The 57,671-nt window shown below is 59.9% G+C and carries 46 protein-coding genes and 2 pseudogenes (1 of these 48 running past the window's edge); 18 read left to right on the top strand and 30 right to left on the bottom strand.

Going from position 1 to position 57,671, the window contains the following annotated elements:
- From F8N80_RS20585 to F8N80_RS20560, 6 genes are all read left to right on the top strand, one after another.
- A protein-coding gene (locus F8N80_RS20585) for an acyl-CoA dehydrogenase family protein (RefSeq protein WP_150744714.1) crosses the window boundary here: on the top strand, positions 1–178 show its final stretch. 962 nt of this gene lie to the left of the window's left edge; only the last 178 of its 1,140 coding nucleotides appear in the window; its start codon lies beyond the left edge, outside the window; the stop codon is at positions 176–178.
- A gap of 30 nt (positions 179–208) precedes the next feature.
- A complete protein-coding gene (locus F8N80_RS20580) occupies positions 209–1,396 on the top strand; it encodes a lipid-transfer protein (RefSeq protein ID WP_150744715.1) in 1,188 nt (395 codons plus the stop codon).
- Positions 1,397–1,440: 44 nt separating this feature from the next.
- Positions 1,441–1,878 (top strand): MaoC family dehydratase N-terminal domain-containing protein, encoded by a 438-nt coding sequence (locus F8N80_RS20575; protein WP_150784585.1) that lies wholly within the window; start codon positions 1,441–1,443, stop codon positions 1,876–1,878.
- A 9-nt stretch (positions 1,879–1,887) separates the two neighbouring features.
- Complete coding sequence (locus tag F8N80_RS20570) at positions 1,888–2,304, top strand: MaoC family dehydratase (RefSeq protein WP_150744717.1); 417 nt, start codon at positions 1,888–1,890, stop codon at positions 2,302–2,304.
- 46 nt (positions 2,305–2,350) lie between these two features.
- Positions 2,351–3,181, top strand: a complete 831-nt coding sequence (locus tag F8N80_RS20565; protein WP_077182799.1) for an SDR family NAD(P)-dependent oxidoreductase — start codon at positions 2,351–2,353, stop codon at positions 3,179–3,181.
- Between the two features lie 120 nt (positions 3,182–3,301).
- On the top strand, positions 3,302–4,870 hold the full coding sequence (locus tag F8N80_RS20560; RefSeq protein WP_150744718.1) for a long-chain-fatty-acid--CoA ligase: 1,569 nt from the start codon (positions 3,302–3,304) through the stop codon (positions 4,868–4,870).
- A gap of 131 nt (positions 4,871–5,001) precedes the next feature.
- Here the strand turns inward: F8N80_RS20560 and F8N80_RS20555 are convergent, their stop codons facing one another.
- Together F8N80_RS20555 and F8N80_RS20550 are read right to left on the bottom strand one after the other, a co-directional pair.
- Positions 5,002–7,734 carry a LuxR C-terminal-related transcriptional regulator gene (locus tag F8N80_RS20555; RefSeq protein ID WP_150784584.1) on the bottom strand — a complete coding sequence of 911 codons (2,733 nt, stop codon included), beginning with the start codon at positions 7,732–7,734 and terminating at the stop codon, positions 5,002–5,004.
- 108 nt (positions 7,735–7,842) lie between these two features.
- Positions 7,843–9,036 carry a lipid-transfer protein gene (locus tag F8N80_RS20550; RefSeq protein ID WP_150784583.1) on the bottom strand — a complete coding sequence of 398 codons (1,194 nt, stop codon included), beginning with the start codon at positions 9,034–9,036 and terminating at the stop codon, positions 7,843–7,845.
- A gap of 270 nt (positions 9,037–9,306) precedes the next feature.
- On the opposite strand from F8N80_RS20550, the gene F8N80_RS20545 reads away from it, so the two are divergent.
- A complete protein-coding gene (locus F8N80_RS20545; RefSeq protein WP_150744721.1) occupies positions 9,307–11,997 on the top strand; it encodes a LuxR C-terminal-related transcriptional regulator in 2,691 nt (896 codons plus the stop codon).
- 135 nt (positions 11,998–12,132) lie between these two features.
- On the opposite strand, the gene F8N80_RS20540 is transcribed toward F8N80_RS20545, so the two are convergent.
- Entirely contained in the window at positions 12,133–13,500 is a 1,368-nt protein-coding gene (locus F8N80_RS20540) for a DUF1329 domain-containing protein (RefSeq protein ID WP_150744722.1), read from the bottom strand.
- A 27-nt stretch (positions 13,501–13,527) separates the two neighbouring features.
- The gene (locus F8N80_RS20535; RefSeq protein ID WP_150744723.1) at positions 13,528–15,339 is read right to left on the bottom strand and encodes a DUF1302 domain-containing protein; all 1,812 of its coding nucleotides are present in this window, start codon (positions 15,337–15,339) and stop codon (positions 13,528–13,530) included.
- A 134-nt stretch (positions 15,340–15,473) separates the two neighbouring features.
- Here F8N80_RS20535 and F8N80_RS20530 point away from each other — a divergent pair, with 134 nt between their 5' ends.
- Positions 15,474–15,791 (top strand): phage major tail tube protein, encoded by a 318-nt coding sequence (locus F8N80_RS20530; protein WP_224790725.1) that lies wholly within the window; start codon positions 15,474–15,476, stop codon positions 15,789–15,791.
- 124 nt (positions 15,792–15,915) lie between these two features.
- On the opposite strand, the gene F8N80_RS20525 is transcribed toward F8N80_RS20530, so the two are convergent.
- The 8 genes from F8N80_RS20525 to F8N80_RS20485 form a co-directional block, all read right to left on the bottom strand.
- Positions 15,916–16,425 (bottom strand): hypothetical protein, encoded by a 510-nt coding sequence (locus tag F8N80_RS20525; RefSeq protein ID WP_150744725.1) that lies wholly within the window; start codon positions 16,423–16,425, stop codon positions 15,916–15,918.
- Entirely contained in the window at positions 16,422–17,705 is a 1,284-nt protein-coding gene (locus tag F8N80_RS20520; RefSeq protein WP_150784582.1) for an AAA family ATPase, read from the bottom strand. Before F8N80_RS20520 ends, F8N80_RS20525 begins: the two co-directional genes overlap by 4 nt.
- A 324-nt stretch (positions 17,706–18,029) precedes the next feature.
- Positions 18,030–19,178, bottom strand: a complete 1,149-nt coding sequence (locus tag F8N80_RS20515; protein WP_150744726.1) for an acyl-CoA dehydrogenase family protein — start codon at positions 19,176–19,178, stop codon at positions 18,030–18,032.
- A gap of 14 nt (positions 19,179–19,192) precedes the next feature.
- Complete coding sequence (locus F8N80_RS20510) at positions 19,193–20,386, bottom strand: acyl-CoA dehydrogenase family protein (RefSeq protein ID WP_150744727.1); 1,194 nt, start codon at positions 20,384–20,386, stop codon at positions 19,193–19,195.
- A gap of 135 nt (positions 20,387–20,521) precedes the next feature.
- The gene (locus F8N80_RS20505; RefSeq protein WP_150744728.1) at positions 20,522–21,652 is read right to left on the bottom strand and encodes a CaiB/BaiF CoA transferase family protein; all 1,131 of its coding nucleotides are present in this window, start codon (positions 21,650–21,652) and stop codon (positions 20,522–20,524) included.
- Positions 21,653–21,922: 270 nt separating this feature from the next.
- Positions 21,923–22,999, bottom strand: coding sequence for an alpha/beta fold hydrolase (locus tag F8N80_RS20495; RefSeq protein ID WP_224790724.1), 1,077 nt, complete (start codon positions 22,997–22,999; stop codon positions 21,923–21,925).
- A complete protein-coding gene (locus tag F8N80_RS20490; protein ID WP_150744730.1) occupies positions 22,983–23,387 on the bottom strand; it encodes a hypothetical protein in 405 nt (134 codons plus the stop codon). Before F8N80_RS20490 ends, F8N80_RS20495 begins: the two co-directional genes overlap by 17 nt.
- Positions 23,388–23,401: 14 nt before the next feature.
- A complete protein-coding gene (locus F8N80_RS20485) occupies positions 23,402–24,718 on the bottom strand; it encodes an alpha/beta hydrolase (protein WP_150744731.1) in 1,317 nt (438 codons plus the stop codon).
- Between the two features lie 281 nt (positions 24,719–24,999).
- Between F8N80_RS20485 and F8N80_RS20480 the strand changes: the two genes are divergently transcribed.
- Positions 25,000–26,568, top strand: a complete 1,569-nt coding sequence (locus F8N80_RS20480) for an arylsulfatase (protein WP_150744732.1) — start codon at positions 25,000–25,002, stop codon at positions 26,566–26,568.
- Between the two features lie 376 nt (positions 26,569–26,944).
- Positions 26,945–27,520, top strand: a complete 576-nt coding sequence (locus tag F8N80_RS20475; protein ID WP_150744733.1) for an AbfB domain-containing protein — start codon at positions 26,945–26,947, stop codon at positions 27,518–27,520.
- A 45-nt stretch (positions 27,521–27,565) separates the two neighbouring features.
- On the opposite strand, the gene F8N80_RS20470 is transcribed toward F8N80_RS20475, so the two are convergent.
- The gene (locus tag F8N80_RS20470) at positions 27,566–28,204 is read right to left on the bottom strand and encodes a LysE family translocator (protein ID WP_150744734.1); all 639 of its coding nucleotides are present in this window, start codon (positions 28,202–28,204) and stop codon (positions 27,566–27,568) included.
- Positions 28,205–28,278: 74 nt separating this feature from the next.
- On the bottom strand, positions 28,279–28,524 hold the full coding sequence (locus tag F8N80_RS20465; RefSeq protein WP_150744735.1) for an AzlD family protein: 246 nt from the start codon (positions 28,522–28,524) through the stop codon (positions 28,279–28,281).
- A 545-nt stretch (positions 28,525–29,069) separates the two neighbouring features.
- On the opposite strand from F8N80_RS20465, the gene F8N80_RS20455 reads away from it, so the two are divergent.
- The 7 genes and pseudogenes from F8N80_RS20455 to F8N80_RS32220 all read left to right on the top strand — a co-directional run.
- On the top strand, positions 29,070–29,699 hold the full coding sequence (locus F8N80_RS20455) for a hypothetical protein (RefSeq protein ID WP_150744736.1): 630 nt from the start codon (positions 29,070–29,072) through the stop codon (positions 29,697–29,699).
- Positions 29,700–29,812: 113 nt separating this feature from the next.
- Positions 29,813–30,685 carry a GNAT family N-acetyltransferase gene (locus F8N80_RS20450; RefSeq protein ID WP_150744737.1) on the top strand — a complete coding sequence of 291 codons (873 nt, stop codon included), beginning with the start codon at positions 29,813–29,815 and terminating at the stop codon, positions 30,683–30,685.
- Positions 30,685–31,578 carry an allantoinase PuuE gene (gene puuE / locus F8N80_RS20445; protein ID WP_150744738.1) on the top strand — a complete coding sequence of 298 codons (894 nt, stop codon included), beginning with the start codon at positions 30,685–30,687 and terminating at the stop codon, positions 31,576–31,578. Before F8N80_RS20450 ends, puuE begins: the two co-directional genes overlap by 1 nt.
- Positions 31,579–31,990: 412 nt before the next feature.
- A complete protein-coding gene (locus F8N80_RS20440) occupies positions 31,991–32,734 on the top strand; it encodes a protein-L-isoaspartate(D-aspartate) O-methyltransferase (protein ID WP_224790723.1) in 744 nt (247 codons plus the stop codon).
- Between the two features lie 2 nt (positions 32,735–32,736).
- On the top strand, positions 32,737–35,169 hold the full coding sequence (locus tag F8N80_RS20435; protein WP_150784581.1) for an SAM-dependent methyltransferase: 2,433 nt from the start codon (positions 32,737–32,739) through the stop codon (positions 35,167–35,169).
- A 156-nt stretch (positions 35,170–35,325) separates the two neighbouring features.
- Positions 35,326–35,569, top strand: a pseudogene (locus tag F8N80_RS31685) (hypothetical protein).
- Between the two features lie 333 nt (positions 35,570–35,902).
- Positions 35,903–35,980, top strand: a pseudogene (locus tag F8N80_RS32220) (DUF6124 family protein); the annotation flags it as partial.
- A 12-nt stretch (positions 35,981–35,992) separates the two neighbouring features.
- Here F8N80_RS32220 and F8N80_RS20430 read toward each other — a convergent pair.
- The 6 genes from F8N80_RS20430 to F8N80_RS20405 form a co-directional block, all read right to left on the bottom strand.
- A complete protein-coding gene (locus F8N80_RS20430) occupies positions 35,993–36,379 on the bottom strand; it encodes a nuclear transport factor 2 family protein (RefSeq protein WP_150746520.1) in 387 nt (128 codons plus the stop codon).
- A 130-nt stretch (positions 36,380–36,509) separates the two neighbouring features.
- Entirely contained in the window at positions 36,510–36,908 is a 399-nt protein-coding gene (locus F8N80_RS20425) for a hypothetical protein (protein ID WP_150746519.1), read from the bottom strand.
- 168 nt (positions 36,909–37,076) lie between these two features.
- The gene (locus F8N80_RS20420) at positions 37,077–37,940 is read right to left on the bottom strand and encodes a sensor domain-containing diguanylate cyclase (protein ID WP_150746518.1); all 864 of its coding nucleotides are present in this window, start codon (positions 37,938–37,940) and stop codon (positions 37,077–37,079) included.
- 226 nt (positions 37,941–38,166) lie between these two features.
- A complete protein-coding gene (gene betT, locus F8N80_RS20415) occupies positions 38,167–40,389 on the bottom strand; it encodes a choline BCCT transporter BetT (protein ID WP_150784580.1) in 2,223 nt (740 codons plus the stop codon).
- 374 nt (positions 40,390–40,763) lie between these two features.
- Entirely contained in the window at positions 40,764–42,890 is a 2,127-nt protein-coding gene (locus F8N80_RS20410; RefSeq protein ID WP_150746516.1) for a TonB-dependent siderophore receptor, read from the bottom strand.
- A 353-nt stretch (positions 42,891–43,243) separates the two neighbouring features.
- Entirely contained in the window at positions 43,244–44,743 is a 1,500-nt protein-coding gene (locus F8N80_RS20405) for a CoA-acylating methylmalonate-semialdehyde dehydrogenase (protein WP_150746515.1), read from the bottom strand.
- A 134-nt stretch (positions 44,744–44,877) separates the two neighbouring features.
- Between F8N80_RS20405 and F8N80_RS20400 the strand changes: the two genes are divergently transcribed.
- Positions 44,878–45,822: a LysR family transcriptional regulator gene (locus tag F8N80_RS20400; RefSeq protein ID WP_150746514.1), complete on the top strand. Its 945-nt coding sequence runs from the start codon at positions 44,878–44,880 to the stop codon at positions 45,820–45,822.
- Positions 45,823–45,972: 150 nt separating this feature from the next.
- On the opposite strand, the gene F8N80_RS20395 is transcribed toward F8N80_RS20400, so the two are convergent.
- From F8N80_RS20395 to F8N80_RS20350, 10 genes are all read right to left on the bottom strand, one after another.
- Positions 45,973–46,275, bottom strand: coding sequence for a Dabb family protein (locus tag F8N80_RS20395; protein ID WP_150746513.1), 303 nt, complete (start codon positions 46,273–46,275; stop codon positions 45,973–45,975).
- A gap of 36 nt (positions 46,276–46,311) precedes the next feature.
- Positions 46,312–47,502: a multiple monosaccharide ABC transporter permease gene (mmsB, locus tag F8N80_RS20390; protein WP_150746512.1), complete on the bottom strand. Its 1,191-nt coding sequence runs from the start codon at positions 47,500–47,502 to the stop codon at positions 46,312–46,314.
- Positions 47,499–49,034 (bottom strand): multiple monosaccharide ABC transporter ATP-binding protein, encoded by a 1,536-nt coding sequence (gene mmsA / locus F8N80_RS20385; protein WP_150746511.1) that lies wholly within the window; start codon positions 49,032–49,034, stop codon positions 47,499–47,501. Before mmsA ends, mmsB begins: the two co-directional genes overlap by 4 nt.
- Positions 49,035–49,073: 39 nt before the next feature.
- Complete coding sequence (gene chvE, locus F8N80_RS20380) at positions 49,074–50,144, bottom strand: multiple monosaccharide ABC transporter substrate-binding protein (RefSeq protein WP_150746510.1); 1,071 nt, start codon at positions 50,142–50,144, stop codon at positions 49,074–49,076.
- Between the two features lie 135 nt (positions 50,145–50,279).
- Positions 50,280–51,371: a Gfo/Idh/MocA family protein gene (locus F8N80_RS20375; protein ID WP_150746509.1), complete on the bottom strand. Its 1,092-nt coding sequence runs from the start codon at positions 51,369–51,371 to the stop codon at positions 50,280–50,282.
- Positions 51,372–51,419: 48 nt separating this feature from the next.
- Positions 51,420–52,415: an inositol 2-dehydrogenase gene (gene iolG, locus F8N80_RS20370; RefSeq protein WP_150746508.1), complete on the bottom strand. Its 996-nt coding sequence runs from the start codon at positions 52,413–52,415 to the stop codon at positions 51,420–51,422.
- Positions 52,416–52,475: 60 nt separating this feature from the next.
- Positions 52,476–53,357, bottom strand: coding sequence for a sugar phosphate isomerase/epimerase family protein (locus F8N80_RS20365; protein ID WP_150746507.1), 882 nt, complete (start codon positions 53,355–53,357; stop codon positions 52,476–52,478).
- Between the two features lie 55 nt (positions 53,358–53,412).
- Positions 53,413–54,309 (bottom strand): intradiol ring-cleavage dioxygenase, encoded by an 897-nt coding sequence (locus F8N80_RS20360; RefSeq protein ID WP_150746506.1) that lies wholly within the window; start codon positions 54,307–54,309, stop codon positions 53,413–53,415.
- 78 nt (positions 54,310–54,387) lie between these two features.
- Positions 54,388–55,821 carry a sugar porter family MFS transporter gene (locus F8N80_RS20355; RefSeq protein ID WP_150746505.1) on the bottom strand — a complete coding sequence of 478 codons (1,434 nt, stop codon included), beginning with the start codon at positions 55,819–55,821 and terminating at the stop codon, positions 54,388–54,390.
- Between the two features lie 167 nt (positions 55,822–55,988).
- The gene (locus F8N80_RS20350) at positions 55,989–57,326 is read right to left on the bottom strand and encodes a carbohydrate porin (RefSeq protein WP_150746504.1); all 1,338 of its coding nucleotides are present in this window, start codon (positions 57,324–57,326) and stop codon (positions 55,989–55,991) included.
- Positions 57,327–57,671 lie beyond the last annotated feature (345 nt).

Below are 57,671 nucleotides of genomic sequence, written 5' to 3'. Positions count from 1 at the left end.
CAAGCTGTTCGCCACCGAGACCCTGTGGAAACACCTGGACGACATGGTCCAGTTGCACGGTGGTTACGGCTACATGCTGGAGTACCCGGTGGCCCGCGCCTTTGTCGACCTGCGCGTTTCCCGCGTGTTCGGCGGCACCAACGAAGTCCAGCGCGAACTGATCGCCCGCAAACTTTAACCCCCCTTCTCTTCTATCGAGAGCAAAGACATGAGCGACAAAGTTATCGTTGCCGGCGTCGGCATGATTCCGTTCAGCAAGCCGGGCGCCAGCCCGACCTACACCGAAATGGGTGCAGAGGCCTTGCGCCTTGCGCTGAAGGACGCCGGGATTGGCTACGACAAAATCCAGATGGCCTTCACCGGCTACGTATTCGGCGACTCCACCAGTGGCCAGACCGCCCTGTACGAGGTCGGCCTGACCGGTATTCCGGTGGTCAACGTCAACAACAACTGCTCCACCGGTTCTACTGCGCTGTATCTGGCCCGTGCCGCCGTGGCCAGCGGCCAGGTCGAGTGCGCCCTGGCGCTGGGCTTCGAGCAGATGCAGGCCGGCGCGTTGAGATCGCATTGGGATGACCGTCCCCGCCCCCGCGCACGCTTCCTGCACGTACTCGAATCGCTCACTGCCGATGCCGCGGACATCCCTCAGGCCTTGCGGGGTTTCGGCGGCGCCGGTCGCGAGCACATGCAACGCTACGGCACCTCGATGGAGGCCTTCGCCGCGATCCGCGCCAAGGCCAGCCGCCACGCCGCCAACAACCCGCTGGCGCTGTTCAAGAACGTGGTGACCACCGAAGAAGTGATGAACGACAAAGTCATTTGGCCCGGCGTCATGACCCGCCTGATGGCGTGCCCGCCGACCTGTGGTGGCGCGGCTGCGATTGTCTGCAGCGAAGCCTTTGCCAAAAAGCACGGCCTGCGTACCGACGTGGCGATCCTCGCCCAGTCGATGACCACCGACGTGGTCGAGTCCTTCGATCCGCCTTCGATGATCAGCTTCGCCGGTTTTCACATGGCCCAGGCTGCCGCCAACCAGGTCTACGAACAAGCCGGCATCGGCCCCGAGGATATCCGCGTGGTCGAGCTGCACGACTGCTTCGCCCACAACGAACTGCTGACCTATGAAGCCTTGGGTTTATGCCCGATCGGCGAGGCCGAACGCTTCATCCTCGATGGCGACAACACCTACGGCGGCCAGGTCGTGACCAACCCGTCCGGCGGTCTGCTCTCCAAGGGCCACCCGCTGGGCGCGACCGGCCTTGCCCAATGCTATGAGCTGACCCATCAGCTGCGCGGCACCGCCAACAAGCGCCAGGTGGACGGCGTGCAGATTGCCCTGCAACACAACCTGGGCCTGGGTGGCGCCTGCGTCGTCACGCTGTTTGGCAAGAACTGATTGCCCCGCAGACACGCGTTCTCGACATAGGAGCCAAGTGAAAAATGGCAGACAGAAATCTGATCGGACACAAAACCGGCGTGTTCAGCATCGACGTTGAAAAGGGTCGCCTGCGCTTTTTTGCCAAGGCCATCGGCGAAACCGACCCGGTCTACACCGATGAAGCCGTGGCGAAGGCCGCCGGCCACAAATCCTTGCCGGTCCCTCCAACCTTCCTCAAGTGCCTGGAAAGCGAAGGCCGTGACGTGGTGGAACTGCTCAACCTGGTCGGCTTCGACCTGGGCCGGGTCCTTCACGCCGAGCAGTCCTTCGTCTACCACAAGATGGCTTTTGCCGGCGATGTGCTGACGTTCGACGGCTTCATCTCTGACATCTACGAAAAGAAAGGTGGCGCCCTGCAGTTCGTGGTCATGGAGGCCCGGGTGACTAACCAGTTTGGCGAGCACATCGCCGATATCCGCTCCTCTCTTGTGCAGCGCTAAGGAGTCGTCATGACCGTTCAATATTCCGATGTCCAGATCGGCGACGAGATCCCGCTGCTCAAACTGCAGCCGGTCAATCGCACCACCCTTGCCCTTTACTGCGGCGCGTCGGGTGACCACAACCCGATCCACGTCGACCTCGACTTCGCCCGCAAGTCGCGCATGCCCGATGTGTTCGCCCACGGCATGTTGTCCGCGGCCTACCTCGGTCGCCTGCTGACCGCCTGGGTGCCGCAGAGCCAGGTGCGCAGCCTGTCGGTGCGCTTTACCGGAATCACACAGCTCGGCCACTTGCCCACCTGCACCGGCAAGGTCATCGAGAAGTTCATCGAGGCCGGCGAGCAGCGCGTGCGCCTGGCGCTTCGCTGCGCCAACCAGTACGGCGAAGAGAAGCTGGCCGGCGAAGCCGTTGTCGCCCTCGCCTGAATTTTTCAACCCACACACTTTAAGGAACACCTCAATGAACATCCCAATGAAAAAGCTTGAAGGCAAAGTCGCCCTGGTCACCGGTTCCGGTCGTGGTATCGGCCGTAGCGTCGCACTGCAACTGGCGGCCTACGGCGCCAAAGTCGTGGTCAACGATCTGGACTCGGCGCCGGCCGAAGAAGTCGTGGCCGAAATTCGCCAGGCTGGTGGCGAAGCCGTCGCCTGTGTCGGTAGCGTGACCGCCGCCGATTTCGCTGAGCGTTTCGTTCAGACCGCTGTCCAGAGCTACGGTGGCATCGACATCATCATCAACAACGCCGGTTACACCTGGGACAACGTCATCCAGAAAATGACCGACGAACAGTGGTACGCAATCATTGATTGCCACCTGACCGCACCGTTCCGCATCCTGCGTGCGGCCCAGCCGATCATCAGCGCCCAGGCCAAGAAAGACGCCGCCGAAGGCCGCGAGGTGTTGCGCAAGATCGTCAACATCTCCTCGGTGGCTGCTGGCGGCAACGCCGGTCAATCCAACTACTCCGCCGCCAAGGCCGGCATCATCGGCATGACCAAGACCCTGGCCAAGGAGTGGGGCCGCCTGAAGGTCAATGTCAACGCCGTGGCCTTCGGTTTCATCGATACCCGACTGACCCAGGCGCTGGCTGGAGACGAGAGCAAGACCATCAACATTGAAGGTAGAGAAATCAAGGTCGGCGTTCAGCAAGAACGCATCGATACCGCCAGCTCTGCCATTCCCCTTGGACGCCCTGGCACGGCCGAAGAAGCGGCCGGCTCGGTGGTGATGCTGTGCCTGCCGGAAGCCAACTACGTCACAGGGCAAGCCCTGGTCTGCGGCGGCGGCTACGGCACCCTCTAAGCAGCCGTTCGTCTCCCCGGGCACGCTTTCCTCCCAGGGTTGGAAGAATGCCCGGACAATGGGATCACGGCCTGACACCTCGCAAGTGGACTCCCTACAAAAACAATATTGGAGGTTTCTATGTACATGACCCAAGGGCTGCAGCGTCATCGGCAGCAGCGCCCCAATGCCACGGCAATCCGTTATCAGGGCCGCAGTGTGACCTTCGCTCAGTTGGGTGATCGCGTCGCCCGGCTGGCTGGCGCGCTCAAACGCCTGGGCGTGGCCAGTGGCGAGCGGGTGGCGATGCTCTCGCTCAACTCCCAACGCTACATCGAGTATTACCAGGCCGTGCCGTGGGCCGATGCGGTGCTCAATCCGGTGAATATCCGCTGGAGCGCGGCAGAGATCGTCTATTCCCTGGATGACTCGCAAACCAGCGTGCTGATCGTCGATGACGCCTTTCATAAGTTAGGCAGCCAGGTGTCCGCCGAGGCAGAGAGCATTCGGCTGATGATCTATGCCGGCGACGGCGAAACGCCCGAGGGCATGCTCAACTACGAAACCCTGATCGCCGAGAATGAGCCGGTGGAAGACGCGCATCGCTGCGGCGACGCCCTGCTGGGAATTTTCTATACCGGCGGCACCACCGGCTCCCCCAAAGGGGTCATGCTCAGCCACAACAACATCGGTATCTCCGCCCTAGCCACCCAGGACCGGGTACGCTATGGCACGCACACGCGTTATCTGCATACCATGCCGATGTTCCATCTGGCCGACCTGTCCGCGATTGTCGTGCTGTTCAACAGCGGTGGTGTGCATATCGTGCTGCCGGCCTTCAAGCCGCAGGAGGTGCTTGAGCAGCTTAGTCAGGAGCAAGCCACCGACGCCTTCCTGGCGCCGACCATGCTCCAGATGGTGCTCGACTGGCGTCAGGCGAACCCGGCCAGCACGGCACTGGACCTGAGCTCGCTTCGGGATATCACTTACGGCGCCTCGCCCATCACGCCCGCCCTGCTCAACCGCGCCCGTCAGACCTTCCCGTCGGCCCGGTTCTCCCAGGGCTATGGCATGACCGAAATGTCACCCGGTATCACCATGCTTGGCGCCGAATACCACTGCGAAGAGCATCAGCGCAGCGGCAAGATGTATTCGGCCGGGCAACCAATTAACTGCGTGGAAATTCGCATCGTCGATACCGAGGACCGCGAAGTGCCACGTGGCACAGTCGGAGAGATTATCGTGCGCGGAGCGAACGTCATGCTCGGCTACTGGAACAAACCGGAGGCCACCGCCGAGGCACTACGCGGCGGCTGGATGCATACAGGCGACGGCGGCTACATGGACGCCGATGGCTTCATCTACATTTGCGATCGCCTCAAGGACATGATCGTCAGCGGCGGCGAGAACATCTTCACCGCCGAAGTCGAGAACGCCATCGTCTGCCATCCGGTCGTTGCCCAGGCTGCGGTGATCGGCATTCCCAGCGAGAAATGGGGAGAAACGGTGCACGCCGTGATCGTCCTCAAGCCTGGCTCCAGCGTGACCGAAGACGAAGTGGTCGCCCATTGCCGTGAGCTGATTGCCGGCTACAAGGTGCCCCGCAGCATCGAATTTCGCACGTCGCTGCCAATGTCCAGCGTCGGCAAGGTGCTGAAAAACGAACTGCGCAAACCGTTCTGGGAAAACCGCCTGAGCAACGTCAACTGAAGTTCGATGCCAGGCAATTAACCTGTGGGAGCGAGCTTGCTCGCGATGGCGGCAGGTCATTCAATACTGACGTTGAATGTAATGCCGCTATCGCGAGCCAGCTCGCTCCCACAGGGATAGCGTTGTATAAGCTAGTCGATATTCAGGTCGCGCCATTTGGCAATCGCTTCTACCCTGCCGGCGACATTGAGCTTGGCGAACAAATTCTTGATGTGCCATTTCACCGTTTCCGGTGACACGCCGAGGGTGCGGGCAATCTTCTTGTTGGTCATGGCTTGAGCCATCAACTGCAGCACCTCGGTCTCTCGCTCGCTCAAGCTGGCAATCGGCGAAGCCACCTTGCGCTCGGCGTTCTCTGTCGGCCTGGCGGCGGCGATCAGTCGCTGCGCGTAGAAGGCGAGCACCGGGTCGAGCGCGCTGGCTTGCAGCAGGTCGTTAAGCATTCGAGGCAGTTGCGGCGCAACGTCGAGCAGGCTGCGTACCAGGCCAAGCCTGTGTCCCTCGCGCAGGACCTCCATCAGTTGCTCGAGCGCTTGCTCGTCGTGCCCTCGACCTTTCTCGGCCATAGACAGTTGCAGTCGCACTATGGCGACCAACTGCCAGTGCCTGGCCGATTCGCAGAGGGTGATCAACGGTGCGATTTGCTGGATGGCCTGGCCGAATTCACGCTGATACAGACTCATCTCGACCGCGGCCCGCATGGCCAGCAAATGGATGATCAACGGGGTGCCGCGAAGGATGCCGGCGTTGGTATCGGCGAGCGCCTGAAGCTCTGTCAGAAGGACCTCGGCCTGTGAGGTCTGGTATTTTTCCAGGTGCCAACGCATGCGTACATACAGCGCCCAGGCGAGCAGTCGACCCAGGTCGTAGCGCTGAGCATATTGTTTCAGGCGATCCAGATAGACCAGCGCCTGGGTTTGCTCGCCCTTGAGCCAGTAAGCCCGGCTCAGCGCCAGCAGACTGTGCAGAACGATGTTGGGCAGGGAAATCCGTTCAAGGATGTCCAGGCGCGGTTCCAGCAACTGGCAGACATCGGCCAGGTTGTTCTGCTCGTACAACAGGCTGGCCAGAAACGCGGCTGCGGCATGGCCGGCAACCGCAGCACTGTTGCCGTGCGGCTTTGCCTCTTCCAGGGTATTGCGCAAGATATTTTCCGCTTCGCTGATACGTCCCTCGTGGACGAGGCTCACACCATGGATACAACGGCCAATCAGGGTCCGGCGCGGCGATGTATTCGGGCGGTCGCTGTGCTGGATGATCTCGCGCACGCGTGTGTGATCGCCGCTGAACAAATACAGCCAGGCAAGAATGGAGGCACGACCGGTCAGAATCAGATCGTCGGCATCGTCAGGTATCGCTTCCAGTTCCGGAGCGAGGGACCACGCCGCCTCCGTCAGGTCGCGTTGCATGGCCAGGGTGCCACGGGTGACCAGCAATCCCTGACGTTGCTGGGTATTGAGCCGGTGCTGTTGCGCCTCCAGATGGTCGAGTATCTGTTGCCCTTCGGCGAAGTTATGCGCATGGAGCTGCAACTGCGCCATCACCAATTGCAGGCTGTAACGCTCACGCATCTGCTCCTGGGGCAGCTTGCGCAGCAAATTGGGCAGTTGGCTCAGGGAGCCACGTGCCATCAATTCGTGCGCACAGGCTTCGACCATCTCGGCGGCGATCTGAAAGTCACCGGCCAGCACGGCGTGGCGAACCGCCTCGTCGATATGGCCTTGTTCAAACAGCCAGTCCCGAGCCAGCCCATGGAGTTTTTTCTGCTCTTCTTCGGGCTGACGACTCAGGTGGTCACGCAGTACCTCGCGCAATAACGGATGCAGGCGGTACCAGGTTTCTCTGTCATGGCTCTTTATCTGGGTGATGAACAGGTTATCGCTGTCCAGGCGGGTCAACTGACTCATCATCCCGGCAATGGCATGCGGCTTGCCGACAAGCCTGGCACACAGCGGGGCCGTGAAACGGTTGCAGATCGAGGAGTGAGTCAGCAACTGGCGATCCGCGAGTGGCAAATGAACCAGCACTTCCTGTTCAAAGTATTGCGCGAAAGCACTGGCGCCACGCACCTGCATGCGACTGAAGCCGCTGCCGTGCCTGGATTTCAAGTCAATCGCGAACAGTTGCAGGCCAGCCACCCAGCCGTCGGTCAAGTCGTGCAAGACCTCGGCATCGTGGTGGCTGATTTCACCGAACTGGCGCAGGTAGCGTTCGGACTCTTCGACGGTAAAACGCAGGTCCCGCAAGTCATACTCGGTCAGCTGGTCTTGAGTGCGCAGTCGGGCCAGCGGAAGCGTGGCAGGTAAAGTGCTGCGCGTGCCGAGCACCAGGTGCAGGTTCGGCGGTGCATAGTCGAGCAGCCAGCCCAGCAGCTTGAAGATGTCGGGGTCGTTGAGGTGATGCACGTCATCGATCATCAACACCAGATCGTTGGCGTGCCCGGCAATTGCCTGGAGCAGGACGATAATCCAGTGTTCGAGCGCCAACTCGCCGCCACCTTCGCCGAACAGCAGGGTCGCTTCCCGGGCCAGTGCGGCGTCGACTTCGGCAACGCTGGCCAGCAGGCAACTGGTCAGCCGTGCCGGTTCGTTGTCCTCGCCTGTCAGCGACAACCATGCGACATCGAAATCAATTGCTATCAGTTCGCGGCGCCAGGAAAGCAAGGTGCTGGTCTTGCCACTCCCCGCCGGGCCCTGAATGGCCACGCAGCGTTGCCGGCGCGCCTCCATCAGGCGGCTCATCAGTGCCGCGCGGGGCATCAGCTGGCGCGCGCCGCGAGGGGGGATGACCTTGGTGTCAGGGATGAGCTGAAGCACCCGGTCGGCAGGCAGATGGAGCTTGGAGCCTAAGGGTGGATTGGGCATCGACTGGATTCCGCAGACAATCTTGTTCAAGTGCAAGTCTAATACAGGGTGAACGCCAGGTTTATTCACGACGGCAATGCGCGCGCCCATGGGCGCGCGCGAGCGGCATCAGGCGCGACCGTACAGTGTGACGACGCAGGCGCCGCCCAGGCCAAGGTTATGCTGCAGGGCGAGATTCACCCCTTCGACCTGACGCTTGTCGGCGGTGCCACGCAGCTGATGGGTCAGTTCATAGCACTGCGCAAGACCCGTAGCACCCAGCGGATGGCCCTTGGAAAGCAAACCACCGGACGGGTTGGTCACCACCCGACCGCCGTAGGTGTTGTCGCCGTCGAGCACGAACTTCTCGGCGCCACCAACCGGGCACAGCCCCAGGGATTCATAGGTCAGCAATTCATTCTGGGCGAAGCAATCATGCATCTCGGCGACCAGGATATCCTGCGGGCCGACGCCGGCCCTCTCGTACACCTCTCTGGCGGCGCGCTGGGTCATGTCGAAACCGACCGTCTGGATCATCGACGCCGGCTCGAAGGAAATCCCGCGGTCAGTGGTCATCGACTGCGCCAGGATCACCACATCGGTGCGCAAGCCGTGCTTTTTGGCAAACGCTTCGCTGCAAATGATCGCGGCAGCCGCGCCGCAGGTCGGCGGGCACGCCATCAGGCGCGTCATCACGCCAGGCCAGAGCACCTGATCGTTCATCACGTCCTCGGTGGTGACGATTTTTCGGAACAGCGCCAGCGGGTTGTTGGCGGCGTGACGGCTGGCCTTGGCGCGGATCGCGGCGAAGGTGCTGAGCTCGGTGCCGTAGCGTTGCATGTGTTCACGACCGGCGCCGCCGAACTGGCGAAGGGTCATCGGTACGCCGATCGCGCCGGCGTCGGCGGTCAGCTCGTCCGATACACCGAGGTGCTTGCCCATGCAGGCCGGGCGGTCGGTAAACACCGCCCCCAGGGCTCCCGGCTGCATCTGCTCGAAGCCCAGGGCCAGGGCGCATTCGACCGCCCCGCTTTCCACTGCCTGGCGAGCCAGGTACAGGGCCGTGGAGCCGGTGGAACAGTTGTTGTTGACGTTCACCACCGGCACGCCAGTCATGCCCACTTCGTAGAGCGCCGATTGACCGCAGGTCGAGTCGCCATAAACATATCCGACATAAGCCTGCTGAACCAGATGGTAGTCCAGGCCTGCGTCCTTCAAGGCCTGGCGAGTCGCGTCAGCGCCCATCTGGATATACGACCCACTGGCACCGGGCTTCAGGAACGGGATCATGCCAACCCCGGCAACATACGGTTTGTGCGACATCATATTCTCCATAAAAATTAGGCCCCGCTTCGGCGTCTCGCTCTACTGCTCGACAACCCGAACAATCCGAGCTGCCATCGTTGCGAAGTGGTCGCAGGCTGTACCCGCTCCCTGCGGGGGGTATATGGGTGGCCCCCCCACCCTCGCCCGGCCTCCATTAATTTTGTCGTTGCACAAACGCGCGGCAATCGGCCTAATCCTGCAAAACATAACAACGCAGTGGGGCCTTTTCCCCAAGGCCCTTCAAATCCGTTGCAGACTGGATTAGCCATGCCTCCGAATACCTCGCCGATCACCACCCGTTTCTCGCCGCCACGCATCAGCAGCCACGCGGTGCTGCGGGAAGTGCTGCTGGCCCGCCTGCAGGCGGCTCGGGATTGCCGGCTGATCCTGATCAACGGCAGCGCGGGTTTCGGCAAGACCACATTGATGGCGCAGTGGCGCCAGAGCCTGATCAAGGACGGCAACAGCGTTGTATGGTTGTCGCTGGCGCAGGAGGATGGTGTGCTGGAGTCTTTCTGCGCCAACCTCATCTGCACCCTTCAAAACGCCGGCGTCCCCCTCGAGGATGACCTGCTGCTATTGATCGAGCGCGAGTCACTGGACGGCTTGCTCGCCCTGGCTTCAGTGATGATCAACACATTGGCGCGGGTCAGCACCCCGCTGTATTTGATGATCGATGACTTCCATTTCGCCACCGATCCACGTATTTCGCGCCTGGTACAGCTGGTGGTGGATGGCGCCCCGACACAGCTTCACATCGTGCTGGCCTCACGGGTGAATGCCAATCTGAAACTCGGGCGGCTGCGTGCCATGGCCGAGCTCTGCGAGATCAACGCCACCGAGCTCGGTTTCGATTTCAATGAATCCCTGGCCTTCCTCAAGGCCTATCTGGACGACGGCATCGATATGGAGCTGGCGCACGCCATCCACGACAATACGGACGGCTGGCCCATCGGCCTGCAATTGATGTCCATCTCCCTCAAGGCCAACCCGCGCAAGGAAGCGAAGATCCATCGACTGCTCCCGGGCAACAGCGACCTGCGCGACTATCTGGCTGAAGACGTGGTGGACGGATTGCCGGCAGAGATCATCGGCTTTCTCGAAAAAATCTCGATTCTGCGCCGCTTCAATGCGCAGTTGGCGGAGCACGTCAGCCAGACACCGCAAGCCGTCGACCTCATCGCCAGCATCGAGGCCCACAACCTGTTCATCCTGCCGGTCGACATGGAAAGCCACCAACAGTGGTACCGACTGCACCCGCTGTTCGCCGAGTTCCTGCAACAACGCCTGGCCGCTTCGGACGTCGACGTGTCCCGGCTGCACCTGCGCGCCGCGCAGTGGTTCGAACAAGCCGGGATGGTGAGCGAGGCGACCCGCCACGCAGTGCTCAGCGAAAACCTCGAGGACTTGGTACGGCTGTTGGAGCGTAAACAGCCGTCTTATCACAGCCTGAGTCATCTTGGCCAGTTCATGCGCTGGCTCGACTGCGTCCCCCTGGAACAGCTGACCCAGCACCCTAAAGTGCTCTTGCAAGGCGCCTGGGGCTGCTTGTTGACGATGCTGACCGGCAAGGCGGAAACCTGGATCGACGTACTCGAAAAAAGCACAGCGACCAAGGCCACCTGGGGGCCACAGATCGATCTAGTCAGGGCGGCGATCGCCCTGCAACACGATGACCTGGCACGCTGCAACCAGCTTGTTCAGGGCTTGCCCGAGCGAACCTTTACCCATCCATTCAATGAGCGAATGCGCGTCTGCCTGTACATCAACTGCCTGGTCTACCTCGGCCAGCAACAGCAGGCCTGGCAGTACCTCAACAGCCCCGAATGCGAAACGCTTCGCACCAGCCATGATGAACTGGCGCTGATGATCATCGCCACCACGGCCCATGGCATTCTATTGCGCGGGAATGTCCTCGAGGCCTCGCGGCATCTCATCGATGTCCTGCTCTTGGCCGAGAGCAATCACGGTCGTCGCTCGGTCAGCGCCTGCACTTGCGCAGTGGCGGTCGCCGAAGCGCATTACGAAATGGACCGCATCGACGACGTGCGCGAAGCCTTGAGCAACCGCCTCGATCTTTTGCGCTTCGCCCCGCCGTCGGTGAGCATCTCGGCGATGATCAGCGTCGCCCGCGTGAACTACCTGCAGGAATCGTCAGCCAGCGCGCTGACGTATCTGGCCAAGATGGCGATGGAATTTCGCGCCAGAGGTTTCGACCGTGCGCTGGCCCACAACTTGACCGAGCAAGTACGCATTCTGCTGGGCAATGGCGACTGGCGGCAGTGTGAAAGCCAGAGAGCCGGCCTTGATGCGCTAACCCACCGTCATTGCGGCGACACCCCGGTCGCGCATGAAATCAGTGCCCTTGCGGCCTTGTCGCGGGCACGCATTTGCCTGGCCAGGCAAGAGCCGGACCGCGCGCTCCTGGCGCTGGACATCGTCGAACAATTCGCCAGCCGCTACAGTCGAGGCAAATGGCGAGTCCAGTCGAATCTATTGCGTGCCGTGGCGCTGAATGATCTGGGACACCAGGCGGAATCCGCCGTGGTTTTGCGTGCAGTCGTCGGGGAAAGCTATGGGCTGGGCCTGGTGCGCACCCTGCTGGACGAAGGCCCTTCCCTGCTGGCCCTGCTGGCCAACCTGGATTGCCGGGACGATCCGGTACTGGACAGCTACCGAATTCGATTGGCAGCCGCCCCGTTGAACTGCGCCAGCACTGGCCCGGCATCGTCACGCGCTGCGAAGGATTCGGCGGCTGGAGAGTCTTCGCTGTTTACCAAGCGAGAACTGGAAATCATCAGCCTGCTGGAGCAGTCGATGCCCAACAAGCGCATCGCCCAGACCCTGAATCTGAGTCAGGAAACCATCAAGTGGAACTTCAAGAACATCTACACCAAGCTGGGTGTGTCGTCCCGCTATGAGGCACTGACTGCGTTACGACAAAGGGCCGAGCAATAAGGGATCTTTGTGGGAGCGAGCCTGCTCGCGAAGAACGTCTGGAAAACGCGATCATTCAGGCGGTACGCGTTATCGTTAACGTCCATCGCGAGCAAGCTCGCTCCTACAGGGGATCGCTCGATACAACAGGAGGGATCAGCGAATGCCTGCGTTGCGCAAGGCCGCCGGAGTGAATTCAGCCAGGTTCGGCTTCACGCCGTACTCGATCCCTTCCTTGTATTCATTACCCAGCCCCATGGCCAGGTAGCGTCCGGCGATCAGGTCATACAGCACCTGGCCGGCGTAGGTCCCGACGCCTTGTTCATAGTCGTTCATGGCCATGCCTTCAGCGACACGCCACAACTGCCCACGACCGTCGTAATGGTCGACCTCGGCCAGTTGCCAGGTGTCTTCGTCGAAGTACATATGGCGCTTGGCGTAGATGTGACGCTCACCCGGTTTCAGGGTGCCTTCCACTTCCCACACACGGTGCAGTTCGTAGCGGGTCAGGTCCTGATTGATGTGCCCGGCCTTGAGAATGTCGGCGTATTTCAGCGAGGGCGAAGCCAGGCGATAGTTGTTGTAAGGAATGTACATTTCCTTTTTGCCGATCAGCTTCCAGTCGTAGCGATCCGGGGCACCATTGAACAGGTCGCCGTTGTCCGAAGTGCGCATGCCGTCCGACGCGGTCCCCGGCCCATCGTAGGCAATCTGCGGCGCACGCCGCACGCGACGCTGACCGGCGTTGTAGACCCAGGCCAGGCGCGGTTCCTTGACCTGATCGATGGTCTCGTGCAGCAGCACGACGTTACCGGCCAGGCGTGCCGGTGCCGTCACGCGCTGCTTGTAGTAGGCAAAAATGTTGGCAGTACTCTCCTTGTCATCACCGCTCATGTATTGCGGGAACGCCATTTCATCTTCGAACTCGACGATGGTGAACGATCCATCGACCTGCGGCGTGGCCTGGACCATTTGGCGCCGCTGGTTGAGACCCCGATAGCGCGTCAGGTGGTTCCAGAGTACTTCGACACCGTTCTTCGGGATCGGGAAAGCGAAACTGCGAGAATCGCTGAAATGACTCAGGCCATTGCCACCGTCGATTGGCTGAGTGTTCAACGCGCTCTTTTTCGTGGCGTCGTAGATCTCCTGCGGGGCAGCCGCTGTGCGGTGGGTCTTGTACACCGGAATCTTGTAGGTGTTGGGATAGCGCTTGAACATGGCCAACTGACCGGCGCTGAGCTTGTCCTTGTACTGTTCGGCGTTGGCCGGTGTGATCGTGAGGATCGGCTTTTCAGCGCTGAACGGATCGCCCAGGAATCGGTTGCTCACGGGTGCCGCGCCGGGCTTCAAGCCACCTGTCCAGGCCGGAATGTTGCCATCGGCATTGCCTTCCTTCTGCGCGCCGAGCGGGGTCAGGCTGGTACCCAGTTTTGCCGCCTCTTCCTGAGAAACTGCCGCCATCACCTGGCCGGCCAGCAGGGTCAGCGCCAGTGTGCCTATGTGCATCATTGTTGTTGTTTTCATGCTTGGTTTCTCTCGTCTTTCTTCTGTTTAGAAGTTCACGCCAACGCTGAGCGCGACGAAGTCACGGTCACCGTTGGTATTGAAATGGCCACCAAAGAAATCGGTGTAACTGAGGCTCGCGGTGTAGGTGTTTTTGTAATCGGCATCCAGACCGAGGCTGACGGCCTTGAGCCCTTCCTCGAAGTTCGGGCCGTTGCCATCCACGTCATGCGACCAGGCCAGGTTCGGCGCCAGGTTGATGCCGGCGAACACGTTCGGGTAGTCCAGACGGGCGCGGGCGCGGTAGCCCCAGGAGCTGGTGGTGTAGAAGCCTTTGTCGTTGCATTCCTGCTGCGGGTTGTTGGTTGTGCTCAGGCACGCGGCATTGGCTGCCCCAGGCTGAACGCCGACACCGAAAATCCCGCTACGACCAAAGCGCAGATCGGTGCCATCGGCCTCGCCCAGACCATTGATGCGGTTGTAGCCCACCTCACCCACCAGGGTCAGGCGACTGGCCCCCATGACCTGCTCGAAAAACTGGGTGGCGGTCATCTGCGTTTGCAGCACTGGCATACGTTTGTAGCCGTTGATCTCGCCGCCCAGAGCAGTGGTGGCATAGCCAATGCGATTCAACAGCGCCGTCGGGTTACCCGTCGTGGCACCTGCCAGGTCGGTGTTGTTGAGCTGTAGCGGCATGTTCGGCCGGTAACTGATTTCGCCGCCCAGCGAGGTGCCGCCAACGTTGGTCTGGAAACTCAGGCCATACAGGCGGATATCTTCCGGGTAATCGACGAAATAACGCGAAGCGCGAAGCGCCGGGATCGGGTTGGCGGCGTTGAACGCCACGGTCGACCGCAGCGTGCTCAGGTACGGGCTGCGGCTGTGATAGTTCATCGCGTACGCACCAAACTCGGTGTCGTTGAGCTCAGGCACGAACCAGCGCAACGCCAGGCCGTACTGACCGCCGTCACGGGCCTCGTTGTCTTTCACCCGCGGGGTGTAAGCGTCGTCGGTGTTGTTGTTGAACCCAGGCGGGTTGGCCGTGTTGTTGGCCAGCCCCGGCGCCAGATCCAGCCCGGCGCCCACCTGTCGGTCGTTGCAACCTTTGGCCAGAGGGTCGGCACCGAAGAAGGTGCCGCAGTTGTCAACGACGGTACTTTCCCATTCCAGCTGATAAAAAGCCTCGGCACTGAAATTCTCGGTGATGTTTTGCGACATGTAGAACATGTTGACCGGAATCAGGCCTTCCTTGACTTCGGCCCCCGGACGACGCAGGGCGGCCACGTCGATCGGGTTGATCGAGTTGATGCTGTTGCCGATGAAGGTGCTCTCGCCCCAGCTCACCACCTGCTTGCCCAGGCGCACGTTGCCCGGCAGCTCACCGATGTTGTAGCTGTGATAGACAAAGGCATCGAGGAATTCGGCACCGGAAGCCTTGGCCATGTCATTGCGGCCACTGTCGTCGATGTCATAGAACAGCCGGTGTTCATCCTTCAGTTCGAAGTCGTACCAGTACTTGCCACGTACGAAGATGCCGCTATCGCCATACTTCAATTCCAGGTCATGGATACCCTTGAATATCTTCGAGAAGGTTTCGCCCTTCTTGAAGTTCAGGCGGTTGTCGTCAGACAGCCGGGACGACGAATTGCCGCGCGCACCTTGCGAGTTGAACGGGGAAATGAAATCAGGATCGCCGCCGCGCAGCGCCCAACTGGCGCCCATGGAAAGTGATGTATCGAACTGCCCCTTGATTTCCCCGATTTCGAAATTGACGGCATTGGCCTGGGTGCTCATGCCGATGGCAACGGCAGCCGCCAGCAGTTGGGGGCGAAAGCCACCCTGCATTATTTTTTTTGTCATGCGGCACTCCAATTGTGTGAAATGTTTTCTTGTAGTTTTTGTGTTTAGAGCGATTCGATCCTAAGAGCCGGACCGGTCATCACGCCCACCCGCAGGAGGGGGAAAACGGGGGGGATGGATAAATAAGCGATGAGGTGGTGCAGGTGTTCAGAGTTGAGAATATCCAGGCCCACCATCACCCACATGCGCAACATATGCAGCTCTTCAACAATGGCGGGCTGGTGAATGAAATTCTATTGGTGACGACCATGACCATCACCGGGAAGGAGCACCAGTTCGGCAGCCACCAAGCGCGGGACCCGACGAAGTATGAGACGCCGCTTTCAGCGACCTATGGACGGCAGGGGCTGAATGGGAATGAGGGGGTGTTGCTGGATTATATGACGAATATTTTTCGGATCGGTGGGGTGGATCGGTTGGGAGGGCATAACAGGAGTTTGGAGATTAGTTGAACGTGGGGATTATAGTTAAAGCAGCTTCTGAGAGCGGCTTTAACCATAAGGTCAAGGCTATCAACGAGAGTCAGTTGCAATAATTTTTGCATCCTGCAGAGGTTATATGCACTCGTATCGATAATCAGCGACGTCGCCGAGGGATACTTACAGGTTGTGCAGGTTCATGAGCTTTTAAGCCTGCATCTCCAGTCAAAATTTCGACGGTATAGCCTGCCTTGGCGTAGTATTCGGCCACGTCCTTGATGGTGGTATCACCAATTGTTAGTTTTTGCGCAGCAAGCTGTGGCCATGCGTTAGCGAGGGCGAGCAGATTCTCTGGTTGCCAAAGTACCGTTTGTTCTGTGAACGCGACCCATGGCGAAGTGGCATTTGCTGCTTCACGAAGGTAGCCCGCTAAAGCTGTGGCGCACTCGAACCGATCAGTAGGGGCTTGGGCAATGTGATTGCCCGTTTCAATCAATGTTGCTAAGGGTAATACCAATGTGCTCTTTCGCTCGAGTTCCAGCGCAATCAGCTTGCTAATCCGCTCGTGAGTCCAACGATCCGTGACCGGTCCTGCCTCTGCTTTACCAGGAACTTGCAGCCAGCAACAAAGTACTGAGGTGTCAATTATCAAAATGCGTTGACTCATTCGGCAACTCCTTCTGCCACTGCAGTCTGTGCGCTGGTAATACTTTCTTCGATGAGCCCTTGACTGGAAAGGCGCCCAATAGGGCCTTGAGCTAACAATTTCGGTAGCTGAGCGATACTTTCCAACAGCGTCAGTACGCTATGGCCAGTAGACGGATCACGATTGGCTACGGTGATGAAGGGCACCATCTCGTTGCCCATGGCATCCAGCAACGCCGGGTTATGGGTTGTCACCAAAACATCTACACCACGCTGCGTACCTACTGTTTTGAGCATGTCCAGGAGTAGGCGAGCTCGCGATGGGTGTAAGCCATTGTCCACTTCCTCAATCACCAAGAGGCTCGATTGTGGACGTGTTAATAGTGCAGTCAGGATCGCAAGAAATCGCAACGTACCATCGGACATACCACGCGCGTCCACAGTTGGCGTCTCACCCTGGTCTCGCCAAAACTCTTCACAATAGAGCATTGCGTCAGAGTTGAACTTCCCGACGGTTTCCGCATAAACCCTTCGAATATCTCGCTCCGGTAATTTGCTAGCGTAGCGAGTGAGTACAGATTCAATTTCCTTCTGTTTTTCTTCAGGCAGCGCCGCTAGCACCCCAGCGATATTGCGCGCATCAGACTCCAAACGTTCAGAAAGTGATGAGTAACCCCGCATATGCGATGGGATCGGGTCGAGAATAAAAATATCTCGCAGAGCAGAAATGACCAGGCTGACGCCATCTTGGATTTCTTGTCTCAGCTTCTGGCCGACCAACTGAAATAGAACTGAATGTGTGCGACTGAGTTGTCGAGGAGATCCCTGCTTTTCATTATAAAGACGCGCTACGATTGTCGGTGATTCATCAGCGCAAGCATCTGTGCGGAACAACTTGATATTGCCAGAGGGTGATTTTCGTGCACCATCTTTACCCAGTCGATATTTGACCCGAACCAGCTGTTCTGCATGTAGCTCGCAACGATTTTCCCGGATGCTGCCTTCCAATCGATACTCGTAATCCGTGAGGTCATCAGCGCGACAGGTAACAGCCAAAGCGAACTTTGAACCCGGCCGTCTGGCCGCCCACTCTATACCACCACGGAGGGGGATCTGCACCCCATCGCCTTGCAGGGCGGAAGTCAGCATGATCCCAGACGCGGTACGATTCAGGAGCAGGAGCGCATCCAAAGCATTTGACTTACCACTGGCATTGGTACCCACAAGTACAGAAAGCGGATCGATGTAAAGCGTGGCTTTCTCGTAGCTTTTCCAATTTTCGAGCAGCAGCTCAGTGATCATGGGTGCTCCTTGCTGAGGACATTAGACTTAAACGAGACATCATACAGTTACTCCGAGCTCACTGAATGAGGCAGAGGCATCTGTAAGGGTTCATTGCTCATAAGGACTGGATCTATCCGCCCAATCGAGCGAGCAAAGATCAAGCGTCCACCATGCGCCACCATGCGCCACCAGGTGGTCCAGCAAAGCAGGTGCTCCTTCTCGTCGACCACCCGCTCAGCGTTGCGGTCCCGGCCGCTGGTCACCTCAAGATCCAGCCAATGAATTCCGGGAATCAGGGCGACGCAGATCCCGTGGGTGCGGGTGGCGTGCACCGCCAGGAGATTACCGGCCCCCGCCCTGAAGCAGCCGGCTGTATGTCTTGAGGTGATGGTCGTCGTTGCCGAACTGATGGCTGAGCATCAGTAAGTGTTTGGCGTGGTGCGACAGCACGTACTCCCAGGTCAAGCCGATGCCACCGTGCAGCTGAATACCCTGCTCGGCGATGAACCGGGCAGCGCGCACGATCAATACCTTGGCGGCGGCCAGGGTGCGGCTGCGCTCGTCACTGTCTGGCGCATCGGCCGCGCACGCGGCGAGGATGGCCATGGAGGTGGCCTGGTCCAGCTCGATGCGCATGTCCACCATGCGGTGCTGAAGGGCCTGGAACTTGCCGATCGCCTGGCCGAACTGCTGGCGGGTCTTGAGATAGTCCAGCGTCAGGTCGCACACCGCTTCCATGCTGCCCACCGCTTCGGCACACTGCGCGGCCAGCGCGCGGCCTTGTTGATAGCGCAGCGCGGCCAGGGCCTGGCCGGGCTCGCCGAGCACACTGGCGGCACTGACGAAAACGTCGTCCAGGTACAGTTCGCAAGCATTGCGGCCATCCATGGTCGGGTAGGCACGGCGCTTGACTCCCGGCGCACGCGAATCGAGCAGGAACAGGCTGATGCCGGTTTCGTCACGATCGCCGCCAGCAGTACGCGCAGACACGACAATCAACCCGGCGCTGTGCCCCGCGACCACTACCGATTTACGCCCGTTGAGTCGCCAGCCCCCGTCCACGGCTTCGGCGCGAGTACGTACATCGTGCAACTGGTAATGGCTGGTCGGCTCGTCCACGGCCACCGCCAACTGCAATTGCCCGCTGGCAACGGCCGGCAGCAATTCGCTGCGTTGTTCGTCACTGCCTGATTGGGTCAGCAGACCACCGGCGAAGATCACCGAATGCAGGTAGGGTTCCAGACACAGGCCACGCCCCAGCTCGGTCATGATCAGCAGGGTCTCCACGCCGCTGCCACCAAATCCACCCAACTCCTCGGCGAATGGCACGGCGGTCAGGCCCAGTTCGCCCAGCTGCCGCCAAAAGGCAAGGCTGTAGCCCAGCTCGCTCTTGGCGAACTGCTCGCGCGCTTCGAATGCATAATTGTCACGCACCAGGCGAACGGCGGTGTCCTGCAGCATTTGCTGCTCTTCGGAAAGTTTGAAGTCCATGATCGCTATTCCCCTTACAGCTCTAGAATCATCTTGGCGATGATGTTCTTCTGAATTTCGTTGGAACCGCCGTAGACCGAAGTCTTGCGCATATCCAGGTATTGGCTGGCAGGCGTGGTGCTGTAGTCGCGGTACAGATCCGCTTGCTTGCCATAACCCAGCTCTTCTTCGACGAAAGGCATGGCATACGGGCCCAGGACCTTGCTCATCAGGTACGTGATGGCCTGACGGATTTCACTGCCCTTGATCTTCAGGAACGAACTTTCGGTGCCTGGCACCCCGCCGTCGCGGGCAGCGGCGACAATGCGCAGGTTGCTCATTTCGATAGCCATCAGCTGGATCTCCAGCTCGACGATCTGCATGCGCAGCTGGATGTCATCGATCAACGGCAGACCGTCGCGCTGCTCCTGGCTGGCGATGTGCTTGAGCCGCCTCAGCATCTGCTTGGCCTGGCCGATGCCGGCAATACTGGTGCGCTCGTGGGTGAGCAGGTACTTGGCGCAGGTCCAGCCCTTGTTCTCCTCGCCGACCAGGTTTTCCACCGGCACGCGCACGTTGTCGAAGAACACTTCGTTGACTTCATGTTCACCATCGAGGGTGATGATCGGGCGCACGGTAATGCCCGGGGTCTTCATGTCGATCAACAGGAAACTGATGCCCCGCTGTTGTTGCGCTTCGGGGTCGGTGCGCACCAGGCAGAAAATCCAGTCGGCGTAGTGCGCCAGGGTCGTCCAGGTTTTCTGACCGTTGACCACATAGTGGTCGCCATCACGCACGGCGCGGGTCTTTACAGCGGCCAGGTCAGAGCCGGCACCCGGCTCGGAATAGCCCTGACACCACCAGTCTTCACTGCTGAGAATGCGGGGCAAGAAACGCGCTTGCTGTTGCGGCGTACCGAACTTGATGATCACCGGGGCAACCATGTTGACGCCAAACGGCACGACCCACGGCGCGCCGAAAGCGGCACATTCTTCCTCGAAAATGTGTTTCTCCACCGCGCCCCAGCCGGTGCCGCCAAATTCCACGGGCCAACTGGCCGCCAACCATCCGCGCTCGTTGAGCAGGCGCATCCAGGTGACCTGATCCTCTTTGTTGAAACGCTTGCCTTGGCGACCGCGCGCTGCGATATCGGCCGGCAATCTGTCACGCAAAAACGCCCGGACTTCCTCTCGGTAGGCCACTTCGGCAGGGGTGAATTGGATGTCCACTGATGTACTCCTCACATTCGGCTGAAAGTGGGCAAGGACAGCTCGACTGACCCACTGGCGGCCACGTTAGAAGATTGATCAGAGAGACCTCCCCCCCAACGGTAGGGGGGGTTGACAGGCAGTCAGCCATTGCCCTCAAACAATCGCGCCGACGTCGCGCAGTTCGTCGAGCTGCTCAATGCTCAAGCCGAGTTGTTCAAGGATTTCGAGGGTGTTTTCGCCGTTCTTCACCACCCTTCCCGCCTTCACTGGCGTACGACTCAAGCGCGGCGCCGGTGCCGGGTGCAATACGCCGGCGGTTTCCATGAACAGGCCGCGAGCGCGGTTGTGCGGGTGGGTAAAGGCTTCGCTGAAATCGAGCACCGGGGCAAAGCAGGCATCGGTGCCTTCCAGCAGTTGCGTCCAGGCATCGCGGGTGCGAGTCATGAACAGCGTCTCCAGCTTCTGGCGCAGCAGCGGCCAGTCCTGCTTGTGCCATTGCTGCCTGAAGTCCGGATCGTCGATGCCGCACAACTCCAGCAGCAACTGATAGAACTGCGGTTCGATGGCGCCGATGGACACGAATTTGCCGTCGGCGCAGGTGTAGCAACCATAGAACGGCGCACCGCCATCGAGCATGTTGTGCTGGCGCTGGTCGTCCCACTGGCCCTGATGACGCCAGTCGTAATACATGCTGCCGAGCAACGTCGCACCGTCGCAGATGGCGGCGTCCACGACCTGCCCCAGGCCGGACTTCTGCGCCTCGAACAGACCGGCCAGAATGCCTGTAACCAGAAACATCGCCCCACCGCCCATGTCACCCACCAGATGCAACGGTGGAGTCGGTGGCCGATCAGCATGGCCCATGGCGTTGAGTACGCCTGACAGGGCGATGTAATTGAGGTCATGCCCTGCCGCCTGTGCCAGTGGCCCGCTCTGGCCCCAACCGGTCATGCGCCCGTAGACCAACCTCGGATTGCGTTCAAGGCAGACGTCCGGCCCCAGGCCAAGGCGCTCCATGACGCCGGGGCGGAAACCTTCGATCAGCACGTCGGCGCCGTCGATGAGTTGCAACAACACTTCAGTGGCGCCGGGCTTGCGCGGATCGATCGCAATGCTGCGGCGGCCGCGCCCGAGCAGACTGCCATTGGCATTGAGAAAACCGGCCACATGACGGTCAACGCGAATGACCTCCGCGCCCATGTCCGCCAGCATCATGGCGGCAAACGGCGCGGGGCCGATCGCATTCATTTCCACTACTTTCACACCTGCCAAAGGTCCGGGCATCTCAGGGTTCTCTTTTGTTATAGGGAGGGAGTTCGCTGCAACTCAAGACACTAGATTCCTGGCGCCATGGTTGCCCCACACCCTATGGGGGGAATTGCCCCCCCTGAACCAACCCACGCCAACGAATGCTGTTGATGGGATGCCCATCAGTCGACCGCCGCCGACCCCCGTAGGAGCCAGCTTGCTGGCGATAAAGGTACAGCCGACGCCACTCAGCGCCTGAAATACCATCGTCGGAACGCCGCCCGGAGCAAGCTCGCTCCTACAGGATCAAACGGATCGCCCTCCCAGCCATTGATCGAGCCTGGGCCACATCCGCTTGACTGCGGCCGGTCCCGCCACCACGCTGACATGACCACCCGGCAGCATCAGCTCTTCCTTGTCGCGCGAACCCACGCGGGCCACCAAAGGCTGCGCGCAGTCCGGCGGAACCAGAGAGTCATACTTGGCGATGACGTGCAGCAGCGACACCTCGATCTTCTTCAAATCGACCTCTTGGCCAGCGATGCGCAAGCCGCCTTCGTACAGCGAATTCTTTTGCCCCAGTTCCTGGTGGAGCTGCCGGAAGTATTCGCCGGGAAGCGGCAGGGTTTCGTCGCTGAATCGCGCCATCATGCGGTAACCCCTGACGTAGTCGTCGTTCCACATGTTGTCCCAGAGCCGCGCCCGGCCGGCAATACGGCCTGCGGGTCGATGCAGTTCAATCGCCTTGACGATGGTCTGTGGCGGGACGACGCCCGTGGCATCGATCAAGCGCTCGGCCTTGAAGTGACGTTGTTTGGCCAGCGGCATCTTCGTCCAGTCGATAGGCGTTGTGAAACACACCAGGTTCTTCAACGGTCCGCCGGGATGCAGTGCGGCATACAGGGTCGAAAGGACACCGCCCATGCAGTAGCCGATCAGCGTGATGTCTTGCACGCCCGAGTCTTGCTGCACGCGGCGAATGCAATCGGGAATGAAGTCGAGCACGTAGTGCTCAAGCTTCAGGTGGGACTCTTCCCGGCTCGGTGCATTCCAGTCCATGACATAGACGTCGTAACCCTTTGCGAGGAGAAACTCGATCAGGCTCTGCCCCTTCGTCAGATCGAAGATGGCCGCCTTGCTGGTCGTCGCCATGACAAACAGCAACGGCACGCGATAGATCTCGTCCGATGTTGCGTGATAGTGGTACAGGCCCAGGGTGCCGCGACGGTGCAGTAGCGACTTTGGCGTCAAGCCCACGGCTGGCGGCGGCGTGCAGAGATACTCGAGGCCCTTGAGGCTGCGTTGGGCCATCATGCTGACCTCTGAACGCAGCCTGTCGGTCAACGACAGGTCGGCGGGCTTGTTGTCATGCGGCCGGCTCATCGTCACCTCCTGCCTTTCGTTTGCGCTTGGATGCCGGTTTGAGAGGCGCCGGGCGCACTTCAGCCAGTGGGCGTCGCGTGCGTGGCGGTTGCGGTGCAATCGCCGTCGTGGTTGGCGCTGGAAGCAATTGATCGAGCTTGTCCTCCACACGCCGCAAAGAGGCGGCAAGGGTGTCGACTTCGGCGCGGCTGGGCAAGCCCATGCGCTTGTGCAAGCGCTCCAGCGAAGTCTGCGACAGGTGCTGCAAGCCGAGCGAGACCCGGGAATATTGGTCGATCACAAGGCCAAGCTCTTTTGAATCGATATTGCGGGCGGCCAGGGCATTGATGCTGTTTTCAAATCGGGTAATGGCCTCGCGATACAGTCTAAACGGATCAGGTAATGCCATGACGTATTCCTCGATCAAGATTTCACAGTGAAGTTTTTCTCTGTCGGCCAGGTTTGGCGCGCGGCCAGCCGGCCGAGGCCGGAAATGGCTTTGCGCCGCATGATCGCGCAGGGCATGAGCCAGGGTTTGATCAACAGCCGGCAGGCGCTCACCGCCCTGGGTGACAGCTGTTGCAGCAAGGTTCTCCCCCACCGTTCGGTGACGATCCAGGTGGTCAGGGTAGAGGTCGCGAGATCGTCGGCGGTGGCGCGCAGACGCGAATGCCTGCGGGGCATTTTGTCGGCGATCTCGATCGTCCGGTCCGCTGCCGGTTGTTTGCCGAATACGCCCTTCAATGCATCGCCGATGCGTTGCAATGCATCGCGACTGGCACCGTTGACTGAATCGAAATTGAGGAACCCGTGGAACTGGCCCCTGTAGTGCAACAGTTCCACCGGCACGTCGGCCGCGCGCAGACGGGCGGCATAGTCCAGGCCGTCATCGCGGATCGGATCGAAACCGGCACTGACGACGACTGCCGGTGCCAGGCCGCGCAGGTCCGGGCTGCGGCGCGGGGAATACCAGGGATCAAGCAGGTCCAGAGTGTCGAGCGAAGGCGCCAGGGTCTGTTCGATCCATTGCACGGCATGATCGGTCAGCAGCAACCGACTGTGTGCGTTCTGCGCGTAGGAAGGGAATTTCTCCACCAACTCGGTTGCCGGATAAACCAGCACTTGCAGGCTCAGTTCCGGGCCACCGCGACGCAGGCTTTCCTGGGCAACGGCCGCGCAGAGATTGCCGCCTGCCGAATCGCCCCCTATCGCCAGGCGGCTGGTATCGATCCCTAATTGCGCGCCGTTTTGTGCCAGCCATTCGAGCGCCGCCAGGGCATCGGCACGGCCTGCAGACAAATCGTGCTCCGGCGCCAGACGATAGCGCACGGCAACGACAATGCAATTGGCGGCCAAAGCGATGCTGCGGCAAATACCGTCGGCGGTGTCCAGATCGCCGATGATGAAACCGCCGCCGAACAACCACATGAACGCGGGCTGCAACGGTTCTCCCTTGTCAGGTTTGAAGATGCGCAGCGCGATTGCGCCGCCCGGCCCGTCGATCATTTGCTCGGTCACCGAGCCCACCGGCGGGTTGCGCCCCAGAGCCAGGGCCGTCAATCGCCAGCCCTGGCGCAGCCTGGGCAGCGAGAAATCCTCTGCGGGGCGCAGGCACATGGAGAAGTTGGCCAGGCGCAAGAATGCACGCGCCTCGCGATCGGGCTGCTCCGCACGCAATACCCGGGGCATACCGATTACCGGTTGCTCTGGTTGCGCCTGTTGTTTTTTGTTGTTTTTCATTGCCACTCCGTTCGCAGGGACTCCGTATACCGCGCATCAGCAATAGCTTACGGAGCAGCAGAATTAAGGTGGCTACCCTCGATGGGGGGGTAAGCCCCGGGCCTCACCAAAAAGCAGCGAGCCAGCCATCGGTTGACAAAGCTGAAAACCTCAGTTGGGCTACCGTGAAAAGGATGCCTGCATTGCACCTGTCTGGTCGCATTGACGCGAGGACCCTTGAGTTAGTGCAACCGCACAAGGTTGGTGGCCAACCTCAACTCAAGTTCAAGGGAGCAGCCAATATGACCCGTAAACGCAAGTGGCTAACGGGATATGCCCTGTTGGCCGTCTCGGTGATGGCTTTTTCGGCCACTGCCGCAGCCGCGGAAAAAACCAACATTCTGGTGATCTTCGGCGACGACGTTGGCCAGACCAACATCAGCGCCTATTCCATGGGCGTAGTGGGCTACAAGACGCCAAATATCGACCGCATTGCCAGGGAAGGGATGATGTTCACCGACTATTACGCGGAGAACAGTTGCACCGCAGGACGCTCTTCATTCATTACCGGACAGGCACCGTTGCGTACCGGCCTGACCAAAGTGGGCATGCCAGGTTCGACTGTCGGTCTGCAAAAACGTGACATCACCATTGCCCAGGCTCTTAAGTCCCAGGGTTACGCCACCGGCCAGTTCGGCAAGAATCACCTCGGTGACCGTGACGAATACCTGCCGACCGCCCACGGGTTCGACGAATTCTTTGGCAACCTGTACCACCTCAACGCCGAAGAAGAGCCGGAGCGTCCCTACTGGCCGAAGGATGATGCCGAGTTCGTCAAGGCCGCTTCCCCGCGCGGGGTGATCCACAGCTTCGCCGATGGCAAGATAGAAGACACCGGCGCCCTGACCGCCAAGCGCATGGAAACCATCGACGACGAAACCACCGCGGCGGCGCAGGCGTTTATCGAGAAACAGGCCAAGGCCGACAAGCCTTTCTTTGTCTGGATGAATACCACCCGGATGCACGCGTATACCCATGTGCGTGACTCGATGAAGGGGCAAAGCGGTATGCCCGGCAACGAATACGCGGACGGAATGCTCGAGCATGACGGTGATGTCGGCAAGCTGCTGAAAACCCTGGATGACCTGAAAATCGCCGACAACACCATCGTCGTCTACACCACCGATAATGGCCCGAACCAGTTCGGCTGGCCGGACGCCGCGACCACGCCCTTTCGCAACGAGAAAAATTCCAATTGGGAAGGCGCATTCCGGGTGCCGGCGATGATCCGCTGGCCGGGCAAGATCAAGCCGGGCGAAGTCTCGAACGAGATATTCTCGGGCCTGGACTGGTTCCCGACCTTGCTGGCTGCCGCAGGCGACACCAGTGTGAAGGACAAGCTGCTAAAGGGCTGGGCACCCACGGCCGGCGGTACCAATTTCAAGGTGCACCTTGATGGTTATAACCAACTGCCGTACCTGACGGGCCAGCAGCCCAAGGGCGAACGCAAGGATTTCTTCTACTTCAACGACGACGGCGTGCTGGTTTCCATGCGCTATGGCAACTGGAAAGCGGTCTTCTGCGAACAGCGCGAACCGGGTGGTTTCAAAGTCTGGAGTGAACCTTTCGTGTGCCTGAGGGTGCCGAAAATCTTCAACCTGCGCATGGACCCCTACGAACGCGCCGACGTCGTATCCGATCAGTACTATGACTGGTCCACCAAGAACGTTTATCTGACCGAAATGGCCGTGATGAAATCGGCTGCATTCCTGCAAACCTTCATCGACTATCCACCGAGTCAAAAACCGGCCAGCTTCAGCATCGATCAGATCCGTGCTGCCGTAGATGCAAAAATTGATGAGAAAAAATGAAAGGACAACCTCATTAATAAATCATCGTACCGCCCACGTATGAGTGGGCGGTATTTTTGACAATACAAAACTTATTTATACCCTTGGCGAATGTCCACTTGGGTCGATAGCAGCTCTTCGTGACAGGCAGCTTTCAGCCAATAGCGATCACAGGACAGCTTGTCCAATACAGCATTAGCTGCCTTTAATAACATTAACTATTGTCAGGACTTAGCGAAAAAAAATCCGCAACGACATTTTTCAGAATATTAGGCGATAAAAATTATGCCAAATTAGAGTTAGCCATCGGCACGTCCCATGGATAATCTTCAGGCAAGTCGCAGGCTCTGGTGCATAACGATGGGCAGATAACCGGTACTACAGGAAAAGGTGGCGCATGTATTTAAACTATTTCCTAAAAGGTCTGGCCGTGGTCTCGGCAGTGTTCTTATCGCAACTGCTGTCACAGTTCAGCTATGCCCAAGAGCCTAATTCCTTCAAGTCGTGGAACTATCCCGATCGTTACATTCGCCATCGACTCTCTTTGGGTTACATCGATCCCATCGTCGCTAACGACAAGCTGGGTAGGAACGACGCAACGTTTCGACTTGTGCCAGGGCTGGCAGGCAAATGCCGCTCATTCGAATCTGTCAACTATCCAGGCCACTTTTTGAGGCACCAGAATTATAGATTGAAGTTGGCAAAGCAGACCGATGACCAGCTTTTCAAGGAAGATGCCACATTCTGTGTTGTATCGGGGCTTGCCAGCTCTGAAGCTCGCTCATTTGAATCTGTCAATTTCCCTAAACACTACATACGGCATTCTAACTTCGAACTCTGGCTAGGCAAGTCTGATGGAAGTCAGTTGTTTAAGCAGGATGCAACATTCATTATCTCTCCGCCTCTGACGGTGTATCCGCCTTCAAAACCCATTGACGACGGAACCAACCTTGTTCCCGCGGAGCCGGAATAACAAGACTCGGAGCTGCGTTACCCGGCCGCTATCAACACTCGTGTCTTAGGCCGTCTGCCTACGTATAGCGAGAATCGCAGCACCAAATCCGATGAACGTTACCCCCACCACCCGGCTAACCCAGCGGGACAGCTCGGGTCGTACCAGCACGCCCTTGGCGCGCGAGGCCAGCGCGGCATACAGGCTCAACGACGACACTGAGAGCGCCATGAAAATCGCGGTCAGGATCAGAAACTGCGGGAACAGGGCTGCGCCCTGGTCGATGAACTGCGGGAACAACGCCGTAAAAAACAGCGTCGCCTTGGGGTTGGACAGCGCGGTAAAAAACGCCGACCTGTACAGTTTTAGCCGTGTGGGCCGCAGGCTCTGCCCCTCCTGAATGCCATTAGCCAGCAGCGGCGTCTTGTTGAGCAGTTGCCTCACCCCCAGGTAGAACAGATACCCGGCGCCGACGATCTTGACCATGTTGAACAACACTTCGGAGCTGGCAAGCAGCGCCCCCAACCCCAGCATCGCAGCCGCCGACAGGCAGAACAGGCCACTGGCATTGCCCAGCGAGGACCACATTGCGCTGCGTTGGCCATGGGCCAGGCTGTTGTTGATCGCCATCAATGTCGCAGGCCCCGGGCTGGCGATGGCAATCGCGGCGACCAGGGTAAAAGCCAGCAGAGTGTTCGGGTCCATGGTTCCAGGCTCGTAGAAAATTGAGGGCATACTACCGAAGGTTTCGTTGCCTGATGATGCAAATTACTCAGCACCTACAGGAGCAACCGCAGCCCCGCCAGCGACCCCACGGCAATCGCGACGGTGAACAGCATCGGCAAGCGCCACGCGGCAACCAGCGTGATGGCCAATGCGAGCAATTCTTCAGGATGAGGCGAGACGAAGTGTGGCGCGATCACCGAGATCAGCACACACCCCGGTGCGGCCTCCATGACCGCGCGGGCACGCGGCCCGAGCTTGCGTTTGCGCAGCAGCAGATAACCCGCCAGGCGTGTCGGCATAACTGATCGCCCAGCCCTCGTCCGCCATGAAGAACAAGGCCGGGATCACCTTGCGTTTGAACATGACCGGCAGAGCATCCCTCGCCCCTCGCAGGATCTCGTTTCTCGTGTATGGGTGGGTCATTGGCCCTACTCACTGCATCGCTATTGCGGTCGTTGTGGCGACCAGTGTGAATGCCCATGGGTCACCCAGAAAAGCGAATATCTGTTATCCAAGGCATTCGATTATCGAATGTCTGGACACGATGATTCATTCCAAGGATTTGCAGATCGACTGGTTGCGCACGTTCCTGGCAGTCGTGGATACGGGTTCCATGACCGCAAATCAGAGGAGCGTTGAGCGAGCGCTGACACCTCCTGCTTGCTTCAGAAACAGTGCAGATTCTGAACAAATGTGTCACACAACGGCCGCAAGCTATTTTAATGACTAACATCCCCTCGTACGGAAAACGCCAGCACGGATCCGGTAAAGCGCGTTGCGCATCAGGGATCGACAGGCGATCCATGATTCATATCAAACCCGATAGATCTGAAGGAGCCGTGACATGACCAAGATGGGAGCAATCTTTCTTCTACTCGTGGCAGGCACTGCCCATTCTGCTGAACGCCTGACATCCGTTCAGGTTTCGGGACTCTTTGTTCCTGGAAGCCAAGCTCTCGGGCAAGCGCAAGGATTTACAGAGTGCATTGATTTCCAAAACTACCTATCGTGCACACGCAGCAAGCCAATGGTCGTTTTTGGCGCAACGGCCAGTAGCGCGGAAATCACACTGGATGTCACAGACAACTTTTCCAGCGAAGCAGATCCTATGGGAAGCCCCAAGATCATGGGTGTGGCACCGGAGAGACTGACCTACCGATCCATTCGCCTGGAATTTCAACCGCAAGAGCGCGAGGCTCTGGAAAAAGCATTGCGCGCCGATGGATGGTTCGCCATAGGCAACGACAAACGCCTCGAGTTTTATAAGGTGGGCATCCCCGCAACCTTCCGCATCGGCGGCGCCTATACCACGTTGAGTCCTGTCGATATCAACGAGGTCAGCAAACGGGCTTCCAGACTGGAGGCAAAGGCCAACCATTCAAGCGCCAGCTCGGGCATACCCGATCCGGCACGGGCAATGCTGCGTGACACAGAGCCTCGTGGCGCCGGCTCAACTAGCCCGCCGCGATTTTAATCAGCGCCATTATCAGTCCTTCCATAGCGCCCGACTCGGGTTGAAGCTATACCGAAAGGGTTCAGAGTGGGGATGGACCACAGGCTCGATTAGCGACTGAGGAGAACTTCGCGGTGTCGAATCAGCTGGTCATACGCAATATGACCCGTCCCGAGCTGGACGAGCTCGTCGATTGGGCTGCCCGTGAGGGTTGGAATCCCGGCCTTCACGATGCCGAGCTGTTCTGGGCTACGGACCCTGCCGCCTTCATCGCGGCGTACCAGGGCGGCGAATTGATCGGCGGCGGTGCCATCACCTCCTACAATGGCGAATTCGGTTTCATGGGTTTTTTCATCGTCCGGCCTGAATATCGCGGTCAAGGCCTGGGCAATACCCTCTGGCACGCACGCCGCGAGCGACTCCTCGCCCGCCTGCGCCCAGGCGCGAGCATCGGCATGGACGGCGTCTTCGCGATGCAGGACTACTACGCCAAGGGCGGTTTCGTCTTCTCCCATCGCAACATGCGTTTTCGTGCCAATCTCACCGCCCGCCCGACGACCTCGCCGGTAGACGACCAGGACATCGTCCCATTGGCCACCTTCCCGTTCGATCAGGTTGTCGATTACGACCGCACCTGCTTCCCCGCCCCGCGCGCAACCTTCCTGAGCGGGTGGATAGCCCAGGCCGATGCACTCGCCGTGGGTTGCCGGCGCGAGGGCAGGCTAAGCGGCTATGGCGTAGTCAGGCGCTGCCGGGAAGGCTACAAGATCGGCCCCTTGTTCGCCGATGACGCCCTGGCAGCCAATGCCCTCTACGCGCGCCTTGCGGAATTTGCCCAGGGTGGCCCGCTGTTTCTCGATGCCCCGCAGAATAACCCCGCCGCGATGGCGCTCGTGCACCAACAGGGCATGATCGAGGTTTTCGGCTGCGCACGCATGTACCTCGGCCCTCCTCCGGCGATCGCGCACGAACGTGTGTTCGGCGTCACGACCTTCGAGCTGGGCTGATGTCCGCTCGCGACCTGATCGGTTATGGCAGCTGCCCACCCCACCCGCGATGGCCCGGTGAGGCGCGCGTCGCGGTCCAGTTCGTACTCAACATCGAAGAGGGCGCGGAGTCATGCATCCTCAATGGCGATGCACAGTCGGAGGCCTGGCTTCACGAGCTACCGGGCCGCCCGCCGCGTGTGGGGGAACCGGACTTGAGCGTCGAGGGCATGTACGAATACGGATCACGCGCCGGTGTGTGGCGCATTCTGGAACTGTTCAGCGCCCGAGGCCTGCCGCTGACCGCCTTCGCCGTCGGCCTGGCACTGGAACTCACCCCGGCGATTGGCCATGCGCTCTGCGCTGCCGGGCATGAGATTGCCGGGCATGGCTACCGTTGGCTGGACTATCGCGACATGCCTGAAGACCAGGAGCGGCGCCATATCCGCCTCACCCTCGACGTGATCGAGCAGATCTGCGGTAAACGCCCCACAGGTTGGTACACAGGAAGGGTCAGCCAGAACACCCGCCGCCTGTTGCGTGAGGAAGGCGGGTTTCTCTATAGCTCGGACGCCTACAACGATGATCTGCCCTATTGGCTCCCAGGCTCGCCCGCCCACCTGGTGATCCCTTACACACTGGTCAACAACGACGCCCGCTATCTGCTGCCCAATGGTTTCGCCTGCGGTGAAGACTTCTTCCGGCTGCTCAAGGATGCCTTCGACCTGCTGTGGCAGGAGGGCGCGCGACACCCGAAGATGATGAGCGTCGGCCTGCATGGACGGATCAGTGGCCATCCTGGTCGTGCGATGGCGCTGGCGCGCTTTCTCGATTACGTGCAAGGCCACGACGCGGTGTGGATCTGCCGGCGCGAAGAGATTGCCAGGCACTGGATAGCCCAATTCCCCGCCTGAGTGGTCAGTGGTTTGGAACGACCTGAGCCACGCTGAGGTATCAACATCACCCGTTCTGCGTCAGGCGCTCTGCTCCTCCTCTAATATCGCTGAGGCATCCTTCAGGCAATCGATACCAGACGTGCTCAGACTGTATTGCACTGTCTGGCAAGGAACACCTGAACGTCTGGCTCCGGGCCCTTTTCCGCCCCTCGAGATTGACCAGAAGTGATCTGAACCCGCTGACGGCGACAGGCTGCCATTGACTGAATTCGAACGCGCCGATCATGCGTGGGTGCGCGAGACCTGCGAGAGTAGTTGCGATATTTTCTCAGGCAGTCGCCGCAGCCTGGTTTGGTCGCTGGCACCCCCGGCTTGCCTAGCCAGCCCGCCGGCCATACGATTCGACTATTCCTCAGGCGGAGGAGTCATTGTGAAGCCGGTGATGTTTCTGACGCGCATCCTGGCGCCTGCTATCGCTCTGGCGCTGGCATCCGCCGGCCTGCATGCCGACGACCCGTTCGCGCCGTTGCGCGACGCCATGGTGCGGGAGATCGCCGACATGTCGTCCGTCACCCGCGACGAAACCCGCAGGGCCGAGTTTGCCGCGCCGGTGATGGCCGCGATGGCAAGGGTGCCACGCCATAAGTTCGTCCCGCCCGACGAGGTGCCCTACGCCTACGAGAACCGCCCGCTGCCGATCGGCTACGGCCAGACCATCTCCCAGCCCTACATCGTCGCCCTGATGACCGACCTGACGCAGGTCGGGCCCGGCGACGTGGTACTCGAGATCGGCACTGGGTCGGGCTACCAGGCGGCGATCCTCGCCGAGCTGGCGCAGGCGGTCTACACGATGGAGATCATCGAGCCGCTGGTAGTGCAGGCTGGGGAGCGCCTGGGCCGGCTGGGATATGCGAAGGTGCAGGCCCGGCTGGGCGATGGCTACCACGGCTGGCCCGAGCACGGGCCTTACGACGCCATCCTCGTCACCGCCGCCGCGAGCCATGTGCCGCCGCCACTGATCGCCCAGCTCAAGGCCGGCGGACGGATGGTAATCCCGGTCGGCGCGCCGTTCATGATCCAGTACCTGCTGCTGATCGAGAAGGCCGGCGATGGCAGTGTGTCCACCCGGCAGGTGCTGCCTGTGCGCTTCGTGCCGCTGGTCGGAGGCGGTTGAACATGCGTTCGCCGCCATTGCTCGCCCTGGCGCTGCTGTCTGCCTCCGCGCTCGGCTATGAGGTGCTGCTGCTGCGACTGCTTTCGATCATCCAGTGGCACCATTTCGCCTACATGATGATCAGCGTCGCGCTGCTCGGCTACGGCGCTGCCGGCACCGCCGTGGCGCTGGCGCGGCCTGTGCTGGCGCCGCGCTTCCACGGCGTGTTCATCGGCGGCGCGGTGTTGTTCGGGCTGAGCGCCATCGCCTGCTTCAGCCTGGCCCAGCAGGTTCCGTTCAATCCCCTCGAGATCCTCTGGGACGCACGGCAGTCGGCGCGCCTGCTGATGATCTACCTGCTGCTGTTCGTGCCGTTCTTCTGCGCGGCGGTGTCCATCTGCCTGACCTTCACCTGCTTTCAGGAACAGATTCATCGGATCTACGCCTTCGACATTCTCGGCGCCGGCGTGGGCAGCCTGGCGATCGTCGCCGCGCTGTTCGCCCTGACGCCCGTCGATGCGCTGCGGCTACTGGGGGGCACCGGCATCGCCGCCGGGGCGCTGGCCGGCATGGCTTGCACGGGGCACAGGCACTGGCTCGTGCCGTTGCTGCTGGCGGCGGCAGTCGCGGTGCCGGTCGGCGTGCCCGGGCGCTGGATCGCCCTGTCGCCCTCCGAGTACAAGGAACTGAGCCAGACGCTGCGTATCAAGGATGCGCGCGCAATCGCCCAGACCTGGAGTCCGCTGGGCCTGCTCACGGTCGTCGACAGCCCGACCATTCCCCTGCGCCACGCGCCGGGCCTGAGCCTCAACGCGACGCAGGAACCGCCCGCACAACTGGCCATCTTCACCGATGGCGACGGCCTTTCCGTGCTGAACCGCTATGACGGGCGCCGCGAGCCGCTCGCCGACCTGGACTACCTGACCTCGGCTCTGCCCTATCACCTGCTGCACCAACCCCGCGTGCTGGTGCTGGGCAGCGGCGCCGGCGCCGATGTGCTGCAGGCGATGTACCACGGCGCCAGCGCCGTGGATGCCATCGAACTGAACCCGCAGGTGATCGATCTGGTCCAGCGCCGCTTCGCCAACTTCTCCGGCAAGCCGTACAGCGCGCCCAACGTCCGTGTGCTGATCGGCGAGGCGCGCGGCCTGGTGGCTTCGCGCAGCGAGCCTTACGACCTGATCCAGATCGCCCTGCTGGACTCCTTCGGCACCGCCTCGGGCGGCCTGCATGCGCTGTCCGAGAACTACCTGTACACGGTGGATGCCTTCGCCGAGTACCTGCGCCATCTCGCGCCCGGCGGCCTGTTGGCCATCACCCGCTGGGTAACCCTGCCGCCGCGCGATGTTCCCAGGCTGCTGGTCACCGCGGCCGCGGCCATCGAGCGCGACGGGCAGGCCAGCGCGGCGCGCCGCATCGTCATGATCCGCGGCTGGAAGACCGCGACGCTGCTGGTCAGCAACAGGGATTTCGACGACGCCGGCATCGCCGTGCTGCGGGAGTTCTGCCGGGCGCGCTCCTTCGACCTGGCCTACTACCCCGGGATGACCGTGGCCGAGGCGAACCGCTACAACCTGCTCGACCGGCCCTGGTTCTTCGAAGCGGCGCAGGCCCTGCTGTCCGGCGAGCGCGCGGAGTTCCTGGCACGCTACAAGTTCGACGTGCGTCCGACCATGGATGACCGGCCGTATTTCTTCCACTTCTTCAAGTGGCGCTCGCTGCCGGAACTGCTGGCGCTGAAGGCGCAGGGCGGCCTGTCAATGCTGGAGTGGGGCTATCCGGTGCTGATCGCCACGCTGCTGCAGTCCAGCGTGGCCGCCGTGCTGCTGATCCTGGCGCCGCTATGGGTGGCGCGGCGGCGCCAGCGGCGCTCTCGGAATGCGGCTTTGGCCAGGTTCGAACTGCGGGTCGTGTCCTACTTCGCCGCTATCGGCTTCGCCTTCATGTTCGTGGAAATCGCCTTCATCCAGAAGTTCACCCTTTTCCTCAGCCACCCGTTGTATTCGGTGGCGGTAACGCTCAGCGCGTTCCTGATCTTCGCTGGCCTCGGCAGCCGTTACTCCGGCCGGCGGCGGGGGGACATTGGAACGGGTGTGGGGCCCCGTCATCCGATCGCTCGGCCAGTCCTGGCGATCTGCGCGATCGCCCTGCTCTACCTGATCGCCCTGCCCCCGTTGTTCCAGCTGCTGGCGCCGGTGGGGACCCTCGCCAGGTTCGGCATCTGCGCCGCGCTGGTAGCGCCGCTGGCGTTCGCCATGGGCATGCCGTTTCCGCTCGGACTCGGGCGCGTCTCCGCGCGCGCCGAAGCACTGGTGCCGATCGCCTGGGGCGTCAACGCCAGCGTATCGGTGGTGGCGGCCGTGGTGGCGACCCTGCTGGCGATCCACCTGGGCTTCACCGTGGTGTTGCTACTGGCGTTGCTGCTGTATCTCGCGGCGGCGGTCGCGTTTCCCTGATCGCGGCGGTTCGGAGCTAAACGTCAACAGACCCTGGTGAGACGGATGGCCTGTTGGAACGCCGCTTTGCCGCAGTTCACACGTCTCACCGTGTCGATCAGCGAGGGCTTTTTCCAGATGAAGGGTTAAAGCTATTCGTGACTGGGAAACACTTCTATGTCTGCACGTTGTAGCCGACGATTCCCGTGCCGCGCGTCGCTCCCCACCTCCGGCGAGGGCGGCTTCGCCTGGGGAGACACCTTGAGCATGGCGCGCAAGAACCCCCTGAAATAACTGCATTCGCTACGCCGGCCGATCCGGTGGTACGCCGGATACCTGTGGTGTCGGTCGAGTGCGGAAAATAGGCGTGCAGAAATGTTCGTTCGCTCAATTTAAACATCCGCGCAAGACGCGTGTTTAAGCGTCCTACTGCTTGTTTCCTGAAAGCTACAAAACCTTGCGTCGTTGCCTACGGTTACGCCAGAATCCGCCGGCTTGTGCGCCTTGGGGTTGCCCGGTAACTTGATTCGCGTCACTGCTCATCAGTGATCGGGTTTAGTCGCCCGGTGTTATTCAGCAAGATTCACAAGCATCATTAAGTCAGTATCTCTGTATCTGTACTCAATGGTGGCTGTGTGTAGGGCGCTTCGGCGCGCCGGCAATGCTGATTCTCACCGGTCGACTAACCTGCACACAGCCGCCACCTTCGTTTAGTCGCGATATGGCTGCGGCTCCTAGCATGGAGAATCAGCATATGTTCAAGGTCACGCCCAATCCGCCGGACACCGATCCGGTATCCCGATACGGACCCGATTCAAACAAACCAAACGAGTTCATCGTGTGACTAAGCTCCGAATTGGTGGAAGACCTTGGCGATTACTTTCCATTCACCTTCGATTTTGATCATGGTCAGGTAATCGTTATAGTCAGCGCCAATGGCGTCCTTCTCCATGTCGACCCGGACAACGGCCGTGGTCGGCGTGATTGCCAAGATGTCCACTCGGGCGACGCTGTCGGGAGCATCGCCATTCGCTTCGACGAATGCGTAGAGATTTCCAATCGGGCCGCCCAGCAGTTTCCCGTTCAAAAAGCCGTACATCACGGCGTCTGGATGGAAGGCTTCAGCGAGGGTATCCGCACTGCCCGTCCTCAGGCCTTCAACGTATTTGCCAGCAGATGCGGCGACAGCGTTGTAGTCACGGGTCGACACAGCTTTGATATTGTTGCTCATGATATTTTCTCCTGAGGCAACGTCTGGTAACCACTTGAGATCAATCGCACCATTCGTTCAGGCTGACATTCGATCGTTTGCTCTAATGTCATCCTGAAAGATTATCAGCCAGACCAAAATACTCCCCTCTCTAATTGGCGGTAAATTTGTTGTTGGTTTTATTTGTCATACTATCGACAAACCAAATTGTGCTCCCATCACTCAGGACTTTATTGCATTCTTTACCGTACTTTTGATAAGTAATGCAGATTACGTCCTCTGTGATAACCCAATTACCTGATTGCATGGACTCGCTGGAAATCTGGATCCTTGCAGTTCCGTCGGCGAGTAATGTTTCAGAAAAAGGATACCCGGTCGACGTTACGCTGGAGTGTTTTCGACCTATGACCGTTGAGTTTATTTCGCTACCACTGAGTTGTTTTGCGTTCGCAGGCGCATCGGCATGGGCGTCAAGTGCAGCTTTATTGCCAGAAGATGAGCAACCCGCCATACATAGTATGACCGCTGCGCAAAGGATCAGCTTATTCATAACCTTTCACCTTTTTTATCGTGAACACAATATGAATGCAGGTCTGATACTAGACAGGCAGCAGGCCGACACTATAATGAATCACGATAAACTTAATAGCACTACCCTCTATAATGCAGAAAAATGCAAAATATTCAGCACTATAAAAACTGATACCCCGCCAGCTCGTCACCCCGCCGCAGAGCGGTTCCTTTTTATCCGGTACATATCGTCATCCGCATGGCTGAGCAGCGTATCCGCATCCTCCCCGTCCGCGGGATAAAAGGCCACGCCGATACTGCAGGACGGCATTTTGATCCCGCCGAATTCAGGGCCCAGCGGCTCGGCCATGACCGCGAGAATCTGCGCCATCTTCTCGGAAACGGCGCCCTCCGACTGCAGATCCGTCAACAGGACAGTGAATTCATCACCGCCCATCCGGGCCACCGTGTCCGTCTCACGTACGCAGCCTTCCAGCCGGCGTGCAATCACACAGAGCACACGGTCGCCCGCTGCATGTCCATGGACATCATTGATTCCCTTGAAGTCATTGATATCCAGAAACAGCAACGCCAGCGTGCTCTTTTGGCGGTGTGCAGCGCGAAGGGCCGAGTCCAGTCGATCATTGAACAGCGACCGATTGGTCAGCGCTGTCAGGGGATCATGATGGGCGAGGAAACGCAGTTCCTCCTCGGCCTGGCTGAGGGCCGTCACGTCCCGGGCGACACCGATCCGCGCTCCCACCTCCTCGGACCAGAAGGCAGCCCAGAGGATGTGTACGATGCCTCCGTCCTTGCGGATATATCGGTTGCGGAAATCGAAGTGGGGTTGACCGTTCATGACCCGGATAATGGAGGCTCGTGTGACCGCCAGGTCGTCAGGATGCATATAGTCGGTGATCGGGGTGCCGGTCAGCTCGTCGGCGCGGTAACCGAGCAGGGCCTCACAGGCATCACTCACAAATGCAATCTGGTTGTCCCTGTCAACCACGAAGACCGTGTCGAGCATCAGATGGATCAGTCTGGGGTAGAGCTCTTGCAAATCAACGGGCATAGGTCAGGGAGTCCGGTTCAGATAGCTTGATCATAGCCTGATCGCGAAGGGCGGCTGCGAGGAGTCCTGCAGGCTTCCAGCAGGCATGCGCAAAGTCAGGTAACAGTTAACTTTGCCAATACCATGCGTCAAGTATTCCATTGCGCGATCTGACTCGAATGACTGGCCAGGCACTGCCAGGTGATCTTGAGCCTCGTGAAACCGGCCGCTTTGCCGGTATTTTTGGCTAGATCGGCGGAGTGAGTACCGACGCGGTATCGGTCTCCGTGGAGAAGGTGAGGAATGCGAGGTGGGCCTCGTATCGCTCGAGCACGTCGTCAATGACCTGTTGTTTTGTGAGGCCCATCAGGTCATAGCCGCCAGAACCGGTCTGCGTGAAGACCTCGAGCCGGTAGTAGACGTCGGTCTCACGTGACATCCGGCTACTGAACATCGGCACCGGTGCCTCGACAATCGCGACGTGGTAGTGGAAGTCACGGTAGGCGTTCATCGACACCCGCAGCATTGGCTCCTTGACGCCGCTCGTATGGGTCATGGCGTCCCGCTCGACGTCGTAACCCTGGTTGCGAAACTCAGCGGCGACTTCGTCGAGCGCCGGCTGCACAGTCCGATCAAGAAACTGGGTGACCTGCCGCAGCGAAGGGTACGCGCGCATTTGTTCAAGTCGCTGCTTCCAGGACCGCTCTGGAACGTGACCGCCGATCGGGGCCATGGACGGTCTTCGCAGCACCCTCCCCTCACGCTCGGCCCGCTCCATTCGCAGCACCTTGTAGAAGGACCCCATCACCAGGTAGGCGATGATCGTCACCGGTAACGCGAAGATCAGCGTCGCGTACTCCATTGTCGTCACCCCCCCTGCGAACAGCATCGCCACGGTGAGCACCGCAGTGAGCACGGCCCAGAAGATGCGCAGCCAACTCGGTCCGTCGTGCGACGGATCCGGGATCGAGGCCGAGAAGTTCGACATCACCATTGCGCCCGAGTTTGCGCTCGTGAGGTAGAACAGCAGCCCCGAGAGCGTCGCCAGCCAGATCAGGAACGTCGCACCCGGGAACATCCCCAGCAGTGCGTACCAACCTTGCTCCGGGCTCTGGACCGCGAGTTCGGCAAACGCCATGTTGCCCTGCAGCACCTGAAACAGAGCGGAATTGCCGAACAGCGAGACGATGATGAAGTCGCACAGTACCGGTGCGGTGATGGCCGCAATCACGAACTCGCGCAGCGTGCGCCCCCGCGAAATACGGGCGAGAAAGACCCCGACGAAAGGCCCCCACGCCAGCCAGAACGCCCAGAAGAACAGGGTCCATCCGCTCATCCACTCGGCGCCCCCGGGCTCGTAGGCGAAGGTCTGCAGCGTGCGAGCGGGGAACGTGACAATGAACTGGCCGATGTTCTCGACAAGGGCATTCAAGAGAAACGCCGTTTGTCCGGTGACGAGGATGTAGACCATCATCGCCACGGCGCTCCAGAGGTTCAGTTCGGCGATCCAGCGGATGCCACGGTCGACACCGGACGTGGTGGCCGCGATGGTCAGGACCACCGCGCCGATGACCAACGCGATCTGCAGGGTGAGGCCCTGCTCCAGGCCGAAAATCAGCGAAAATCCGACGCTCAGCAGTACGACGCCGATGCCCATGGACGTGGCGACGCCGAACACGGTACCGACCAGCGCGATGATGCTGATGCCGTCGCCCAAGGGACCGCGCACGCGCTTGCCGAGCAACGGGTAAAGCGCCGCCCGGATCGACAGCGGCATGCCCCACCGGTAGGCGAAGTACCCCATCGCCATGCCGAGTAGCGCATACATCGCCCAGCCAGCGATGCCGTAGTGGAACATGGTCCAGACAACCGCATTCTGCCTCGCAGCGGCGGTGCTGCCCTCGCCGGAGGGTGGATACAAATACTGCACGACAGGGCCGGTGACCGAGTAGAAGAGCATGTCGATACCGACACCTGCGGCGAACAGCATCGCCACCCAGGTCACGAGCTTGTACTGCGGCCGCGAGTGGTCAGGACCGATCCGGACGTCGCCTTCCTTGGACAATGCAACCCATAGCACGAAACCGATCACCAGCGTCATCGTGAGCACGTAGTACCAACCGAGGTTCGTCGCGATCCAGTCGACCGCCATTTTCATCGTCATACGCGCGTGATCGGGTGTAAGGATGGCCCAGATCGAAAAGGCGAGGATCACCACCGATGAGATCAGCAGAACGCTCCAGTTGATGTAGGCCTCGCGATGCTCGATGACCTCCTGGGGCCCCTTGCTGAGGTCGCTGCGCGACACCGGCGCGTCGTCGTCGTCGGCCGGACGCTCATGCCGACGTTCCGTGCCGCCGAATCGGCTGCGCTCAAGTGGCGGGGGCGACTTCGCTGCCTGGGCGTTCGGCGCTTGCAAACTCGGCTGGGCGGCTTCGGAGCGTTCGTTGTCGGATGGCTCGACTGGCATGGTCTTACTCCTGACTCGGCATGTGCCGCCCCCTCAGGGGCTGATAACGCAATGATGAGCTTGGCGACCACCTGCCTGCATGAACATCAGGCCTTCACAATGGCGGGAGTCAATCAGGAACAGATGAAGAGAAACTCCAGGAAACTATAGAAGAAGGCTAGAAGTACACTGAAAAATTGCGTAGTGAATCCATCCGATACGCCACAGCCCTTGGCAAGCGTGCCGTGCTCGGAAGACACTGGTTCAGGCTTTTGCCGGCGGATTGGGCGGACTCGGGCCGTATAGCCCTTATAGGTCATGACAAGCTAACCCATACCAACCCCGGTTCCGCCGACTACACGGGCGGAACGGGGCCGCACATCAATGCAGTGCGATCAGAATGTCACACTGGCGCTCAGACGTGCCGTGCGCGGCTCGCCGACGTTGACCGCCAGTTGGTTGCCGGTGGAGGACGGGTAGTACTGTTTATCGAACAGGTTGTCGACGTTGAACTGCAGCGAGGTCTGGTACCCGAACGTCGGCACCTCCCAACGCACGAAAGCGTCGGCCACGGTGTAGCTGCTCAGCCAGAAATCGTTGGCGTTGTTCGCGGCACGCTCACCGACGTAGCGCGCACCGGCACCGGCATGCCAGGCGCCGAATTCCGTCGGGACGTTCAGGTGATGCGTCAGGTATAGGCTCGCGGTGTGCTTCGGTGCATTGGCGAGGCGGTGACCTTCGTCATCCGGATCGTCGAGGATTTCCGTGTGGGTATAAGCGTAGGTGCCGATCAGGTCCCAGCGCTCGGCCACACGCCCGGTGACGTCCAGTTCCAGGCCCTGGGAACCGACCTTGCCCGCCGCCTCCGAGAGGCTGGCGCCATCGACCGTCGAGGTGGTCACGACGTTCTTCTTGATGATGTCGAACAAGGCCAGATTGATGTTCAACCCTGGCAGCGGATCGTACTTGGCGCCGACCTCGTAGCTGCGCCCCTCCTCTGGATCGAAGGTGTGGCCGGCATCGTCGACATCGGTGTTGGGCTTGAACGAACGGCTGTAGTTGCCGTACAGCGACAGGGTCTCGGTGGCCTTGTAGACCAGGCCCAGGAACGGCACGAATGCGTCGCCGTTATCGTCGCGGTTGACGGTGTAGCTGCTGCCGCGGCCCTGATCGCTGTACTGGTCGTAATGTTGCTGGCGACCACCGAGGACCAGGATCCAGCGGTCGTCGAGGTGCCAGTTATCCTTGAAGTACACCGAGCTTGAGGTCAGCTGGTTGCTCAGGTCGCTTTGGCTGGCGCTGACGAGGCTGGGTTCGGCCAGACGGCCATAAACCGGCGACGTGATGTCGAAGCCCGATTGCGCGGCATTGCGGTAGGTTTTACCGCGAAACTGGTCGGACGCTTCGGTGTCGGCGCCGATCAGCAGGTCATGGCGCTGGCCGAACAGTTCCTGCTGGCCGATGAAGTCCCAGCTGGCGTAGCGGGTCTCATCGTCGTAGTGAGCGCCGTTGGCAGCACGCCGCAGATTGTTGCCGGTCAACGAACTCGGCTGGGCAATCGAGAGGCTGTAGCGGTCGTTGTTCCAGCCGTAGGTCACCCGGGTTTTCCACTCGTCACTCAGCTGATACTCGAAACGCGCGGTGGCCACTTCGCGGATACCGACGCTTTTCGCCCAGCGTTCGTCGAGGCGCTGGTCGTAGTCGATGTCTGCCGGATGACCGTTGGTGAACACGGTGCCGCGGTCAAAAGGATTGGAGTATTCGTTGTATTCGTAACTCAAGGTCAAGCTGGCGCGGTCGCCGGTCCAGCTCAGCGACGGCGCGACCAGCGTGCTCTCGTTGACACCGTAGTTGCGCCAGTAATCCTCATGGCCACGTTCGGCGATCAGGCGATAGGCCAGGCCCGAGTCCCCCAAAGGGCCGGTGGTGTCCAGGGCCATGGTACCACCGCCTTCGCTATAGGCTGAGCCGCTCAGGGTTGTGCCCTGGGTGTATTCGGGCTGCTTGCTGATGACGTTGATCAACCCGCCGGGCTCCAGCGCGCCGTAGAGCAGCGACGCAGGCCCTTTGAGCACTTCGATACGATCCGTGGTGGCGCTGAAGTTGTGCCCCAGATTGGAACGCACGCCATCGCGCAGAACCGAGCCGTCATCGTTGGTGCCGAAACCGCGCTTGACCATCGAGTCCCGGGAATTGCCCAAGGTATTGCCCTGGCTGACGCCGCTGACGAACTTCATGGCATCGTCCAGCGAACGCACCTGATAGTCGGCCAGGGTTTGTTGGGTGACCACATTGATCGATTGCGCCTCTTCCTTGATCGGCACATCACTTTTACTCGCCGTGCTCGCTTGGGACGTGGTGTAGCCCGCGTCCTGGCTGACACGGCTCGCCTGAACATCAGTGGCCGGCAGCACGACGGCTTCCTGTGCCCATAGGGGGCTGGTAAACATCACACAGGACAGGGTGGGCAACGCATGTTTCAGAAAGCCCTTGCGACGGGCAAAGGACGGGGGATGGCTCAAGACTTCGCACTCGATGTTTTTTAGATAATGATTCTCATTGTATGATGCGATGTATTTTCAGTAAACACCCTCGCGGCCACGCACCCTCGGCCCGGTGGACGGTACTGTTTTCCTGAAGGTCCTCCGAAGGCCCCTCCCCTGAGGGACCCGGTAAAGCCCTAATGCCAGTCAGTCAAGACGCGGAACCTAATGTGGGAGCGGGCTTGCTCGCGAAGACGGCAGCCCAGTCAATATTGATGTCGCCTGACACACCGCTTTCGCGAGCAAGCCCGCTCCCACAGGTTCTGCGTCTTAACTGACTGGCATTAAGGTAAAGCCCGGTCCCTCAGGGGAGGAAAAGCGTGATACTCACGTCATTTGGAGACAGGCATCGCGAACTCGGCGCCCTGTTCGATGCTCTCCGACCAGCGCTGCATGATCGATTTCTGCCTGGTGTAGAAACGCACGCCCTCCGTCCCATAGGCATGCATGTCACCGAACAGGCTCTTCTTCCAGCCACCGAAGCCATGCCAGGCCATCGGCACGGGAATTGGCACGTTGATGCCGACCATGCCCACCTCGATGCGACGGCTGAATTCGCGGGCGATGTTGCCATCGCGGGTGAAGCAACTGACGCCATTGCCGAACTCATGATCGTTGACCAGGTTCACCGCCTCGGCAAAGTCGCGTACGCGCACACAGGCCAGGACCGGGCCGAAAATCTCTTCGCGGTAGATGCTCATGTCGGCAGTGACGTGGTCGAACAGTGTCGCTCCCAACCAGAACCCGTTCTCCAGGCCAGGCTCGGCCGGTACATAGTCACGGCCATCGAGCAGCAACTGCGCACCCGCCTCCACGCCTTGTTCGATGTACCCGGTGATTCGTTCACGGGCAGCTCGCGAAACGATCGGTCCCATCTCCGCCTTCAAGTCCCGCCCGTCGGTGATGTTCAATTCGCGACCGCGTTGGGTCAATGCCGCGACCACCTTGTCCGCCACGTCGCCGACCAGCACGGCCACCGAGATGGCCATGCAACGTTCGCCGGCGCTGCCATAAGCGGCACCGATCAGCGCATCGACGGTACGGTCGATATCCGCATCGGGCATGACGACCATGTGGTTTTTCGCACCGCCCAGGCCTTGCACGCGTTTGCCGTGGCGAGCGCCGGTTTCGTAGATGTATTGGGCGATGGGCGTAGAGCCCACGAAGCTGACAGCCTTGACGTCCGGGTGCTCGATCAGTGCATCCACCGATTCCTTGTCGCCTTGTACAACGTTGAATACGCCGGTCGGCAACCCGGCTTCGCGAAGCAACTCGGCCATGAACAGGGACGCGCTCGGGTCAGTCGGGCTCGGCTTGAGAATGAAGGTGTTGCCGGCAGCGATAGCGACCGGGTACATCCACATGGGCACCATGACCGGGAAGTTGAACGGCGTGATGCCTGCGACGACGCCCAGGGGTTGGCGCATGGTCCAGTTATCCATGCCTCGGGAGACCTGGTCGGAATGATCGCCTTTGAGCAGGTTGGGAATGCCGCAGGCGAATTCGAGAATATCGATGCCGCGGTCCACTTCACCTTGCGCGTCGGTGAAGACCTTGCCGTGTTCGGCGACGATGATGCGGGCCAGGTCGTCCTTGCGCTCGCGCAGCAGGTGCAAGTATTGGAAGAGTACGCGGGCACGGCGGATGGGCGGGGTATCGCTCCACGACGCGAACGCGGCCTTGGCCGCCCCGACGGCTTCGGACACGGTCTGGCGGCTGGCCAGTGCGACGCGTCCGGTTACCTCGCCGGTGGCCGGATTGTAGACGTCCTGATAGCGATCATCGCGGGAAACGCGCTGGTCGTTGATGAAGTGCTCGATGGTAAGGGTCATGGCAATTTATCCCGGTGGGTAGTCGAGGCTGGCAACCTTGGCGAGCCAGCGTCAGAACCCACGATAGGCTTTCACTTTGTTCAAAACCAGAGCAGAATTGAGAACTCATTGTCCTCATACGCGAACAATAGAATATGGAAAAGTCTGAGATCGAAGGGCTGTGGACGCACATCCACTGGCTGTCGGTGCTGGAGGAACAAGGCACCTATACCGCCGCCGCCACCCGCCTGGGGGTGAGTAAATCCGCCGTCAGCCAACGCATCAGCGACCTTGAAAAGGCCACCGGCACACGCCTGGTCACCCGCACCACGCGCAGCGTGCGGCTTACCGATGCCGGGCTGTCATTGACCCGGGAAGTGCGCAGCGCTTATGAGCACATTGCCCGCAGCTTTTCATCTGTCAGGGACTCCGCCGGGGAAATCCGGGGCCTGGTCCGCTTGACCGCACCCGTTGCCTTCGCCAGACAACAACTGGTGCCCCACCTTTCAGAATTCCTCCAACAGTATCCGCAGGTGCGCATCCAGCTGGATGTTTCCGATGCGTTGAGTTCACTGGCCGCCGAGGGATACGACCTGGCGGTGAGGCACGGTTTTCAGGTGCCGGAAACGCATGTGGCCTGGAAACTGTGCGACACCTCTTCAGTACTGGTCGCCACCAGGGAATACCTGCAACGCGAGGGCGAACCCCGAGAGCCCGGGCAGCTTCCAGCCCACAATTGTCTCTATTATCCGCGCGGCACCGATCAGCCCGCCTGGACCTTCGAGCGGTCCAGACGAGGCACCAAAGACGTCGAGCGCATCACCGTGCCGATCGCGGGCAGCTTTGCCACGAACAACAGCGAAGCGTTGCGCGACTCGGCGCTCAGCCATTTGGGTATCGCCCTGCTCCCCGACTTCAGCGCCCATGCCGCGCTGGCCAGCGGCAAGCTGGTGCAAGTGCTCAGGGACTGGACGTTGAAGGGGGCCTTTGCCGACGAAATTTACCTCATTCGGCCTTACTCGCCCCATGTGCCGAAATCGGTAACGGCGCTGGTCGATTACTTGAAGCAGAAGCTTGCGGGCGGATTTCGCACGGCGTGACCATGTTTCGAACATCGGTGTTGCGGGATCGGTGGGGATGGGAGGCGGGCTGAACACCAGGTACCTGGGGGATTGCGTTGCCGGGCGAGCGTCCGTTCAATCACGCAAGGTGAGTTGGACGGACTTACCGAATCAACGGCGTCGCTCAAGCTAAGTCGGAACGTAATCGACCTGGTGTCTCGCGATACGTGAACTTCCCAGCTCGCCTCTCACCCGCAAGTGCTCGGGATGACTGGCGTAAGCGTCCAGCGCCTCTTGAGAGTCAAACTCGGTATAGAGCACCACGTCGCAGGCATAGTCGATCTGGCTGATATCCACGCCGACCTCTATCTTCAACAGGCCCGGAATCAGCCCCGCGAGCCCTTCGAAACGCTCCTTCAGAAACAGGCAGGCCTGCCGATTCTGCTCAGGCGTGTCTCCTTGCAGATTCCACATGACGATGTGCTTGATCATCCCTGCCTCCCTGCGCTATCAGTAATGCCTGCCATATCAACTCTTGCTCTTCTGATAAACATCCACGAATACCGCCGCCAGTAACACAGCGCCCTTGATCATCTGCTGGTAATCGATGCCGATACCCATGATCGACATGCCGTTGTTCAACACACCCATGATGAAGGCGCCGATCACCACGCCGACCACCTTGCCAACCCCGCCGGACGCCGAGGCACCGCCGATGAACACCGCAGCGATGACATCCAGCTCGAACCCGGTACCACCACGCGGTGTCGCGCTGTTGAGGCGGGCAACGAAAATCAACCCGGCCACCGCGGCAAGCACGCCCATATTGACGAAGGCGAAGAAGGTCACCCGCGAGGTGTTGATCCCCGACAGCTTGGCGGCCTTGAGATTGCCACCCACCGCGTAGATCCAGCGGCCGATGACGGTGCGGTTCATGATGAAGGTGTACACACCGATCAACACGCTCATGATCACCAGCACCGTAGGGATGCCGCGATAAGTCGAGAGCAGGTAGCAGAAGTACACGATGAGCGCCGCGACCAGGCCATTCTTCAGCGCGAACAGGGCCATGGGCGCGACATTGCCGCCGCTCTTGAGGGTGCGTCTACGACTGCGATACTCGACGACCCAGAACGCGGCTGCGACAGCAATCCCCAGCAGCAAGGAGGTAATGCGCAGATGTTCATGGGCAAAGACATCGGGAATGAACCCCGAACTGATCGCCGAGAACGCCGGCGGAAACGGGCCGATCGACTGCCCTTGGGATATGGCGATGGTCGCACCGCGAAAGATCAACATGCCGGCCAGCGTGACAATGAACGACGGCATGCCCCACACCGCCACCCAATAACCCTGTGCTGCACCAATCAGCGCACCTGCCGCCAGGCAGATCACCGTTACGGTGAAGAAATCCAGTCGATACTGGACCATCAGCACCGCGGCCAGCGCGCCGATCACGCCGACCACCGAACCGACCGAGAGGTCGATGTGGCCGCAGACGATCACCATCAGCATGCCCAGCGCCATGACCACGATGTAGCTGTTCTGCAACAACAGGTTGGTAAGGTTGAGCGGCTGCATCAGCGCCCCGCCGGTAGCCACCTGGAAGAACACCATGATGACGATCAACGATGCCAGCAGACCGTATTCGCGAGCGCCGCGCTTGAATGACGTCAGCGCCGTTGGTTTGGATGTGAGAGGTACGCTTACTTCGCTCACTGGATCACCTCATTTTTCATGATTGCGTGCATGATTTTTTCCTGCGATGCCTCTGCGATCGGAAACTCGCCGACAAAGCGCCCTTCATTCATTACATAGATGCGGTCACAGGTACCCAGCAGCTCGGGCATTTCCGAGGAAATCATGACGACGCCCCTGCCCTCGCTGACCACCTGATTGACCACCGCGTAAATCTCGTACTTGGCACCGACATCGATGCCGCGGGTGGGCTCGTCCAGGATCAAGACCTTGGGATCGGAAAACAGCCATTTAGCCAACACGACCTTTTGCTGGTTCCCCCCCGAGAGCTTGTCCACCGTCTGCAAAACGTCCGGACTGCGGATGCGCAGACGCGCCTGGAAATCAACCGCCACCGCGGTCTCGGCCAGTTCGTTCATCACCCAGCGTTTGGACACGGCGGCCAGGTTGGCCATGCTGGTGTTGCGGTTGATGCTTTCACCCAGCACCAGGCCGGCGCCCTTGCGATCTTCGGTGGCGTACGCCAAACCCTGGTCGATGGCCTTGCGCACGGTGCCGAGGTCGACTTCACGTCCTTCCAGACGCGCTTTACCGCGGATGTTCGAACCATAGGAGCGGCCAAAAACACTCATGGCGAATTCAGTCCGGCCAGCGCCCATCAATCCGGCAATGCCCACCACTTCGCCACGACGCACGTGGAAATTGATGTTGCGGATACGGTCGCGCCCGGGACGCTCCGGGTCGCCGACCGACCAGCCTTCGACCTCGAACAGCGTTTCGCCGATGGCAGGAACGCGCTTCGGATAGCGGTCCGACAGTTCGCGGCCGACCATGGAGCGGATCACCCGGCCTTCATCGATGGGCTCGCCGCGGCAGTCGATGACGTCGACGGTGCTGCCATCACGGATCACGGTGATCTCGTCCGCCACCCGTCCAATCTCGTTGAGCTTGTGCGAGATGATGATCGAGGTGATGCCGCGCCCTTTGAGCTCGAGCATCAGCTTGAGCAAGGTGTCGCTGTCTTTTTCGTTGAGGCTCGCGGTCGGCTCGTCAAGAATCAGCAGGCGCACATCCTTGGCCAGTGCCTTGGCGATTTCCACCATCTGCTGCTGGCCGATACCGAGGTTGCCCACCAGGGTCTGCGGCCGGGCATCGAGGCCGACCCGGGCGAGCAATTCGCGGGCCCGCTGGTGCGCTTGATCCCAGTCGATCACGCCATGACGCGCGATCTCGTTACCGAGGAACAGGTTCTCGGTGATCGACAGCATGGGCACCAGGGCCAGTTCCTGGTGAATGATGCAGATGCCCAGCGCCTCACTGTCGCGCAATCCCTGGAACGTTCGCGGCGCGCCATCGAAGACGATTTCGCCGGTGAAGCTGCCATGGGGATAGACGCCGCTGAGGATCTTCATCAGGGTCGATTTGCCGGCGCCATTCTCACCGCAGATCGCATGGATTTCGCCATCGCCGACCTTGAGGTTGACCCGGCTGAGTGCCTTCACCGGGCCGAAGCATTTCTGGATATCGCGCATATCGAGAATTGTTTTTGTCATTTCTTCTCTCCTGCCAGCCTGCACCGATCGAGGGTTGCCTTAACGCAACTGCTCCGGGGTGTAGAACTTGGTGTCATCGACGAGGACTTTCTGCCAGTTGTCGCCATCGACCAGTTGCGGGGTCAGCAATTGAGTCGGCACGATCATGCTGCCGTTGTCGTAGGAGGTGCTGTCGTTGACCACGACGGTCTTGCCGGTCAAGGACGCGTCTATCATCTGCGCGGCGGCTTCGGCGAGGGCGCGGGTGTCCTTGAAAATGGTCGAGGACTGGTCGCCGCGAATGATCGACTTGATGCTGGAAATCTCCGCGTCCTGCCCGGTCACGATCGGCATCGCCGCCTTGCCCGTGCCATAGCCCACACCGCGCAATGAAGACACCACGCCATTGGCGATCTGATCGTTCATGGCCAGTACCGCATCCAGGTGAGCGGTGCCGTAGAAGGCGCTGAGCAGGTTATCCATGCGCGCCTGGGCCTGGGCGCCGTCCCAGTTTGGAGTGGCCACTTTGTCGATGGATTGCTGGCCGCTGCGAATGACCAGCTTGCCGCTGTCGATGTAGGGTTTGAGCTGCGACATCACCCCCGCGTACACCACATGGGCGTTGTTGTCGTCGGTGGAGCCGGCGAAGATTTCCAGGTTGAACGGGCCCTTGCCCTGTTTGAGTTGCAACTTGTCGACGATGGACTGCCCCTGCAACACGCCGGTGCGGTAGTTATCGAAGGTGACGTAGTAGTCGAAATCCTTGGTGTTGCGAATCAGCCGGTCATAGGAAATGACCTTGATGCCTTTTTCCTTGGCCTGCTTGAGCACATCGGCCATGGTCGTGCCATCGATGGGCGCGACGATCAGTCCCTTGATGCCCTTGACCATCATGTTTTCGATTTGCGACAGCTGGGTCGGCGCTTCGTACTGGGCATACTGCAAGTCAGTGTCGTAACCGAGTTTCTTCAGCGAGTCGACGATGCTGCTACCGTCCGACACCCAGCGCGCTTCGGTTTTCGAGGGCATGGCAATGCCAATGGTACCCTTGGTGCTGTTTTCGGTTTTGTCGCAGGCACTGACGGCCAGGCCCAACACTACTGCCGCGGCAACCTTGATGATCTTGTGCATGGTGTCCTCTTTTTTTTGTTGTTGGCATTTCTCGGGGATGCAAATCCCCTTCCGGCTCTGTTTACAGAGCCGGCGGGGTCATTTCGCCTACGGAGTTTTCGTCTTCGCAGCTTTCGCCTGAAGAGCTACAAGTCGCTATCCAGCCAGGTTGACTTCCTGGCCATTCAATTCAGCGGACTCGAACAACGCTTCGAGTATCACGTTGATGTTATGTGCCTGGCTGGCGGGTACCGTCGAAGGACTGCCAGTGCGCAACGACTGGACAAAGGCAGCGGCTTCGCGATCGAAATACACCGGGTTGCCGATCTCGGCGATTTCCGGGGAATAGACGGTTTTGCGCACCGCCCAGATCTCCGGAAAGCTGTTCTCGTTCCAGTGCGTCCAGCCTTGCTGATGGCCATTCTTGCCATCGTGGTACAGCTTGTACGACGCCGGCATCGGCGTGGAATGCATCACCCCGTGAGTACCGTAGGCGGTAATGTCCCAACTCTCGGTCCAGGGCATCGGGTCCCAGGACATGAAATCGATGGTGATCAACTTATCATCGTAGTTGAGTACCGCACCCGCTGCGTCTTCGCGCGCCGAATCGCTCATCTGCCCGGCGAATTTGCTAATCCGCGCATTGACCGATTTTGGCATGCCGAAGTGCAGCAGCAGACGGTCGATGGTGTGACAGCCGATCACATAAAAGGCACCGCCACGGTCGCCCGGTTGCTTCATGTGGTTGGTGTCGGCCTCGTCGTGGGAGCAGCCGGCGTGCGCGCGAACCTGCAGGACCTTGCCGATTTCACCGCTTTGCAGCACCTGCTGCATTTTTTCCACCGACGGCGCGTAGCGCCAGCAGTAGCCGACCTGGAACAACCCGCCGGTGCGCTCGACCGCTTCGACGATGCGGGTGGTATCGATGGTGCCGCGGCCCGCCGGTTTTTCGCAAAGTACTGCCTTGCCGGCCTCCAGCGCTTCGATGGTCCAGTCGGCCATCAGGTAGCTCTTGGGGTGCACCAGCACCACATGCACGTTCGGGTCGGCGAGGATTTCTTCCTTGCTGCGCGCCTGCAATTCCAGCGCATCGCAGAACGGTGCCAGCAGAGGGCTGTCGTCGTAGGCGCCAAGGAACTGCACGCCGGGTATGCGCTTGAAGGCTTTGACGCGGCCCGACGTGTGTGGGTGGGTAATCCCCAGGCAGGCCACACCAATGGTGGCGCCACTCTCAAGCTTGTAAGACATGATGTTCTCCAGGTGTTCGAGTCCGAGATAGCGAATGACCGTTCAAGCTCAGAGCCTGACCGCGCGCCCGGTCTTCACCGATTCCACAGCGGCATCGGCCAGCTGCAGCGCCTTGAGGCCATCCTGCACGGTGGTCGGCATCGGAGTGCCCTTCACCAGCGCGTCGATATAGGCATCGAGCTCGGTTTTGTAGGCTTGCTGGTAACGCTCGAGGAAGAAGTTCAGCAGGGGTTCGCGCGCATCGGTGACATCCTGGTTCCAGCGACGGATGGTGGTCGGGCGCAGGTTATCCATCTGCAGCATGCCTTTGGAGCCGAACACTTCGATGCGCTGGTCGTAACCATAGACCGCCTGGCGGCAGTTGTTGATATGGCACTGTTTGCCCGATGCCGTCTGCATCTGCACCATCGCGGTGTCGTAGTCGTCGTATTTTTCCATCATCTGCGGATCGATCAGGCGGCTGCCGATGGCGGTCAGTTCGACCGGCTCCTCGCCCAGCAACCAACGGCCGATGTCGAGGTCGTGGATGGTCATGTCGCGGAAAATGCCACCGGAATGCTGGATGTAGTCTTCAGGCGCCAGACCAGGGTCGCGGCTGCTGATGATCACCTGGCGCACTTCGCCGATATCGCCGGCATCGATGGCCGCGCGCATTTCGGCGAACGTAGACTCGAAGCGACGGTTGAACGCCAGCATGACCCGACCATTGAGGCGCTCCACCTCTTCCACCGCGGCCAGGCTCTTGGCCATGTCCAGGTCGATCGGCTTCTCGCACAGCACCGCCTTGCCCTGGCGCACGGCGCGCAGCATCAGGCTGATATGGGTGTGGGTCGGGGTGCCGATGACGATGGCCTGGACATCATCACGATCGATCGCCGCTTCGCAGTCGAGCATGGCTTCGGTGCCGAAGGCATCGGCCAGGCTCTGAGCGGCATCGGCGAACGGATCCGCCACGACTACCAGTTTGGCGAACTTGCTGGCAGCCACGTTGGCTGCGTGAATCTTGCCGATACGACCGGCGCCGAGAACTGCGATACCTACCATTTGTTATCTCCTTGAAACTCTATTGTTCGATGGTGTAGTTGAGCGAAACGTCAGCGTGATTCAGCGCTTCAGCTCAGGGAATTTAATGCCTTCGAATTGTGCGAGCGTTGTGTCAAAGGCTCTCTTTGCCGCCACTTCCAACGGCAGCTTGCGCAATTCGGCAGAAATCAGCTCGACACCCCAAGGCCCGCGGTAGCCGACATTGACCACCTGCTGGATGAATGCCGGTACATCCAATGCACCTTCGCCACAGAGTTGGCGGTGGTGCGTGGAGTCGTTGAACAGGGTTTCGACGATGGCGTGATTGGCGTCATCCAGCTCGATGGACTTGATCAGCTCCAGGGGAATCTTGGCGATTTCATCGAAGCTCATGCCGCCACGCGCGACGTGCCAGGTGTCCACCAGAAGTCCACCGTTAGGGCGCACGTTCTCGGTCACGGCAATGGCGCGGTCGATGGTGCAGACGCTGGAAAACGGCAGGAACTCGATCACCACGTTGACGCCGAAAGGTTGAGCCCGATCGCATAACAGGGCAAAGGTTTCACGCATGCGCGATACATCCGGTGGCCCGTCCTCGAACAGACCGCCAGCGACCTTGAGACTGCGCGCGCCCAGTTCGCCGCCAATTTCCAGCAGCTCGTCGCGCATTTTGTCCGACGCCGCACGGCGCTCTCCATCCAGGTGCCAGTCGGTCAGGAACTCGACTTCAACATGTTTGATGCCGTTGTCCTGGAGAATGTTGCGCACCGTTGAAATGCCCAGCTTGTCGACGTTGTGCAGCAGGTCGGCATGGACGAAACCCATACCCCTCCAACCGGCTTTCGCGGCGGCTTGCGCACGCTCCTGCAGGGAGAACGGGCTGATTTCGCTGGGAGCGCCGGGGTAGGTATCGCCAGCGAGGGTCCAATAAGCAGCAAGCAGTTCAACATTGTTATTTGGCATGACGATCACTTTCGAGTGAGTGGTTTGAGGACGGTCGCTAACAGTTGTCGTTTAATCAGGCCGGGGTCAGGACAAAGTCCCAATTGACCGCCAGGAACGGCACGGGCAAGTCGTAGCGTTCAGCGACTGCCGGATCGCTTTGAGTGGTGAACTCGGCAATCAATTCTTTCTTCACGCCAAACACGGTGTCCTCGTGCAAGTACTGGCAGTCGGGCGTGAAGATGTGGGTGATGACCTGGTCGTAACCGTTGGCGGTGACGATGAAATGCAGATGCGCTGCGCGGTTCGGGTGCCGACCCAAATCCCCCAGCAGCTTGCCTACGGGACCGTCGGCCGGGATCGGGTAATGGCGCGGCTTAACCGTGCGGAACGCGTAGTAGCCATCGGCATCGGTGGTGAACAGCCCGCGCAGGTTGTATTCCGGTTGCACGCCTTTCTGCTGCACGTCGTAGAAGCCATCGTCATTGGTCTGCCAGATATCCAGGGTCGCGCCGGCAATCGGTTGGCCGTTCGTATCCAGTACCCGCCCGCTGACAAGCGTCGGCTCGCCTTTGCCGTCAAGGCAGATGTTCGCGCCGTTTTCGTAGTGCGGCGCATTGGCCACGTAGAACGGACCGAGAATGGTATTGGGCGTCGCGCCTTTTGGCCGGCGATGGTTGATCGCGTCGACCAGCATGGTCGCCCCCAGCACATCCGACAGCAGGATGTACTCCTGACGCCAGTCGGTGCACATCTGGCCGGTCTGGGTCAGGAACTCGATGGCCTTGAACCACTCATCGTGAGTTGGCTCGATTTCCTTGATGGCTGCATGCAAATGCCGGGTCAGTACCGCCATGACTTGCGCCAGGCGCGGGTTGGCGTCGGCAGAGATTCGGGCATTGACGATTTCGGCGGAATGTTCCTCTTCGAAAAGGCCGCCAATGGCGATGTCGGTGTCCAGGTAAGCAGTCATGATGGGAAATCCTTGGTCGTTATTCTTGAAGGCCGGCCGGCTTTTGAAGTGGGGCGCCGGCCTGTGCAATGGCAGTTCTCAATACGCTTTGACGTCGACAGCGCGCCATTTACGCCCGCTGAAACGCTGCTTCATCTGCTGTTCGATTTCTTCCAGAGTCAGTCCCTTGGTTTCTGGCAACCATAAGGTGCAGAAGATGATCGAGCCGATGTTCACCACGGCGAACAGGAAGAAGGTCATGCCGCCCATCACACTCAGCAGTACGGGGAAGACGAAGGCGACAATGGCATTGAAGATCCAGAATACGCTCACTGAAATGCCATTCATCAAGCCCCGGGCGTGAGTCGGAAACAGCTCCGACATCAGCAGCCAGTACACCGGGCCGATGCACATCTGCATGAAGAACAGGAACACCAGCACGCCGGACAGCGCCAGGTAACTTTGCACGAGCGAATGCGGCATGAAGTTGAGCACGACACCGAGGAAGATCTGCGCCAGCACCACGACGGTCAGCCCCAGCAGCAGCATCGAGCGACGGCCCATGCGGTTGATCACCCACATGCCGATCAAGGTGGCAATCACCGACACCACGCCATTGCCGATGGTTGCGACCAGTGCGGCATTAGTACCCATGCCAGTCTCTTTGAGAATCATCGGCGTGTAGTACATGAACGCATTGACGCCGGTGAACTGGATAACGAAGCCCAAGCCAATACCAATGGCGAGCAGCTTGAGCAGCCAGGGTTCGTTGAGCTTGCCGAGCACGCCGCTGTGGTGCCGTTCGACGTTGCATTGGGCAATGATTTCCTTGAGCTCGCGGTCCGCCTCGCGCTGGGTGTCCCGGATGCCGGCCAAGGTGGTCTTGGCCTCGGCGATACGCCCTTTGCTGACTAGCCAGCGTGGCGAGGTGGGTACGAAATGCATGCCGACGTAAAGCAGCACTGCCGGGACCAGCGCAATGGCGAGCATGTAGCGCCAGATGAACGGGCTGTCGAACAAGTGCGCCAGACCGGCGCTGGTGATGTAGGCCAGGCACTGGCCGGAGACGATCATCAACTCGCTCTGACACACCAGCCGACCGCGGTGCTTGGGCGCTGCCAACTCGGCGATCAATACCGGAACGGTCGATGACGCACCGCCAACGGCAATACCGAGGATGAAACGGGTGATGACCATGGACCAGATATCCGGCGCTACAGCGGTACCCAGCGCCCCCAGTGCAAACAATATGGCCAGGGCCTTGAGTACACCGAGGCGGCCATAGCGGTCGGATAATTGACCGGCGAACAGTGCGCCGAAAGCGCCACCAAATATCAGCGAGGACGCCACCAGCCCTTCCGTCATGGGCGTCAGGCCAAGGCCGCCTTGATTGACATCAAGCGTCATGAACGGCAGCGCCCCGGAGATCACGCCGGTGTCGTAACCAAATCCCAGCGACCCCATGGTGGTGATGGCTGCGATACGCCAAAGAATCTTCGACGAACCGCTGGAGGCATTTTGATTGTTGGACATGAGGTCAACCTTATTGAAATTATTTGTACACTCAGTGGAATTGAGACTACTGCCATTGAAACGGAAAAAAAATGCCTCTACGGCAAATGTGTTTTCCGCCTGGTGGAAAACTGTAGTCAGCCCCGCCAAGGTTCGGGTCCTTTGATCGTGGCGGGGTCATTGCCGGGCTAGAACTTCGCCTGGACCTTGAGACCGGCGATCACTGCAGCGTCGATTTCGCGTACACCGCCGGGATATTTCACATACTGCAGGTTGGGCCGCACGGTGAGCCAATTGGTGACGTGGAACCCGTAATAAATCTCGCTGCTCACTTCGTTGTACTGCAGGGGCAGATAGGCCGGATCCTTGTAATCGGCAATGCCGTTCTGTTCGTTCTGCAAGCGGGCTCGCTGGCGATAGTCCGAGTTGGTATGGACTTGAGCGATGCCCACGCCTAGATCATCTTTTGGCCGGCCATCGAACGGTCCCTTGTAAACGATGCCTGCCTGAATGAAATGATCGACCCGGCTGGTGGCCTTGTCGTGCGCGGTGAAGTTGGCGAACACCGAAAGCCCGCGCCGGCTGTCGCCGTCGCGAGCGGTCAATTGCTGCTGGGCGACAAACCAGTAACCGTGACGGCTCGAGTGCTGTTTGAACTGATCGCCGGTGGCGGGCTGGGGGTTGCCATTGCGATCTTCCAGTACGTCATCGGCGTTGGCCGTGCTCTTGTAGTAGCCCAGCCGATATTCTCCGGGCAGTGCGTTGACCGTGGGGCTCCAGACCAACTCAACCGGTATCAGCGCGCCTTTGGCGCCACTGCCACTGAGTTTGAAACCGTTGCCGGTTTCAAGTAACGAGGGGTTCTGCTCGAACACCCCGATCTGTGCATACCACTCGGGAGCGAACTGGTAGCGTGTGCGCAGGGCCCATTGGCTGACAGGCCAGTTGTACCAAATGTCGCCAATCCAGTTCGCCGCCTGGGCGCCACAAAATGGCGTGCTCTGGAAGTCGCACGGGAAGCTGTTAAAGTCCGAGCCTTCGTCGAAGCGGCCAAATTTCACGTCCAGCGCCCCGTGCAGCCAGCCCTTGCTGAGCCACATTTGCGTCAGGCGCCAGGTTTGCCCGCGACCATAAACTTCCTGGCTCGAGGAGTAACCTCCCACTCGCGGATCAGCGATGCGATCATTGGTCAGGTTGCGCCCGTCACGCTCGGTGACGGTGAACTGAAACTTCGAGTTTTCCCATCCAAGGATTTTTTGCAGGTCGGCCCTGAAGCCCAGTGCAAATTGCTCGGTCCAGCGAGCCGTATGATCCTTGTCATAACCGCCGCGCGCATTGGCGGCCATCTCCCCGGTGTAACCCAGCTCTATATCAACCCCCTTGTCCAGCCAGTCACTGCGCATCCCGCCCCAATCACCGGTCATCCAGCGCGAATCCTGGGCAAAAGGTTCATTGGCGGCATTGGCAAGACCGGGAACCAGCAGGCAAAAGCTGACCGCAACCGTGCACTTGGCAAAGTTTTTCATGGGCTTAACGTTTCCTATTATTGGTTTTATTTTTAAACGCGCAGGCGATAGCAGACGCTTATATAGTCGTACTCTTGAGTACTATTAAATGAAACTGACAACTTCTTTTTGAACAAGAGAAGTTCAACTGTTCAAGCGCAGCGGAGCATAGTTTGCACTCGCCAGACTGAATACCCATCAAAATAATAAATGTGTATTCCGCCTGGCGAAAAACTGCTCTAGTGGCCTGAGCGGCTAATTCATTAATTTATTTTTTATCACGCTCAGCTTCGCCTTGTGTACCGAGCTGATAATGGCTTCAGCTGTTTTATTCCACTTGAACGGCTTGGCTGAGAACTCATTGTG

The organism is Pseudomonas fluorescens (assembly GCF_902497995.1).
Taxonomy (GTDB): Bacteria; Pseudomonadota; Gammaproteobacteria; order Pseudomonadales; family Pseudomonadaceae; genus Aquipseudomonas; species Aquipseudomonas fluorescens_BK.
This window is presented reverse-complemented; position numbering and strand designations above follow the sequence as displayed.

Bases quoted from the DNA above. Each gene is read 5' to 3' on its own strand.
- chvE (WP_150746510.1), bottom strand. From the start codon at position 50,144: ATGCACAAGATCATCAAGGTTGCCGCGGCAGTAGTGTTGGGCCTGGCC.
- mmsA (WP_150746511.1), bottom strand. From the start codon at position 49,034: ATGACAAAAACAATTCTCGATATGCGCGATATCCAGAAATGCTTCGGC.
- F8N80_RS20350 (WP_150746504.1), bottom strand. From the start codon at position 57,326: ATGAAAAACTTTGCCAAGTGCACGGTTGCGGTCAGCTTTTGCCTGCTG.
- F8N80_RS20375 (WP_150746509.1), bottom strand. From the start codon at position 51,371: ATGTCTTACAAGCTTGAGAGTGGCGCCACCATTGGTGTGGCCTGCCTG.
- F8N80_RS20455 (WP_150744736.1), top strand. From the start codon at position 29,070: ATGACCAAGATGGGAGCAATCTTTCTTCTACTCGTGGCAGGCACTGCC.
- F8N80_RS20535 (WP_150744723.1), bottom strand. From the start codon at position 15,339: ATGACAAAAAAAATAATGCAGGGTGGCTTTCGCCCCCAACTGCTGGCG.
- F8N80_RS20545 (WP_150744721.1), top strand. From the start codon at position 9,307: ATGCCTCCGAATACCTCGCCGATCACCACCCGTTTCTCGCCGCCACGC.
- F8N80_RS20520 (WP_150784582.1), bottom strand. From the start codon at position 17,705: ATGATCACTGAGCTGCTGCTCGAAAATTGGAAAAGCTACGAGAAAGCC.
- F8N80_RS20435 (WP_150784581.1), top strand. From the start codon at position 32,737: ATGCGTTCGCCGCCATTGCTCGCCCTGGCGCTGCTGTCTGCCTCCGCG.
- F8N80_RS20400 (WP_150746514.1), top strand. From the start codon at position 44,878: ATGGAAAAGTCTGAGATCGAAGGGCTGTGGACGCACATCCACTGGCTG.
- F8N80_RS20480 (WP_150744732.1), top strand. From the start codon at position 25,000: ATGACCCGTAAACGCAAGTGGCTAACGGGATATGCCCTGTTGGCCGTC.
- F8N80_RS20555 (WP_150784584.1), bottom strand. From the start codon at position 7,734: ATGCCCAATCCACCCTTAGGCTCCAAGCTCCATCTGCCTGCCGACCGG.
- F8N80_RS20525 (WP_150744725.1), bottom strand. From the start codon at position 16,425: ATGAGTCAACGCATTTTGATAATTGACACCTCAGTACTTTGTTGCTGG.
- F8N80_RS20575 (WP_150784585.1), top strand. From the start codon at position 1,441: ATGGCAGACAGAAATCTGATCGGACACAAAACCGGCGTGTTCAGCATC.
- F8N80_RS20465 (WP_150744735.1), bottom strand. From the start codon at position 28,524: ATGCCGACACGCCTGGCGGGTTATCTGCTGCTGCGCAAACGCAAGCTC.
- F8N80_RS20425 (WP_150746519.1), bottom strand. From the start codon at position 36,908: ATGAATAAGCTGATCCTTTGCGCAGCGGTCATACTATGTATGGCGGGT.
- F8N80_RS20355 (WP_150746505.1), bottom strand. From the start codon at position 55,821: ATGTCCAACAATCAAAATGCCTCCAGCGGTTCGTCGAAGATTCTTTGG.
- F8N80_RS20430 (WP_150746520.1), bottom strand. From the start codon at position 36,379: ATGAGCAACAATATCAAAGCTGTGTCGACCCGTGACTACAACGCTGTC.
- F8N80_RS20405 (WP_150746515.1), bottom strand. From the start codon at position 44,743: ATGACCCTTACCATCGAGCACTTCATCAACGACCAGCGCGTTTCCCGC.
- F8N80_RS20495 (WP_224790724.1), bottom strand. From the start codon at position 22,999: ATGAGCCGGCCGCATGACAACAAGCCCGCCGACCTGTCGTTGACCGAC.
- F8N80_RS20515 (WP_150744726.1), bottom strand. From the start codon at position 19,178: ATGGACTTCAAACTTTCCGAAGAGCAGCAAATGCTGCAGGACACCGCC.
- F8N80_RS20550 (WP_150784583.1), bottom strand. From the start codon at position 9,036: ATGTCGCACAAACCGTATGTTGCCGGGGTTGGCATGATCCCGTTCCTG.
- F8N80_RS20490 (WP_150744730.1), bottom strand. From the start codon at position 23,387: ATGGCATTACCTGATCCGTTTAGACTGTATCGCGAGGCCATTACCCGA.
- F8N80_RS20505 (WP_150744728.1), bottom strand. From the start codon at position 21,652: ATGCCCGGACCTTTGGCAGGTGTGAAAGTAGTGGAAATGAATGCGATC.
- F8N80_RS20420 (WP_150746518.1), bottom strand. From the start codon at position 37,940: ATGCCCGTTGATTTGCAAGAGCTCTACCCCAGACTGATCCATCTGATG.
- betT (WP_150784580.1), bottom strand. From the start codon at position 40,389: ATGCCAGTCGAGCCATCCGACAACGAACGCTCCGAAGCCGCCCAGCCG.
- puuE (WP_150744738.1), top strand. From the start codon at position 30,685: ATGTCCGCTCGCGACCTGATCGGTTATGGCAGCTGCCCACCCCACCCG.
- F8N80_RS20475 (WP_150744733.1), top strand. From the start codon at position 26,945: ATGTATTTAAACTATTTCCTAAAAGGTCTGGCCGTGGTCTCGGCAGTG.
- F8N80_RS20360 (WP_150746506.1), bottom strand. From the start codon at position 54,309: ATGACTGCTTACCTGGACACCGACATCGCCATTGGCGGCCTTTTCGAA.
- F8N80_RS20470 (WP_150744734.1), bottom strand. From the start codon at position 28,204: ATGGACCCGAACACTCTGCTGGCTTTTACCCTGGTCGCCGCGATTGCC.
- F8N80_RS20540 (WP_150744722.1), bottom strand. From the start codon at position 13,500: ATGAAAACAACAACAATGATGCACATAGGCACACTGGCGCTGACCCTG.
- F8N80_RS20565 (WP_077182799.1), top strand. From the start codon at position 2,351: ATGAAAAAGCTTGAAGGCAAAGTCGCCCTGGTCACCGGTTCCGGTCGT.
- iolG (WP_150746508.1), bottom strand. From the start codon at position 52,415: ATGGTAGGTATCGCAGTTCTCGGCGCCGGTCGTATCGGCAAGATTCAC.
- F8N80_RS20560 (WP_150744718.1), top strand. From the start codon at position 3,302: ATGTACATGACCCAAGGGCTGCAGCGTCATCGGCAGCAGCGCCCCAAT.
- F8N80_RS20365 (WP_150746507.1), bottom strand. From the start codon at position 53,357: ATGCCAAATAACAATGTTGAACTGCTTGCTGCTTATTGGACCCTCGCT.
- F8N80_RS20395 (WP_150746513.1), bottom strand. From the start codon at position 46,275: ATGATCAAGCACATCGTCATGTGGAATCTGCAAGGAGACACGCCTGAG.
- F8N80_RS20580 (WP_150744715.1), top strand. From the start codon at position 209: ATGAGCGACAAAGTTATCGTTGCCGGCGTCGGCATGATTCCGTTCAGC.
- F8N80_RS20485 (WP_150744731.1), bottom strand. From the start codon at position 24,718: ATGAAAAACAACAAAAAACAACAGGCGCAACCAGAGCAACCGGTAATC.
- F8N80_RS20570 (WP_150744717.1), top strand. From the start codon at position 1,888: ATGACCGTTCAATATTCCGATGTCCAGATCGGCGACGAGATCCCGCTG.